This is a genomic window from Micrococcus sp. ACRRV, from assembly GCF_022346985.1.
Taxonomy (GTDB): domain Bacteria; phylum Actinomycetota; class Actinomycetes; order Actinomycetales; family Micrococcaceae; genus Micrococcus; species Micrococcus porci.
In genome coordinates this window covers 1-55,820 of the sequence record NZ_JAKRNH010000002.1, presented here as the reverse complement: position 1 = coordinate 55,820, position 55,820 = coordinate 1, and the positions used below count along the sequence as shown (strand labels likewise).

Below are 55,820 nucleotides of genomic sequence, written 5' to 3'. Positions count from 1 at the left end.
TCAGCCGACCCGGCCCCGTCCCCGGCGTCGCCGCCCGCAGCCGGTCTCGGACCCGGGGCTCCGCTGCGCCTGCTGCTGGCCGACGACCAGGCGCTCGTGCGCGGTGCCCTGGCCGCCCTCCTGGACACCGAGCCGGACCTGACCGTCGTCGCCCAGGCGGCCTCCGGGGACGAGGTGGCGGACGCGGTCGAGACCCATGACGTGGACGTCGCGCTGCTGGACATCGAGATGCCCGGGGTGGACGGGCTCGAGGCCCTGCGCCGGATCCGGGACCGTGGCCTGGGCTGCGCCGTGCTGATGGTGACGACCTTCGGCCGTCCCGGCTACCTGGAACGTGCCCTGGCCGCCGGGGCCCGGGGATTCGTGGTCAAGGACACCCCGGCCGAGCAGCTCGCCGACGCCGTGCGCGCGGTGGCCCGCGGCGAGCGCGTGGTGGATCCCTCGCTCGCGGTGGACACCCTCGCGGCGGGTCCGAGCCCGCTGACCCCGCGGGAGGTCGACGTGCTGCGCGAAGCGCTCACGGGGGCCTCCGTCCGGGCGATCGCCGGGCGCCTGCACCTCTCGGCGGGCACGGTGCGCAACCATCTGAGCGCGGCAATCGGCAAGACGGCCACCAGCACGCGCGGCGAGGCCGCGACGGTCGCCCGCGACCGCGGGTGGCTGTAGGGGCGGCTCAGCGGAGGAGCTCAGGTGAGATGCTCGAGCGCCGCACGGAACGCGGCCTCGGCCCGGTCCCCGAAGGGCACGAACAGCACCTCCTCGACCACGTCGCCCACCTCGTCCGCCATGGCGTGTGAGGTCTCGACGGCGATGCGCGCGGCGTCGTCCATGGGCCATCCGTAGACGCCCGCCGAGATCGCCGGGAAGGCCACCGTGCGGGCGCCCAGCTCGCGGGCCACCCGCAGGGACTCCCGGTAGCAGGAGGCGAGCGTGTCCGACTTGTCGATGGTCTTGGCCCACACCGGGCCCACCGTGTGGATGACCCAGCGGGCGGGCAGGTCCCCCGCCGTCGTCGCCACGGCCCGCCCGGCGGGCAGCCCGTCCGGCAGCTCGGTCTCGCGGAGGCGGCGGCACTCCGCCAGGATCCGCTTCCCTCCGCGGCGGTGGATGGCGCCGTCCACGCCCCCGCCGCCGAGCAGGGTGGAGTTGGCGGCGTTCACGATCGCGTCGGCGTGCGTGGCCGTGATGTCCCCGGGGACGATGCTCAGCTTCATGCCGGTCACCGTAGGCACGAGCGCCCCGGCCGGGACAGGTGCGGCCGGCCGGCGCGCGGTAGCGTCGGGGGCGTGAGCCAGACTCCCGAGACCCCCGTGACCCCGCCCACCCACGAGATCCTCCCGCTGGTCTCCCTGGCCGTGGACCACGTGTTCGACACCCTCACCCGGCAGGCCGTGTTCGACCCGACGATCCTCGCGGTCACCGCCGACGGCGCCCGCGGCATGTGGACCCTGCCCGACCTGGCCCCGGAGCAGGCCGCCGCCGAGGTCGGCCGGATCCAGCCGCTCCCCCAGCGCGCCGTCGCCGTGTTCGACGGCGAGGTGCAGACCCCGCAGGGCCCGCGCCCGGCCGTGGCCGTCGAGGCGTTCGACGCCGCCGCCGCGCAGTCCGTCCGCCTCGTGTTCGAGTACGTGCCCGGCATCCCCGGCACGGAGATCACCGGCCGGATCGAGGGCGAGCCGCACATCGTGGCCAACGGCCACAACCCCCTGTTCGGGCAGATCAGCTGAGTCCGGGGTCAGATTGCCCGGGCGCCCGACGACGGCGCGCCGCCCCTTAGCGTGTCCGGCCCCGGTGGGACAGTGGTCGGCATGGACTTCCTGACCCTCGTGATCACGCTGGCCCTGGGGCTGCTGGTGGGCGCCGCCGTGGGCGCATGGCTGATGTGGCGCCGCATGGACGGGGCCGCCGACGGCTCCGCCGGGGCCGAGCTGGACGCCCTGCGCCGCGAGCACGCGGCCGTGCGGGAGGAACTGGCCGGGGCCCGCGCCGAGTCCCGGGCGCTCACCCAGCAGCGTGCGGAGGACGCCGAGCGAGCCCGCACGGACGCCCGGGTGCTGGAGACCCTCGCCCCGCTGGGCCGGCAGCTCGGGGCGCTGCAGGAGCAGGTGGGCGTGCTGGAGCGGGACCGCGCCGCGCAGTTCGGCCGCCTCGGCGAGCAGCTGCGCACGGCCGCCGCGAACGACCGCGACCTGCTGAACCAGACCGCCTCCCTCATGGCCACGCTGAAATCCACGTCCGCGCGCGGGCACTGGGGCGAGGCTCAGCTGCGCCGCGTGGTCGAGGCCGCGGGCATGCTGCGCCACGTGGACTTCTCCGAGCAGACCACCATGACCGGCCGGGACGGCGAGCGCCTGCGCCCGGACCTGCTCGTCTCCCTGCCCGGCGGCAAGACCCTCGCCGTGGACGCGAAGGCCCCCATCGGGGACGCCCTGGCCGCCGAGGCCCTCGCGGACGAGCCCGGAGAGGAGGCGGCCGAGCGCCGGGCCGCGCTGAACGCCCGGCACGCCGCGGCCGTGCGTCGCCATGTGGACGCCCTCTCCGCCAAGGCGTACTGGACCGGGCTCGAGCGCTCCCCCGAGCTGGTGCTGTGCTTCCTGCCCGCGGAGTCCCTTCTGGCCGCCGCCCTGGACGCGGACGGCGCCCTGCTGGACCACGCGTTCTCACGGAACGTCGCGCTGGTGGCGCCGGTCTCCCTGCTCACCGCGCTCAAGTCCGTGGCCTACGCCTGGCGGCAGGAGCGCCTCGCGGAGAACGCGCAGCTGATCGTCTCCGGCGCGCGCGAGCTCTACGACCGCCTCGGCACCATGGGCTCCCACCTGGACAGGATGGGCGGCTCCCTGCGGGCCGCCGTGGACGGCTACAACCGGCTGGTCGGCAACGTCGAGTCCCGCGTGCTCCCCGCCGCCCGCACCCTCCGCGAGGCGGACCCGGGGCTGCCCGCCCTCGCGGACGTGCGCAGCGTGGACAACGCCCCGCGCCCGCTCACCGCGCCGGAGCTGGTGGACGGGGACGGACCCGTGGACGAGGGCTGGACCCCGGCCGGCTCCGCGGCCGCAGAGGATCGCCCCGAGCCCGCCCCGGCCTTCGAGGAGTCCCCCCTCTGGGAGGACGACGAGTGGACCGAGGACGCCGCCTGGGACACGGACCGCCGCACCGCCTGAGCCCTGGCCGCCCCCGGAGCGCCCCCCCGGGCTCGGCCGTGACACCCAGGCCTGGTCAGAGGTCGGCGAGGGCTCGCAGCGCGCGCTCCGTGAGCTCCTCCATGGTGGAGTCGTTCGCCAGGACGACCCCCTCCTCGTCGGCCTCCAGCGGCTCGAGGGTCGCCAGCTGGCCGGGCAGCAGCGCGGGCGGCATGAAGTGTCGGCGGCGCTCCATGCGGTGCAGGACCTGCTCCGCCGGGGTCTCCACGTGGAGGAACACCACCCGCACGGGGGCCTCGCGCAGCACGTCCCGGTAGGAGCGCTTCAGCGCGGAGCAGGTGACCACGGCCCCGCGCGCGGCCACCCCGGAGCCCATCCAGTCCCGGATCCGGCGCAGCCACGGCCCCCGGTCCTCGTCGGTGAGCGGGGTGCCGCCGGCCATCCTGGCCACGGCCTCGGCCGAGTGGAACTCGTCCCCCTCGGCGAACGGCACGCCCAGCGCCTGGGCCAGGCGCTGCGCCAGCACGGTCTTGCCGGAGCCGGACACGCCCATCACCACCACCGCCGTGCCCGCCAGGTCCGGGAGGGCCCGAGCGGGCCCGGCCTGCCCGGTCACTCGGCGGGGCGACGCCGCCCGCCCAGGGAGCGCTCCTCGTCCCCGGCCTGCTTGAGCTGGGCGCGCAGCTCCTTGGGCAGGGAGAAGATGATGTCCTCCTCCGCGGTGACGACCTCCTCGACCTGCCCATAGCCGTAGTCGGCCAGGAGGGCCAGCACGTCCTGCACCAGCACCTCCGGCACGGAGGCGCCCGAGGACAGGCCGACGGTGGCCACGCCCTCGAACCAGGACTCGTCCACCTGGGAGGCGAAGTCCACGCGCTCGGCCCGGGCCGCGCCGTACTCCAGGGCGACCTCCTTGAGGCGCACGGAGTTCGAGGAGTTCGCCGAGCCGACGATGATCACGAGGTCGCACTGCGGCGAGATCCTCTTGATCGCCGCCTGGCGGTTGGAGGTGGCGTAGCAGATGTCGTCCGAGGGCGGGTCCTGCAGGTTCGGGAACCGCTCGCGCAGCACCGCCACGATCTCCAGGGTCTCGTCCACGGAGAGGGTCGTCTGGGAGAGCCAGATGAGGTTGTCCGGGTCGTCGACCTGGACGGTGCGGGCCTCCTCGACGTCGTTGATCACCGTGGTGTGCTCCGGCGCCTCCCCGTAGGTGCCCTCGACCTCCTCGTGGCCGGTGTGCCCGATCAGCAGGATCCGCTTGTCCTGCCGGGCGAAGCGCACGGCCTCGCGGTGCACCTTGGTCACCAGGGGGCAGGTGGCGTCGATGGTCTGCAGGTCCCGCTCCGCCGCCTCGGCGACCACGGCCGGGGACACGCCGTGGGCGGAGAACACGGTGAGCGCGCCGGCGGGCACCTCGTCCAGCTCCTGGACGAACACCGCGCCGCGCTCGGTCAGGGTGTCCACGACGTGCCGGTTGTGCACGATCTCCTTGCGCACGTACACGGGAGCGCCGTGGTGCTCCAGGGCCTTCTCCACGGCGACGACGGCGCGGTCCACGCCGGCACAGTAGCCGCGGGGCGCGGCCAGCAGGACGCGCTTGTCCCCGGCCACGGGCGCGGCGGCCTCGACCTCCTCGCGGGAGCGGCGGGTGCGGGGCACCTGCGGCATGCCGAGGCCGACGGTGGACGGGGCGGAGGCGGTGGGAACGGACATGCCGTCCATGCTATCGGCCCGTGTGCGAGCCGGTCCCGCTGGGACGGGTGCGGGCCAGTCTGCGGCGCACGGGCCCGGCAAGGACCTCGATCGCCATGAGCACCAGACCCGCCAGCAGGGCCACCGTGCCCCACGTGGTCAGCCCGCCCAGCCAGGGCGCCAGGACGTCCGCGACCGCGGGGCGGAACGCGGCCTCCGCGGCCCGTGCCAGCGCGGCCACCCCGCCGGTGGCGCCGTCGGGCGCGGCCAGCGACCACCGGGAGGAGTCCATGGCGGAGGAGGCCAGGAGGACGGCCAGCAGCACCGTGACCCCGGCGACCGCGAGGGCCAGCCCGCGACGGCCCCGGCGGGCGAGCAGCAGGGAGGCGACGAGCGCCAGGACCGAGCCGCCGGCTGCCCACCGCCAGTGCGCGGACGCGTCCACCCAGCGCGCCACCGTGGCCCGGTCCGTGCCCGCGAGCGCGTCCACCCGGACGGTCATGGTCAGGTCGGTGCTGTCCCGCAGCTCGGCGGCGCGGTCGTAGAGGGGCTTCACGAGGGTGTCCGCGGCCCAGGTGCCCACGTCCACGCCGACGATCGCCTCGACGATCGACTGCCCCGGCAGGTTCAGCTGATCGGAGCGCAGCCGCGTCTCCAGGTCCCCGACGGCCGAGGCGACGCCGGACTGGGCGACCGGCCCGAAGGGGATGCGGAACTCTCCGCCGGGAGCGTGCTCCCCGCCGTCACGGGCGCGCTCCAGGTCCATCAGCCAGGCCCGGCGGGCCTCGTCCGCGGTGTCCGCGAAGCCGGTGGCCACGTCCGGGTCCTTGGCCACGTCCTCAGCGATCGGGCGCACGATGTCCTGGGCCAGCTGGGTGAGCGGGGCAGGGACGGACTCGGGGACGGCGCCCTCGATCGAGTCGGTGACCGCCCGGGGCACGGCCGCGCGGACGGCGTCGTCGGCGGCGATGCGCTCGGCCACCTGCCGCACGGTGTCCGGCTGGTGGGCCGTGCGGTCCACGAGGGCGCCGGCGGTGGCGAGCACGGCCAGCAGCGCCGCGAGGACCGCGGAGAGCAGAGAGAGCAGGGAGCGCATGGGCCGCCTTCCACGGGTCAGGGGCCGCACGCGGAGGGCTCCGGCGCGGCGGGTTACGGTGTCCGAGGGTAGTGACAGACTCTGGACGCAGGCCCGGGGCGAGCGCCCCGTGTCAGGAGCGGACCCCCGCCGCGGGGGCAGGACGAGGAGCAGGAGGCCGCGTGGAGGAGAGCGCAGCGCGTGAGGAGGGGACCGTCGTCGTGCCCGCCACGGCCTCGGAGACGTCCCCGGAGCGGCCCTGGCCCCTGCACCGGCTCTCCGAGAACCTGAAGCTGCACATCGAGCGCGCGCCGGCCACGTGGATCGAGGGCCAGCTGATCGAGCACAAGAACAACCGTGGCAATCTGTACATGACGATGCGGGACCTCGAGGAGGAGGTCTCCCTGCCGCTGACGGCCTGGCGCGCGGTCGCCGCGGGCATCGACCCGTCCGTCCAGCAGGGCTCGCGCGTGGTCGCGCGGGTGAAGCCCAACTTCTGGGTCAAGGGCGGGCGGCTGTCCATGGTGGTGCAGGAGATGCGCCCCGTGGGCCTGGGTGACCTGCTCGCCCGCGTCGAGCTGCTGCGTCGCCGCCTGGCCGAGGAGGGGCTCACCTCCCCCGCCCGGAAGCGGCAGCTGCCCGTGCTGCCCGGGGTCATCGGCCTGATCACCGGGCGGGACTCGGACGCGCTCAAGGACGTCGTCCGCAACACGCACCTGCGCTGGCCGGCGGCGGTGTTCGAGGTCCGCGAGGTCGCCGTCCAGGGCCCGGACGCTCCGCGCCAGGTGGCGGCGGCCCTCGCCGAGCTCGACGCGCGGCCGGAGGTCGAGGTGATCGTGATCGCCCGCGGCGGCGGGGCCCTGGAGGAGGTCGTACTGCCGTTCTCGGATGAGGCCCTCGTGCGCGCCGTGGCCGCGGCCCGCACCCCCGTGGTCTCGGCCATCGGGCACGAGGCGGACCGGCCGGTGCTCGACGACGTCGCGGACCTGCGCGCCTCCACCCCCACGGACGCCGCCAAGCGGATCGTCCCGGACGCTGCCCAGGAGTCCGCCGGCATCCGCGAGGCCCGGCTCCGGCTGGCGGGGGCGGTGGAGCGCCGCGTGCGCGGGGAGGCCGACGCTCTGGCCGCGCTGCGCTCGCGACCCGTGCTCGCCCACCCGCACGTGATGGTGGACGCCCGCACCGAGGACCTCGGCCGCTGGCAGGAGCGGGGCCGGGTGGCCCTCGGGCACCGGCTCGCCCGGGAGGCGGACGCCGTGTCCGCGCTGCGGGCACAGGTGCGCGCGCTCTCCCCCCAGCAGACCCTGGACCGCGGCTACGCCGTGGTCCAGCATGCGGGCCACGTCGTCCGCCGCGCGGAGGACGTCGCCCCCGGCGCCGACCTGGACGTGCTCGTGGCCGCCGGCCGGATCGAGGCCTACGTCACGGACGTCACCCCCGTCGAGACCCCCACCCCCACCCAGGAGGACGCATGACCGAGCAGGAGCAGCAGGGAACGGCCGTCGGGGGATTCACGTCCGCCGACACCTCGGACGTGGCCCGCATGAGCTACGAGCAGGCGCGGGCCGAGCTCGTGGAGGTCGTGGGCCAGCTGGAGGCCGGCGGCGCCGGGCTCGAGGAGTCCCTGGCCCTGTGGGAGCGCGGGGAGGCGCTGGCCGACCGCTGCCAGGCCTGGCTGGACGGCGCCCGCGCCCGCCTCGACCAGGTGCGCGGCGAGGCCGCCCCCGACGCCGACTGACCCCGCCCCCACTTTCGTTCGAGAAACGGCGGCCTCCGCCACGCTTTCGTTCGAGAAACGGCGGGGGCGGGGGCCATCGGCCCCCGCCCCCGCGCGACTCGCGCCCGACGTCGGTCAGGCGGTCTGGTCCTCGTGCTTGCCCTCGCCCAGCTCCTCCACGAGCTTGGCGTTGAAGGCGTCGAGGTCCTCCGGGGAGCGCGAGGTGGTCAGCCCGTTGTCCACGACGACCTCCTCGTCCACCCACTGGGCGCCCGCGTTCTTCAGGTCGGACTCCAGGGACGCGTAGCTGGTCAGACGGCGACCGTCCACGACGCCGGCCTCGATCAGGGTCCACGGGGCGTGGCAGATGGCCGCCACCGGCTTGTGCTGGTCGAAGAAGGCACGCACAAACGCCTGCGCGTCCTTGTTGACGCGCATGGCGTCCGCGTTCAGGGTGCCGCCCGGCATCACGAGGCCGTGGAAGTCCTCGGCCTTGGCGTCCTTCACCGTCGTGTTCACCTCGAAGGACTCGCCGTGATCCCAGTCGGACTGCATCGCGGTGATGGTGCCGGACTCCGGCGAGACGAGCACGGGGGTCGCGCCGGCGGCGATCACGGCCTCCCACGGGGAGGTCAGCTCGACCTGCTCGACGCCGTTGGTCGCGAGGAACGCGACGGTCTTGCCGGTCAGCGGGGCGTTCTGGACAGCGTTCTCAGTCATGGGTCCACCTTTCGGATCGGATCCGGCGCGCCTCTGCGGCGCCCGGCGTTCATGAATTAACTCACCGCGGCCCCGGGCTTGGCAAGGTCCGAGCACCACTGCCCGCCCATCGCGACGACGGCGGCGCTCAGCCCGCCAGCAGGCGACGGCGGGCGGCCGCGACGTCGAAGTCGGCCTCGGGCCAGGTCAGGCCCATCGCCTCGAGGGTCTCGATCATCAGGTCCTGCACGGCCACGCGGGCGTACCACTTGCGGTCGGCGGGCACGATGAACCACGGGGCGTCGGTGGCATCCGTGCGGTGCAGGGCCACCCGGTACGCCTCCTGGTACTCGTCCCAGAGCTCGCGCTCGTCGAGGTCGCCCGGGTTGAACTTCCAGTGCTTGTCCGCCCGCTCCAGCCGCTCGGAGAGCCGCGCCTTCTGCTCCTCCGGGGAGATGTGCAGCATCACCTTCACCACGCGGATGCCCGCGGCCACGGCCTCGGTCTCGAACTCGCGGATCGCCGTGTAGCGGCGCTCGATCTCCTCGGCCGGGGCCAGGGAGCGCACGCGCTGGATCAGCACGTCCTCGTAGTGGGACCGGTCGAACACGGAGAGCGTGCCGGGCATGGGCAGGTGCGGGCGCACGCGCCACAGGAAGTCATGCCGCGCCTCCTCCGGGGTGGGCCGCTTGAACGCGTGCACGTCCACGCCCTGCGGGTCCATCTGCCCGACCACGTGGCGCATGATCCCGCCCTTGCCGGCGGTGTCCATGCCCTGCACCACCAGGAGCACGGACGGGGCGGGGACGCCCCCGTCGGCCTCGCGGGTGGACTGGGCGTAGAGGAGCTCCTGCAGCTGCCCCAGCCGCTCGGAGCGGGCGGCGAGGACGGCCCTGCCCTCCGACTTGCCCCCGTCGAACCCCGGCTTGCCGTGCGGGTCGACGTCGGCGGGCCCGACGGGCGCCCCGTCCGCGCGACGGGCGCGCAGCAGGGTGCGGACGGGCTCGGTGAAGCGGTTCTCAGGCGTGTCAGCCACGGCGTTCCCTCCAGTCCTCGAGGAAGTCCTCGAGTCGATCCAGTGCGATGTCCAGGTCCTTCACGCTCGGCAGGGTCACCAGGCGGAAGTGGTCCGGCTGCGGGTAGTTGAACGCCCCGCCGTGCGAGACGAGGATCTTCTTGGCCTGGAGCAGCTCGATCACGAACTTCTCGTCGTCGTCGATCCCGTAGACCTCGGGATCCAGGCGCGGGAACAGGTAGAGCGCGCCGTGGGCGGGCTGCACGGAGACGCCGGGGATGTCGTTCAGGCGCTTCTGCGCGAGGTTGCGCTGCTCCAGCAGGCGCCCGCCCGGCAGGATCAGGTCCTCGATGGACTGGTACCCGCCCAGGGCCACCTGGATGGCGTGCTGCGCGGGCACGTTGGCGCACATCCGCATGTTGGAGAGCAGGGTCAGGCCCTCGAGGAAGTCCTTCGCGCGGTGCTTCGGGCCGGACACGGCCACCCAGCCGGAGCGGAAGCCGGCCACTCGGTAGGCCTTGGACAGGCCGGAGAAGGTGAGGGTGAGGACGTCGTCGGACAGGCCGGCCGCGTTGATGTGGCGAGCGCCGTCGTAGGTGATCTTCTCGTAGATCTCGTCCGCGAGCAGCACCAGGTTGTGCCGGCGCGCGATGTCCACGACGCCGTTGAGCACCTCGCGGGAGTAGACCGCGCCGGTGGGGTTGTTCGGGTTGATGATCACGAGGCCCTTGGTGCGCTCGGTGATCAGCGACTCCAGGTGCTCGAGGTCCGGGGCCCAGCCCTCCTCCTCAACGCACCGGTAGTGCACCGCCCTGCCGCCGGAGAGGGTGGTCGCGCCCGTCCACAGCGGGTAGTCCGGGGACGGGACGAGGATCTCGTCGCCGTCGTCCACGAGCGCCTGCAGGACCATGGTGATCATCTCGGACACGCCGTTGCCGATGAACACGTCGTCCACGGAGATGTCCCGGATGCCGCGGGACTCGTAGTACTGGGACACCGCGGTGCGGGCCGAGTAGATGCCCTTGGAGTCGGAGTAGCCCTGCGCGTGGGGCAGGTGCTGGTACATGGCCTGGAGGATCGCGTCCGGCGCCTCGAAGCCGAACGGCGCGGGGTTGCCGATGTTCAGCTTCATGATGCGGTGGCCGGCGGCCTCCATGCGCTGGGCCTCCTCCAGGATGGGGCCGCGCACGTCGTAGCGCACGTTCAGCAGCTTGGAGGACTGGCGGAATTCGCGGGGAGTGCTGGGTGCCATTGGCCCATTCTGGCACCGTCGCCCGTCTGCGGCCGGAAGCGACGCCCGTGCGTCCTCCCCCCAGGGAGCCTCCGCACGCGGGACCGGGGCGGCGTCAGAACCAGGGGTCGGCCGGAACGACCCAGTCCTCCGGGGCGTCTTCCAGCCTCTGGGAGACCAGCCAGTACTGGGCCGCCTCGTCCGCGGGCAGCGCGTCGCCGCCCTCGGTGAGGCGCGCGAGCTCGGCGATGCCGTCGTCGTCCAGGCGGTCCATGACCTCGCTCAGCGCAGACTGCGCGTCGTCGTCCAGGGTCTCGCGCTCGCCGACGACGGCGATCCGTCCCTCCGGCAGGACCCGGTCCGGGTCCTCGAGCAGGACGAGGCCGTTGGGCGGGACGTCCGGGTCGGTGCGGTAGGTCAGCCCGACCTGGGCGGCGTCGGCGACGACGGCGGGGCCGACGTCGGCGGCATCGGTGCGCCAGTCCGCCGGCCGGCAGCCCGCGAAGTCGTCGAGGCGGTGGGCCAGGAGCCCGTCGGAGACGGCCGCGGCCAGCGCCGCGGGGACGGCGAGCGTGAGGTCGCCGCAGCGGCCGTCGAGGTCGTCGATCGAGTCGAGGCCCTCGCGAGAGGCGGTGGTCGCGGTGACCACCGCGGCCAGGCGAAGGGTGCCGGCGGAGTCGGCGAGCACGCGGGGGGACGGACCCGTCGGCGTCGCCGCGGAGCGGGAGGCGGCAGGGGTGGGCGCCGCGGCGTCTGCCCCGGCCGCGACGCGGGACAGGGCGGCGTCCACGACCGCTTGTGCCGCGTCGGCGTCGGCCGCGGGCAGGCCCGAGGCCAGGGGCGTGGGGCTGGGGGTCGCCGACCCGGTGGCGGGCACGCGGGCCGGCGCCGAGGGGTCGATCGGCTCCAGGCTGGACTCGCTCGGGGTGGGGGCGGCGGCGGCACGGGAGGCCGCGGCGTCCTCGGGCTCGGGCGGGAGCACGGCCGCGGGGTCGGCCTGCAGGGCCAGGCGCAGGGTGTCCACCACGGCCACGGTGTCCCCGGCGGCCGCGGACCAGGGGGTCGCGTCACCGGCGTCCTCGAGGGTCACCGGGTGGCCGCGGTGGCGCAGGTGGCGGGCGACGACGGCGGCCACCGCCGAGTCCAGCGGGTCGGACGTGTGCACGACCGTCACGGGCGCGCCGGTCGGGTCTGCCGGGGCCCCGGCGCGCGGGGCGCCGCAGCCGGACAGCGCCAGCGCGAGGGAAAGGGCCGACGCGCCGGCGGCGGCGCGAACCCGCGACGGCCGGGGGCGCTCGGCGGGGCGGGTCATCGGGCGGTCCCGGCGGCGTCATCCGCGGCGAGCCCGGCGAGCGCGAGCGCGCGGTCCACCCAGCCGGAGGTGCGCACGTCCGCGAGCCCGTCGAGCGCGAACCAGGCGGCGTCCACGGAGGAGCCGTCGGCCTCGGGGCGCAGGACGCCCCCGGTCAGGCGCGCGGTGTAGAGGACCTGGACGGTGAGCAGCGGCAGGGGCTCCCCGCGGAGGCGGCGCTCGACGGGGATGGTGCCCGTGGTGACGCCGAGCAGGCCGGTGAGCTCGGCGGTGTGGCCGGTCTCCTCCTCGACCTCGCGGACGCACGCCTCCTCGGGGCTCTCCCCCAGCTCGATGCCGCCGCCGGGCAGGGTCCACACGATGCCGGTGGGGCCGGCCCAGGCGGACATCAGCACACGGCCGTCCTCAACGATCAGGGCGTAGGCCCCGGCACGGGTCTCGAACGGTCCGGGCGCGGTGCTCGCGGCGGTGGGGCTGGCTGCGCTCACGGGGGCTCCTGGGTCCTGGGGAGGGTCCGGCCGGGACGCCGGCCGACGGTCCCGCCAGTCTAGGCGCGGCCTCGCCGGCGGGAGCGGTCCGGCCCGACGGGCGCGGCCCGGCTGCCGCACGGTCTCCCGCCCGCGGCGAACAGCGGACCGGCCCGGCATCCGCGTGGCTACGCTGGGAAGTCCCGCCCTCCTGGCCGGCCGCGACCCGCTGGCCGCGGTCGAGGCGCTGCTGGCGGCCGCCCGCGACGACGCCGCCCTCCCGCTCCCCGCGGGCTCGGACGCCCCGTCGCTGCGGGAGCGCGCCCTGGAGGCGCTGCTGCGCGAGGACCCGGCGTCCGCCGCCCGGGCCGCGGAGGACGGGCTCGACGCTCCCGGAGGCCAGGACCCCGCCCTGCGCTTGGCCCTGCTGCGCCTGCGGGCCACCGCCGCCGCCCATGCCGGTGACGCGCCCGCGCTCGAGGAGTGGACGGCCCGCCGCGCCGACCTGCTGCGCCGCCTCGGCCGGCCCCGGCAGGCGGACCTGGAGGTCCAGCTCGGGGCGAGCCTGTTCCGCGAGCCGGACGCGTTCGAGGCCACGGTGCTGGCCGGCGTCGCCGAGGACGAGCGCGGGCGGATCGCCGCGGACCCGGCCGCGCTCGAGGACACCGTCCTCCCGGACGCCCTGCTGGCGCTGTGCGCGCAACGGGTCCAGGTGCACGACCTGGACGCCGCCCTCGAGGCCGCCGAGGAGGCCCTGGCCGTGATCCGCGCACAGGAGACGGCCGGCGTCGTCCTAGGGGAGGCCGCCGAGCCGCACGCCCTGCTGATGCTGGCCCGCCTGCACCTGTGGCGGGAGGAGCACCAGGCCTCCGACGACGCCGCCCGCGCCGTCCTCGCCCGCCCGTGCGCGGCCGTGGTGCGCGCCTCGGCGACGCTGGTGCGTGCCCTGGCGGCGCACGGCCAGGACCGGCCCGAGGCTGCCCTGGACTTCGCCCTGCGCGCCGCCGAGGCCATGAGCCATGCCGGGCTGCGGCGCGGGGCGGCCTCGGCGGCGGCGCTCGTGGGGCGGGTGGCCGGGGCCCGCGCGGACCGGCAGGACCTCGCGGTGGCCGCCTGGGAGCTGTCATGCGTGCACGCGGAGAAGGCGGAGGCGCCCGAGGCGCCGTCACTCGCCTACTGGTGGGCGCACCAGCTGCTGATCGCGGGGCGCGCGGAGGAGGCGGAACCGGTGCTCGCCGCGCTGGTCCGCCGGGAGGCCGCCGCGGGCGACGAGGCGGCGCAGGCCCGCGCCCTCGTGGACCTCGGCCACGCGTGCCACGAGCTGGACCGCCCCTCCGAGGCGCTGCCGCTGTGGCGGGAGGCCGCGGAGCTGTTCACGCGGCGCGGCCACCACGCCGACGCCGCCCACACCCTCCTGGCCGCCGGCGCCCTGTGCCACCGGGACCCGCACGACGCCGCCCACGCCGGCGCCCTCGACCTGTTCGAGCAGGCCGTGGACGCCGCCCGCCGGGCCGAGGGCGACCCCGCGGTGCTCGCCTCCGCCCTCCACGCCCTCGGCTACCTGCGCTGCGAGACCGGCCGGGGCGACGGCCTGGAGCTCATCGACGAGGCCATCGCCCTGGCGGAGGGCTCCGGCGCCGCCTGGCAGAAGGCCGACTACCTGGACACGCGCGCCCGTTCCCTCTGGGCGCTCCACCGGGGCGACGACGCCGTGTCCGCCGCGCTGACGTCCGCAGACCTCTTCACCGACGCCGGCGACCCCTCCGGCGCCGCGCAGGCCGAGCTCTTCGCCGCCCACGTGGTCGCCGAGGACGGGCGCCCCGAGCAGGCGGCCACCCTGTTCCGGCTCGTCAGCGAGTCCACCCACTCCGACCTCGTGCGGCTCGGGGCGCTCACCGGGCTGCAGCAGTGCCTGGCCGCGCTGGGCGAGCACGCCGAAGCCGACCGGGTGCGGGCCGACGCCGACGCCGTGCGTCGGGCCCTGGGCGGGCGGGACTAGCGGGCCGACCGCCGGGCCGCGCGGACCGCGGGCGGCAGGTCCGGGGCGGCGGCCAGGGCCAGCGCCGTCACGTCGGCGCGGGCGCGGAGGGCCTCCTCGTCGACGACGCCGCACGCGTGCCCGGTGAACTCCGCCGCGAGCGCGGCCGTCCGGCGGGCCCGCTCCGGGTCGTGCGACGGGCCGGGGACGGCGGCATCGGCGGCGGCCACGGCCAGGTGTCCCACCAGCACGGCCCAGTCGTCCACCCGGTGCCCCGGACCCAGGCTGTCCGGGTCCAGGACGCCCACGATCCGGTCCGTCCCCGGGGCGAGCAGCAGGTTGTCCGGGTGCAGGTCCCCGTGGACGGGCACGCGCGGCCCGGGATCGGCGACGGCCAGGGACTCCTCGAGCCGGCGGGCGCGCTCGCGGAGCTCCTCGGCGGCCTCCGGGTCCAGCAGCGTGCCGGCGCGGACGGCATGCGCGAGCAGGGCGGACCAGGCGGGGGTGCGGGAGGGGCCGTCATCGTGGGCGGCGAGGGCATCCGGGAGGGCGTCGAGCAGGGCCGCGACGGCGGCGGGCGCCGGCTGCGGGGCGTCCGCGCCGAGGCGGGCGCGCCAGGGCTCCCCCGGCAGCGTCCCCAGGGCCAGCACGCCCAGATCCGGCGGCGCCAGCGGCGGCGGGACGGGCAGCCCCGCGGCGCGGGCGGCGAGGAGCCGGCCGTGCATGCCGTGCAGCCGGGCCGGCGGCAGGACCTTGAGGTGGAGCGAGGAGCCGGGCTCGTCGGGCCGGGCGGGGACGGCGTCCAGGGGGACGCGGAGCACGGCCCGCTCCCCCGGCCGGTAGGCGACCCAGGCGGGCTCGCCGGCGCGGCCGAGGCCGGGCAGCCAGGCGTCGAGCCGCTCGTGGTCGAGGGCCAGGTCCAGGCCCGGCAGGGCGGGGTCGTGCGGGAGCAGCCACCAGCGGGTGCCGTCGGGCAGGCGGCCGCGGCCGAGGCGGCGCGGAGCCGGTCCCGACGCCGGGACGGGCGGGCCGGGCGGGCCGGGCACGGCGACCGCGGGCTCGACAGGACCGCGCAGGACGAGGACCCGCTCCCGGGCCACGCCGGCGCCCGGCGGGCCCTCCAGCAGGACCACGGCCAGGACGTGGGAGACCGTGCCGTCGAGGTGCAGGGTGGTGCGGGCGGCCCCGGTGTGGACCGCGCGCCGGCCGGTGGCGGCCAGCGCGGCCGCCAGGCGCCCGGGGTCCGGCGTCAGGACGGGCCGCCCCGGCTCAGGAGGCGCGGCGCCGGGCCAGCACGCCGTCCAGGTCCAGGACGACGGCGCGCGCGGCCGGCTCGGGGATCTCCACGACCTCTGCGGACGCGGCCTGCTCCTCGGCCTCCGGGCGGGTGGCCACGGCGTCGTCCTCCGCCGGGTCCTCGGCCTCGGCCTCGGCGGCGGGGGCCTCCGGGGCGTCGAGGTAGGTGGGACGCGGGACCTCGGGGATCACGATGCCGCCGAGCGGGATCCGTGGCGCACGGCGGCGCTGCAGGGCGTCCACGACCACGGGCACCGGCTCCGCGGCTGGCTCCTCGTCCTCGACCTCGTCCGTCAGGGACAGCGCGGCGGCCAGGACGCGGCGGTCCCGCTCAGAATCCGGGACCACGGGCAGCTCGTGCGTGTCCAGGTCCTCCTCCGCGAGATCCGGCTCGTCCGCGTCGTCGGCGAGGTCGTCGTGGTGCTCGCGCTGGCCGCGGGCCGCGAGCACGCGCAGGCCGACGACGGCGCCCACGGTCACCAGCAGGGACCAGCCGGCGAGCCCGGCGGTGGGCAGCCCGGCGAGGGCGCAGAGCGCGGTGACCAGCGCGACGGCCAGCGCACCGACGCCCACGAGGAACAGCGACGCACGGTCCCAGTGCACGTGGAACCCCGAGTCGGCGTGCCCCGGCTCCGCGTCGAGGCGGGCGTCCTCACGGGGCGACGGCGTCTCGGTCATGGCGGTCCTTCCGGGGCGGTGGGGTCGGGCGCCGGTCCCGTGGGGGCGGCGACGCGTGCAGGGCACCAGCCTAGCGGCCCGACGGCCCCGGGACGTCCCCTGCGACGCCCGGCGTGTGCGCCGTGTCACGCGGCTCCGCGGCGCCCGCGGCGGCCTCTCGGCGGGCCAGCCAGCGCGGCAGCAGGCCCTCGGGGACCTCCTCCGCGGTGACGGCGAAGCTCAGGTGGTCGCGCCAGGCGCCGTCCACGTGGAGGTAGGCCCGGCGCAGGCCCTCCTCCCGCAGCCCGAGCTTCTCCGCGACCCGCAGGCTCGCGGTGTTCTCCGGCCGGATGTTGACCTCCACACGGTGCAGGCCCAGCCCGTGGAACGCCCAGTCCGTCGCCATCGCCACGGCGGTCGGGGTGAGCCCGCGCCCGGCCTGCCGGCGGTCGATCCAGTAGCCCACGGCACCCGACATCACGGACCCGTGCTGCACCCCGCCCAGGCTCAGCAGCCCGATGAGCCGGTCGCGGCCGGGGGCGTCGTCGTCGAGGGCCATGCCCCAGGTGTAGGAGGTGCCCGCGCGGGCCTGGCGGTGCTGCCAGCGGACCATCTGCGCGAAGCTCGCCGGCGCCGCCCCCGGCACCGGGCTGGTGGCGTCCCACGGCGTGAGCCAGTCGCGATTGGCGGCGCGCTGCTCCTCCCACGCCCGGCGGTCGCCCCGGCGCAGGGGGCGCAGCGTGAGCGTGCCGTGGCGCAGGGCCACGGGCCAGAGGGAACCGGAGACGTCCATGCGCTCGATCCTAGGCTCCCTGCGCCGCCGGTCCGGGCGGCATGATGGGCCCATGCCCGCCGCCGCCCCCGCCCCGCACCCCGACGACGCCGCCGCGGCCCTCGCGAGCACCGAGGCCAAGGCCGCGCTGCGGACCCGGCTGCGCGCCGCCCGTCGCGGCCTGGACCCGGCCGTGCGCGCCCGTCAGGCCGAGGCCGCGGCCGAGCACCTCTGGACCTGGCTGGGCCCGCACCTGGAGGAGCGGACGGCGGACGGCCCGCCCGTGGTGGCCACGGTGCTGCCGATGCCCACGGAGCCGGACACCGGGCCGGTGCGGGAGCGCGCCCTGGCCGCCGGGGCGCGCGTGCTGGTCCCCGTGATCGAGCCCGGACGGCACCTGAGCTGGACCGCCTGGAGGCCCGGCGTGGCGGTGGCGCGCGCCGCGAACGCCCCCCTCGACGAGCCCGTGGGCCCGCGCGAGCCCGGCTCCGTCCTGGACGGCGCGGCCCTGGTCCTGATGCCGGGGCTGGCCGTGGACCTCACGGGCGCACGCCTGGGCCAGGGCGGCGGGTACTACGACCGGTTCCTGGCCACCCTCCCCTCCTCCGTGACGACGGTCGCCTTCGTGCACCCGTCCGAGGTGCTGGAGCCGGGCGTCATCCCCCTCGAGCCGACGGACCGCCCCGTGGACGGTGTGCTCACCGCGGACGGCCTGCTCTGGTGCGAGCCCGCCTCGGCCGGCCCGCAGTAGCATCGCCGGGTCCACGACCACGCACCGAGAGGCCCCTGAGATGCCCACGTACGCCTACCGCTGCAAGGACTGCGGCCACGCCTTCGACGCCGTGCAGTCCTTCTCCGACGACGCCCTCACCGAGTGCCCCGTCTGCGGCGGCGTCCTGCGCAAGCAGTACGGCTCGGTGGGCGTCTCCTTCAAGGGCTCCGGCTTCTACCGCACCGACTCGCGCGGCGGCGCCCCGTCCTCGACGCCGGCCGCCCCGTCGAGCGGCGCCGCCTCGTCCACCGGGACGTCCTCCGGCTCCTCCGACTGAGCGCGGGGCGGGGACGACGCCGGCCCGCTCGGCCCCGTCGCCGCCGTCAGCCCCAGTGCGGCGGGCGCTGCTCCAGGAGCCAGCGCCCCAGCTCGTCCGCGGGCTGGGGCCGGTCCGCGCCCGCCGCCGAGGTGACGGCGCGGCCCCGCGACACCGCGGGGCGGGACGGCGTCGCGTCACCGGCCGTCTGGGCCCCCGGCAGGGCCGGACCTGGCAGCGTCGGCTCCGGCAGAGTCGGCTCGGGACCGTCGGCGGAGGCGGGGCCGGTGCCGGCCGCGTCGGCGCGGCGGTGGCCCCGCCGACGGCCGGGCTCAGGACTCGCCGTCGGCGTCGTCCTCACCGTCCTCGTCGACCTCCTCGAGGGGCAGGCCCAGGCGGCCCACGAGACGCGCGGCCACCGACTCGGGGTCGGCGAACACGTCGATGGCCCAGAGGGTGTCCGTGTCCCAGCCGCGGGCCTCGAGCCGCTCCGGCAGGCGCCGGGAGCGCTCGCGCACGGACTGCTCGCGGTAGGCGTCCCCGCCGTCGGAGACGAGCGCCAGCGGGCGCACCCGGCCCCGCTCCCCCACGGCGTCCGCGGCGGCGAGGTCCATGGCGCCGCCGTAGTGCGCGGCCACGAGCGCGTCCTCGGCCGCCAGGCGGTCCCGCAGGTCCAGGAGCAGCGGGTCGCTCAGCCGGCCGGCGGGCGCGGCCTCGGCGTCGTCCAGGGCGACCTCCAGCATCCTGCGGAAGGCCAGGGCCCCGCCGTCGAGCCGGTCTGCGTCCAGATCCGCCGCCCGCAGCGCGGTGACCACGTGCATGCGGGCGCGGGCGCGGGTGAGGGCCACGGTGAGCATGCGCTCGCCGTCCGGGTCGGAGAGCGCGCCGAAGTGATGGACCACCCGCCCGTGCGGGGTGCGCCCGTAGCCGGGGGTGAGGATGACGGCGTCGCGCGTCACCGTCGACGCGCGGAGCACCGGCACGATCACGAACGGCTCGCGCTCGTCGCCGTCGGTGCGGCCCCGGGCCAGGAAGTCCGCCGCCCACGGGGCGCGGGCCGCGGTGGCCTGCACGGCCCCGGCCACGCGGCGGGCGTGCTGCTCCGAGACCGTGACCACGGCGAGGGACTCCTCGGGGCGGTCGCGGATGTGCTCGAACACGCGCTCCACCGTGCGCGCGACCTCGGCGTCCGTGGACTCGACGACGTCCCCGCCGGTCATGGGGATGCCCACGCCCTCGGCGACGTACTCGGCGGTGAGGGTCCGCCCGCGGCCCGTGAACTCGGCCGCGGTGGGCAGCGCGTCCACCGCGCCCTCGTAGGCCACGTGGGAGACGAGGCGCACCAGGGAGCGCGGCAGGGGGCGGTGCACGTGGCGCAGGTCCAGCACCGGCAGGACCTCCGCGAGCGCGGAGAGGGCGGAGCGCAGCGGCCGCAGGGGCCCGGCGGTGGCGGTGGGGTCCACCGACACCTGGAAGGACTGCGGGCGGCCGATGGCCGGGTCGCCGAACGCCACCACCTGCGGGGCGCGCGTGAGGGCCCCGGCCACGGTGGCCAGGGCGGTCGCGTCGGCCTCGAGGAGGATCACGACGTCGGCGTCCCAGTCCGGAGGGAACTCCGTCAGGGCCATCGGGGAGGTGGTCACGATCGGCACGAGCGCCTGCAGCAGCCCCGGCGTGATCGTCGCCAGTGACTCCACGGACGGGCGGCCCTGCTTCAGCAGGGAGCGCAGCACGGCGGCGTCGGCCCGGTAGGTGCCCAGCGCCGCCTTCCACGCCGCGCCGAGGGACGCGGCGAGCCGGGCGCCGCCGGAGTCCAACAGCGCGCGGTCGGCGGCGCGGAAGCCCTGCTCCACGGCCGTCAGGTCGGCCCCGGACATCATGGCCAGGAAGTCGTCCCCCGAGATCATGGCCTCCAGCGCGGACTGCCACCAGGCCAGCTCGAGCTCGGCCGGCAGCGCCGCCACGGGCATCTCCCGGGCGTGCAGGTCCTCCAGCAGCTCGTTCAGGCCGTGCTCGCGCAGCTCGTCCAGGACGAGGGTGCGCTCGGGGAGGGTGGCCAGGGTCGGCCGGTCGGCGACGAGGCCGTCGACGGCGGCCATGAGGTCATCGACGTCCTGCTCGGCCAGCGGTGTGCCGGCCGTGGCCTCCGGGGCCAGGACCTGGGAGAGCCGGTCCAGCGCGTCGAGGGCGTCTCTGACGGCCGGGCGGGCGTGGTCGGCCATGTCCGGGACCATCGGGGTGGACCCGGGGATCGCGGTCCAGCGCCGCCAGTCCTCGAGGATGCCCTCGACCTCCATCAGCTCCTGGTGCAGGTCCGGCACCTGCACGCCGGGCTTCACGGCGTCCTTGGCGGCGCGGCGCAGGCGGGAACGCTGCACCGAGGACATCTCGACGGCGTTGCTGCGGCGCCACTGGCTGGACGCCGTGGCCGTGACCAGCTGCGGCACGTCCAGGGAGAACACCGACGGGTCCATCGCGGTGAGCGCGCGCTCCACGCGGGCGAACAGGTCGGACTGCTCGGCCCAGCCGTCCACGGTCCGCGGGCGGCGCAGGCCGGCCTGGTCGGCGGCGGCCTCCACGGCGCGGCGGGTGGTGTAGAGGGTGCCGGCCAGGTGCTCGACGAGCTCGCCGGCAGCCTCGGTCTCCTGCACGTTGCGCACGCGGGCGCCGAACCAGCGGGAGGCGGTGGCGTCCCGGTCGAAGGCCCCGAGCTCGCCGGCGCGCGTCAGGCGCCCGGCCACGGCGTGGCGGTCCACGGTGGAGTCGAGCACGGAGCGCTTCAGCCGCACGGTGGTGGCGGGCGGGGTGTCGAGGGCCGTGAGCGAGGCGAGCGCCTGCATCGCCTGGAACGGCGAGCAGCCCCAGCGGGGGCGGACGTGGTGGAGGGAGTCCACATGCTCGCGCAGGCGACGGCGCAGCTCCTCGAGCTCGGCGTCCGCGGCGGCGCGGTCCGGGGCGGACGCCCGCTCGGCGCGGAGCACGGCGGCCACGAGCTGTCGGCGCAGGTCCTCCGGGTCCGCGTGGGCGGGGACGTCCAGGGCGGCGTCCCGCAGGCCGGCCTGCGCGAGTCGGGCGTGCACGTCGGCGAGCGCGGAGGAGCGCTCGGCCACCACGAGCACGCGACGGCCCTCCCAGGCCAGGCGGGCGGCGAGGTTCACGGCCGTCTGGGTCTGGCCGGTGCCGGGGGCGGTGCGCACCACGAGGGACTCACCGGCGGCGGCGTGGTCCAGGGCGCGGAGCTGGGACGGGTCGGCGTCGAGCACCAGGCGCTCGTCGGCCGGGGGCAGCTCGTCCTCGTCCGGGCGGCCGGTGGGGCGCAGCTCGGCCGGGCGGGGCACCATGCCCGTGCCGACGTCGTAGAGCGCCTGCACCACGGGCAGGTGCTCGAGGGACTCGGGCAGCGTGGCGGTGTCCCCGAGGTCCGCGAACGTGGAGACCAGCAGGGTCTCCTGGACCTCCAGGCCCTCGACGCCGGCCGCCTCCTCACGCAGCAGGGCCAGGGCGGGGCCGGGCTCCAGGCGGGAGGTCGCGTAGGCGGCGTGCTGGTAGGCCTCGGGGTCCAGGCGCAGCCCGTGGTGGCGGCGCAGGTTGCGCACGAGCGCCGGGTTCAGGTGCGCGTGCTCCACGATCTGCAGCTCGACCTCGTCGCGGCCGCGGGCGCCGGAGCGCACGCTGAACGCCAGTCGGGCCAGGAGCACGGGGGCGGTGCGGCGCTCCCGCCGACCGTCCTCGACGGCCGACCAGGTGGCCACGCCGAGGGCGAGGGCGCCGACGTCGATGCCGCGCTCCTCCCCCAGCTCCCGGACCTTGGCGCGCAGCGCGGCGGCGACCTCCTGGGCCGCGTCCAGCTCCGGCCCGGCCGGCAGCAGCGTGGACAGGCGGGTGCGCCGGCCGAGCAGCAGCTGGGACAGGCCGGAGGTGCCGGCGCCGGTGAGGTCGATGCTGTTCGCCGCCGAGGGGGCGAACCGCAGCATCGTGTCCGACTCCGCGCCGGAGCCCAGGGACGCCACCCACGCGGCCGGGTCGGGCCGCTCCTGGTCCTGCTCCGCGGGGCGCACGGCTGCGCGGGCGCGGGCCAGCCGCGGGAACTCCTGCTCGGTCACGTCGTGGTGTCCTTCCTCAGCTTGCTGTCCTTCCGGCCCTGGGCGGCCGGCACCTCACGGTCGCGCGGGGCGCGCCCGGCTCACTCCCACTCGATGGTTCCCGGGGGCTTGGAGGTGACGTCCAGGACCACGCGGTTGATGCCGTCCACCTCGTTGGTGATGCGGTTGGAGATGCGGGAGAGCACCTCGGAGGGGATGCGGGCCCAGTCGGCGGTCATGGCGTCCTCGGAGGTGACCGGACGCAGGACCACCGGGTGGCCGTAGGTGCGGCCGTCGCCCTGCACGCCCACGGAGCGGACGTCGGCGAGCAGCACCACCGGGCACTGCCAGATCTGCCGGTCCAGGCCGGCCGCGGTCAGCTCGGCGCGCACGATCGCGTCCGCCTGGCGCAGGAGGTCCAGGCGCTCCTGGGTGACCTCGCCGATGATCCGGATGCCCAGGCCCGGGCCCGGGAACGGCTGGCGGTGCACGATGCCCTCGGGCAGGCCGAGCTCGGCGCCCACGGCGCGGACCTCGTCCTTGAACAGCTCACGCAGCGGCTCGCACAGCTCGAACTCGATGTCGTCCGGCAGGCCGCCCACGTTGTGGTGCGACTTGATGTTCGCGGTGCCGTCGCCGCCTCCGGACTCGACCACGTCCGGGTAGAGCGTGCCCTGCACGAGGAACCTCACCTCGGGGGCGTTCGGGTCGTGGGCGGACTCCAGGACGATGTCCGCCTGGGCCTTCTCGAAGGTGCGGATGAAGCGCTCGCCGATGATCTTGCGCTTCGCCTCCGGGTCGGTGACCCCGGCCAGCGCGGCGAGGAAGTCCTCGCGGGCGTCCACCATGACGAGCTTCGCGCCGCCGTGGGCCTCGCCGAAGGCGCGCTCGATCTCGTCCGACTCGCCCTGGCGCATCAGCCCGTGGTCCACGTACACGCAGGTGAGGCGGTCGCCGATGGCGCGCTGCACCAGGGCCGCGGCCACGGCGGAGTCCACGCCGCCGGAGAGGCCGCAGATGGCCCGGGCGTCGCCGATCTGCTCGCGGATGCGGGCGACCTGCTCCTCGATGACGTTCTCCGCCGTCCAGTCCTGGGACAGGCCCGCGCCCTCGGTGAGGAAGTTCGCCAGGATCTCCTGGCCGCGCTCGGAGTGGCCCACCTCGGGGTGCCACTGCACGCCGAAGATCCGCCGCTCGCGGTCCTCGAAGGCGGCCACGGGGGCGCCCGCGGTCACCGCGGTGACGGCGAAGCCCTCGGGGGCCTCGGTGACGGCGTCCCCGTGGGACATCCACACGACCTGCTCGGCGTCCTGGCCGGCGAGCAGCACGGAGCCGCCGTCCGCGGACTCCAGACGGGTGGAGCCGTACTCCCGGGTGCCGGTGCGGGCCACGGTCCCGCCCAGGGCGTGGGCGATCGACTGGAACCCGTAGCAGAGGCCCAGCACGGGCACCCCGGCCTCCAGCAGGGCCGGGTCCAGCTGCGGGGCGCCGGCCTCGTACACGGAGGACGGGCCGCCGGAGAGGATCAGCGCCGCGGGGCGACGGTCGAGGATCTCCTGGGCGGGCGTCGAGGACGGCACCACCTCGGAGTACACGTTCGCCTCGCGCACGCGGCGCGCGATGAGCTGCGCGTACTGCGCGCCGAAGTCCATCACCAGGACGGTGGGCAGGACGTCGTGCAGCGGCGCGGGCTGGTCACGGGTGGGCTCGTTCTGGGTCACCCGTCAAGGATAGACGAGGGCGTCGCCACCGCCGGGCGGCGTCAGCACCGTCGGGCCGCGTCAGTACCGCCGGGCGGCGTCGGGGAACTGCGCGAGCTCCTCGCGCACCTGCCCGGAGACCTTCCGCTCCACCACGAAGGACAGGAACGGCACCACGCCGCCGCCCGCCATGGCCAGCAGGCGGCCCGGGGTCCAGCGCATCAGCGACCACAGGCGGAAGCACGCGAGCAGGTAGACGACGTACATCCAGCCGTGCGCGATCAGGATCGCCAGGGACAGGTTCACGCCTCCGGTCACGGACTTCTCCGGGGCCAGGCCGAACCCGTGGGGCTCGCCGTCCACGGTGGTGCCGCCGGCGAACAGCTCCTGGTGCAGGCCGTACTTGAAGACCATCTCCGCCACGAGCAGCAGGAGCATCACGCCGGTGATGTACGCGCAGACCTTGTAGATGCGGTCCGCCGAGACGATCTGCTGGCGGGTGCCGGCGAACCGGCGCACAGCACGCCCCGGCCGCGGCGGCGGCGCGGGGAGGTCGGCCTCGGTGATGTCCTCGGGGTCCGGCAGGGTCGCCGGGTCCACGGGCGCCTCGCCCGCGCGGGCGGCCTCGCGGCCGGCGTCGTGATGGGGCTGGCTCATGCCTGGCCCTCCTTCCTCGGGCCCGCGGGCCCGTCCTGAGGTTCCTGGTGTGCGGCGTCCGGCGCGGTCTCCCCCGCCTGCCAGGCGGCGTAGGCGCGGGCGGCCGCCTCCTTCTCGCGGCGGGCGCGCTCGCGCCGGCGCTCCAGCTCCTCCGCGCGCCACCGTGCGGCCCACTGCGCGTCGAGCTCGGCCTCCTGCTCGTCGCGGAGGTGGTCGTCCCGGACGAACCGCCACCACAGGAACAGGGCGAACCCGGCGAAGAGCAGCCACTCCACCCCGTAGAACACGTTCAGCCAGACGACCTGGGACTCCTCAGGCTGCGGCGGCACCCACACGGGCTGCAGCCCGCCGTCCCGCGCGCCCGCGGAGACGTCCATGCCGGCCGCGTCAGTGACCCCGAAGGCGGCCACGTAGGCGGCGTAGGAGGGCACGTCCCATGCATTGACGAGCTGGCCCGGGGAGAGCGTGGAGAACACGGGGCGGCCGGCGGTGTCCTCGCCGGCGTCGGCCGGGCTCACGGGGCCGTCAGGGGGCAGCAGGCGGCCGGTCACGGTCACCTCGCCCGTCGGGGCCGGGTCGACGACGTCGGCGGCCTCGGACCAGCCCCGCACCACGGGGACGGTCTCGCCGTCCGGGGCACCGGCCACGCGGAAGGCCGTGACGGTCCACCACCCCTCACGCCCCTCCGAGAGGCGCGGGCCGACGAGCGCGTCCGTGCCGGGCACGAACTCGCCTCGGGCGGAGACGACCTGGTCCGCCTGGGAGGCCAGCAGGGGCTCCCCCGGGCGGACGTGCTCCGTCAGCGGCACGGCGTTCTCGGTCTGCGTGCGCGGCGGCGGGGCGGCCGTCTCCGACGACGCGAACTGCCACCGGGAGAGCAGCACGAACGCCGTGGCCGCCACGAGGGCGAGCACGAGGGTCGCGAGCCACTTGGGCTTGAGGGCGGTGCGGAGCAACCGGGGACGTCCTGTTCCGGGAGGGGCGGGCCGGTCCGGCCCGCGCGCGGTCAGTGGGTGCGGGCGCCCGTGACGAGCACCTCGACCTTCTGGAAGTCCTTGAGCTCCGTGTAGCCGGAGGTCGCCATGGCGCGCTTGAGGGCGCCCATGAGGTTGGAGGTGCCGTCCGTGGTGTGGCCGGGGCCCCAGAGGACCTCCTCCAGCGGGGCCACCTGGCCCACGCGGGTGCGGTGCCCGCGGGGCAACTCCGGGTGGGCGGCCTCCAGGCCCCAGTGCCAGCCGCGGCCGGGGGCCTCGGTGGCGCGGGCCAGCGCGGTGCCCAGGGTGACGGCGTCGGCGCCCATGGCGATCGCCTTGACGATCTCGCCGGAGGTGCCCACGCCGCCGTCGGCGATCACGTGCACGTAGCGGCCGCCGGACTCGTCCATGTAGTCGCGGCGCGCCTCGGCGATGTCCGCGATGGCGGTGGCCATCGGCACGCGGATGCCCATGGCACGGCGGGTGGTGGTGGACGCGCCGCCGCCGAAGCCCACGAGCACGCCCGCGGCGCCGGTGCGCATCAGGTGCAGCGCCGGGGTGTAGCCGGCGGCGCCGCCCACGATCACGGGGACGTCCAGCTCGTAGATGAACTGCTTGAGGTCCAGCGGCTCGTGCGTGGAGGAGACGTGCTCCGCGGACACGGTGGTGCCGCGGATGACGAACAGGTCCACCCCGGCGGCGAGCACGGTCTGGGAGAACTGCTGGGTGTTCTGGGGGGTCAGGGAGCCCGCCACCACGACGCCGGACTCACGGATCTGCGCGAGGCGCTCGGTGATCAGGTCGGCGCGGATGGGCGCGGAGTAGATCTCCTGGAGGCGGCGGGTGACCTCGGGGCTGCCGGCCTCGTCCTCCATGGCCGCGATCTCCTCGAGCAGGGGCTCCGGGTCCTCGTGGCGGGTCCAGAGGCCCTCGAGGTTCAGGACGCCCAGGCCGCCCAGGCGGCCCAGGGCGATCGCCGTCTCCGGGCTCATCACCGAGTCCATCGGCGCGCCCATCACGGGCATGTCGAACGTGTAGGCGTCGATCCGCCAGGACAGGTTCACGTCCTTCGGGTCCCGCGTGCGCCGCGAGGGCACCACGGACACGTCGTCGAAGGAGAAGGCCTGCCGGCCGCGCTTGCCTCGTCCGATCTCAATCTGGTTCGTCACCGGGCCAGCCTAGCCCAGGCCCGCGGCGGCGGGCCCGGGACCGCTCACTTGGAGCGGTAGTTGGGGGCCTCCACCGTCATCATGATGTCGTGCGGGTGGGACTCCTTCAGCCCGGCCGTGGTGATGCGCACGAAGCGGCCGTTCTCCTTGAGGTCCACGATGGTCGGTGCGCCCGTGTAGAACATGGTCTGGCGCAGGCCGCCCACCAGCTGGTGCACCACCGAGGCGATCGGTCCGCGGTACGGCACCTGGCCCTCGATGCCCTCGGGGATCAGCTTGTCCTCGTCCGGCACGTCCGCCTGGAAGTAGCGGTCCTTGGAGAAGGAGCGCGTGCCGTTGCGGGTCTGCATGGCGCCCAGGGAGCCCATGCCGCGGTAGGCCTTGAACTGCTTGCCCTGGTAGAACACCAGGTCGCCCGGAGACTCGGCGGTGCCGGCCAGCAGGGAGCCCAGCATGACGGAGTCGGCGCCGGCCACCAGGGCCTTGCCGATGTCGCCGGAGTGCTGCAGGCCGCCGTCGGCGATCAGCGGCACGCCGGCCGGGCGGGTCGCCTTCGCGGCCTCGTAGATCGCCGTGATCTGGGGGACGCCGACGCCGGCCACCACGCGGGTGGTGCAGATCGAGCCCGGGCCCACGCCCACCTTCACGGCGTCCGCACCCGCGTCGACGATGGCCTTGGCGCCCGCGTAGGTGGCCGCCTGGCCGCCGATGACGTCCACATGCGCGGCCGCCTTCTCCTTCTTCAGGCGCGCGATCATGTCCAGCACGCCGTGGGTGTGGCCGTTGGCGGTGTCCACCACCAGGGCGTCCACGCCGGCCTCCACGAGGGTCATGGCGCGCTCCCAGCCGTCGCCGAAGAACCCGACGGCACCGCCGACGCGCAGCCGGCCCTCGTCGTCCTTCGCAGCGTCCGGGTACTTCTCCGCCTTGTCGAAGTCCTTGATGGTGATCAGGCCGGTGAGGCGGCCGGCGTCGTCCACCAGGGGCAGCTTCTCCACGCGGTTCTGGGAGAACAGGTGCAGGACCTCCTCACGGGAGATGCCGTCCTGCGCGGTGATCAGCGGCATGCGCGTCATGGCCGTGTCCACCGTGCGCGTGTCCCACTCCTCGTGGGGGATGAAGCGGGTGTCGCGGTTGGTGATGATGCCCAGCAGGGTCATGTCCTCCGCCACCACCGGCAGGCCGGAGACGCGGTACTGGGCGCAGAGCTCGTCCAGCTCGGCGAGGGTGGCCTTCGGGCCGATGGTCACGGGGTCCGAGATCATGCCGGACTCGGAGCGCTTGACTGTGTCCACGTGCTTGGCCTGGTCCTCGATGGACAGGTTGCGGTGGATGATGCCCATGCCGCCCTGGCGCGCGATCGCGATGGCCAGGGGCGCCTCGGTGACGGTGTCCATGGCCGCGGACACCACGGGGATGTTCAGCCGGATGTTCCGCGTGAGCTGCGTGGAGGTGTCCGCGTCCGCCGGGATCACGTCGGTGGCGTTCGGCAGGAGGAGGACGTCGTCGTACGTCAGGCCGAAGAAGCCGAAGGGATCCTCGGAGGCGTACACGGGATCGGAGGAGGGACCGGTGCTGGTGCTCACGGCTGGCCTTTCAGGACGGGGACGACGGCGCCCGTCCAGTGTAGGGCCGCGGCTCCGTCCGGGCGGGTGTGGGAGGAACAGCGTCGGGGCCCCGGACATTCCGCCCCGGACCACCTGTGACACGGGTCTCGGCCGGGCCGGCCGTCGGCGGGGACGCCTGCGGCGCGCGCCACACCGACGTCATGGGGGGAAACCCGATTCCGATCTCTGGTAAGGACGGCCCTACCCTTCCCGGATGACCTCGCACCCCTCCTCCCCCGCCTCCGGGGCGTCCACACCCGCGCGCCGCCGCCGGCTCCCCGCCTGGACCGGCAACTTCGGCTGGCAGATCGCCGCCGCCCTCGTCCTCGGCCTGCTCCTCGGCCTCGCCGCCCGGGCCATGGGCCACACCCCCGACTCCCCGACCTGGCTCGGCGAGACCCTCGCCCTCATCGGGTCGATCTACGTGCAGCTGCTCAAGGCGACGGTCGTCCCGCTCGTGTTCTTCGCCGTCGTCGCCTCCGTGGCCAACCTCGCCCAGGTGACCAATGCCGCCCGCCTGGCCGCCAAGACCCTGCTGTGGTTCGCGATCACCAGCCTCATCGCCGTGCTGATCGGCCTGGCCGTCGGCGTCGTGATGCAGCCCGGCGTGGGCACCGGCCAGTCCGCACCCGAGGGCTACCAGGCGCGGACCGTCACCTGGCTCGACTTCCTGACGTCCATGGTCCCGGTGAACATGCTCGGCCTGACCGTGAAGACCACCGCGGGCGACGACGGCGCCCTCACCTCCACGCCGTCCTTCCAGGTGCTGCAGATCCTGGTCATCGCGATCGCCGTGGGCGTGGCCGCCCTCAAGGTCGGCGAGAAGGCCGGGCCGTTCCTCGCGTTCTCCCGGTCCGTGCTGGCCGTCATCCAGAAGGTCCTCTGGTGGATCATCCGCCTCGCCCCCCTCGGCACCGTCGGCCTGCTCGGCAACGCGGTGGCCTCCTACGGCTGGTCCACGATGGGCACGCTCGTGAAGTTCGTCGTGGCGGTCTACGTGGGCCTGGCGCTCGTCATGCTCGTCGTCTACCCGCTGCTGGCCCGCGTGCACGGCCTGTCCGTGAAGCAGTTCTTCACCGGCGTGTGGCCCGCCTTCCAGATGGGTTTCGTGTCCCGCTCCTCGCTCGGCACCCTGCCCGTCACCCAGCGCGTGGCTGAGCGCAGCTTCGGCGTGCCCACCGGCTACGCCTCCTTCGCCGTGCCGCTGGGCGCCACCACCAAGATGGACGGCTGCGCGGCGATCTACCCGGCCGTGGCCGCCGTGTTCGTGGCGCAGTTCTACGGGATCGACATGACCCTCGGCCAGTACGCCCTCGTCGTGCTGGTCTCGGTCCTCGGCTCCGCCGCCACCGCGGGCACCACCGGCGCCACCGTGATGCTCACGCTCACCCTGTCGACGACCGGCCTGCCCCTGGAGGGCATGGCCCTGCTCCTGGCCGTGGATCCGATCGTGGACATGGGCCGCACCGCCGTCAACGTGTCCGGACAGGCCCTCATCCCCGCGCTCGTCGCCCGGCAGGAGGGCATCCTCGACCGGACCCGCTACGACGCCGAGCGCGGCGACGTCATGGCCGACGAGGACGAGACCATCGTCGAGGCCCGTCACGACGACGCCCGCGGCGCGTCCCGGGCGGACCTCACCGAGGCCGGCTCCGCCCGCTGAGCACCCCCGGACGCGACGACGCCCCCGCCCCTCCCAGTGGAGGTGCGGGGGCGTCGTCGCGAGCGGCCCGGCGTCAGTGCTGGTGCTCGTCCTCGTCCTCGACCTTGTCGGCCACGAGGGTCTCCGTGGTCAGCACGAGCGCCGCGATCGAGGCGGCGTTGGCCAGCGCGGAGCGGGTCACCTTCACGGGGTCGATGACGCCGTCGGCGATCAGGTCGCCGTACACGCCGGTCTTGGCGTTGAAGCCCTCGTTCGGCTTCATCTCCGCGACCTTGGAGACCACGACGTAGCCGTCCTCGCCCGCGTTCTGGGCGATCCAGCGCAGCGGCTCCTTGAGCGCCTTGCGGACGATCTCCACGCCGGTGGCGGCGTCGCCGGTGAGGGCGGTCACCTCGGCGTCCTCGTCCAGGACGGAGAGCGCGTTGATCAGGGCGGTGCCGCCGCCGGCGACGATGCCCTCCTCGAGCGCGGCGCGCGTGGAGGACACGGCGTCCTCGATGCGGTGCTTCCGCTCCTTGAGCTCCACCTCGGTGGCGGCGCCCACACGGATCACGCCGATGCCGCCGGCGAGCTTGGCCAGGCGCTCCTGCAGCTTCTCGCGGTCCCAGTCGGAGTCGGTCGCGGCGACCTCGGCCTTGATCTGGGAGACGCGGGCCTCGACGTCGGCCGCCTCGCCGCCGCCGTCGACGATGGTGGTGGCGTCCTTGGTGACGGTGACGCGGCGGGCCGAGCCCAGCACGTCGAGGTCGGCCTGCTCCAGCTTCATGCCGAGGTCCGGGGAGACCACGGTGGCGCCCGTGAGGATCGCGATGTCCTGCATCATGGCCTTGCGGCGGTCGCCGAAGCCCGGGGCCTTGACGGCCACGACGTTCAGGGTGCCGCGGATCTTGTTCACCACGAGGGTGGACAGGGCCTCGCCCTCGACGTCCTCGGCGATCACGAACAGCGGCTTGTTGGCCTGCAGCACCTTCTCCAGCAGGGGCAGCAGCTCCTGCACGTTGGAGATCTTGCCGGAGTTGATCAGCACGTAGGCGTCCTCGAGGACGGCCTCCTGGCGCTCGGCGTCGGTGACCATGTACGGGGAGAGGTAGCCCTTGTCGAACTGCATGCCCTCGGTGACGTCCAGCTCGGTGGAGGTCGTGGAGGACTCCTCGATGGTGATCACGCCGTCGGTGCCCACGGTGTCGAAGGCGCGGGCCAGCAGCTCGCCGACCTCGTCGTTCTGGGCGGAGATGGCGGCCACGTGGGCCACCTCCTTGCCCTCCACGGGGCGGGCGTTCTCCTGCAGGCGCTTCTCGACGGCGGCGACCGCGGTCTCGATGCCCTTCTTGACCTCGTTCGGGGCGGCGCCGGCGGCGACCTGGCGCATGCCCTCGTTCACGAGGGCCTGGGCCAGCACGGTGGCGGTGGTGGTGCCGTCGCCCGCGATGTCGTTGGTCTTGGTCGCCACCTCCTTGGCCAGCTGCGCGCCCATGTTCTCGTACGGGTCCTCGAGCTCGACGTCCCGGGCGATCGTGACGCCGTCGTTGGTGATGGTGGGGGCGCCCCACGCCTTGTCCAGGACCACGTTGCGGCCCTTCGGGCCGAGGGTCACCTTGACGGTGTCGGCGAGCTTGTCGATGCCGGCCTGGAGGGCGCGGCGGGCGTCGTCGTTGAATGCCAGCTGCTTGGCCATGACGGCGGCTCCTTTCGGATCGGGTGTTCGGGGAGAAGAAGAGGGGACGCGAAGGGCCCGGGGCGGCGAGTGCCGCTCGCCGGGCCCGACGCGTCAGGGGGTCACTTGGTGACGACGGCCAGCACGTCGCGGGCGGAGAGCACCAGGTACTCCTCGCCGCCGACCTTGACCTCGGTGCCGCCGTACTTGGAGTAGAGGACGACGTCGCCCTCGGCCACGTCCACGGGCACGCGGGTGCCGTTCTCGGCCACGCGGCCCGGGCCCACGGCCACGACCTGGCCCTCCTGGGGCTTCTCCTTGGCGGTGTCCGGGATGACGAGGCCGGACGCGGTGGTCTGCTCGGCCTCCAGCGGGCGGACGACGATGCGGTCCTCGAGGGGCTTGATGGAGACAGACATGCTGCACACTCCTTCTGTTCGACGTGCGGTGCCCCGGCGGCGGGGCCGGGCCGCGATGTTCAGATCTGCGGGGGTGCCACGGGCGTCAGGCCCGGCGTCGTCGCGGTGCCGCTGGGCCCATCCTTGGCTTGGCACCCGGTACCCCCCGAGTGCCAGGTCTGACTCTAGCGCGGGGCTGGCACTCCCACCAACCGACTGCCAACGCCGTGCGCCGACGGCGGAACACGCCCCTCCCCCCTTCTGCTCGACCCGCGTCGTGAACACGACGCAGGAGGGGCTGAGGGTCCAGACCGTCCGTGCGGTCTCCGGGTTCCCCGTCCACTCCTGCACAGCCCGGCCCCGCTCCTCCGCCGCCCCTCCCGCAGGTCTTCACCACGGCCGAAGCCCTCGCGGCGGGAGCCGGCCCGGCCCGCCTGCGTCGCGGCGACCTGGACGCCCCGCAGCGCGGCGCCCGCGTCCGGGTGGGCGGACCTGTGCACGCTGCGTCCTCCCTGGCCCGAGCCGGACCTGGTGGCGGCGGCCGACCATCTGGTCACGCACCCCTGGTCGCCGCGCGGCCGTCTGCCGCCGCTGACGACCGTGGCACGGCTCCGCGCGATGCTGGAGCGGGTGCGCGTCGGCGCCGACTCAGCCGTGGTGTCCCTCGCGCGACTCGCGCTCGTCGACGCGGGGCTCGGCGAGCCGCTGCTGCAGCACCGGCTGGACCCCTGGGACCCGGACTGCCCCGAGACCCACATGTTCTCCCCGGAGCTGGCGGTCGCCCTGGAGTACGACGGCGGCGGTCACCTCACGCCCGCACAGCAGGCCCGCGACGCCCGTCGTGACCGCCGGCTGCCGGCCCGCGGCGTCACGCCCCTGCGGAACACCGCCGAGGGGTACCGCCGGCTGATCGCCCAGCTGCAGGACCGCCGTCGCGGCCGATGAGCGGGTCCGGGCAGGGCCCACGACCGTTCCCCGCCACGGCCCCGCTCACCAGTACACGGCCAGCGGCCCGTGCGGTCCGTCCACCACGCTGCAGGGGGTCTTGAAGATCCGCTCGAGCACCTCAGGGCGCAGGATCTCGGCCGGGGTGCCGGTCTCCACCACCTGGCCGTCGCCCATGGCCACGATCCGGTCGGCGTAGTGGGCGGCGAAGTTGATGTCGTGCAGCACGATCACCACGGTGCGGCCCAGCACGTCCGCGGCCCGGCGCAGCTGCTGCATCATCTGCACCGAGTGCTGCATGTCCAGGTTGTTCAGCGGCTCGTCCAGCAGCACGTACTCGGTGTTCTGCGCCAGCACCATCGCCACGTACGCGCGCTGCCGCTGGCCGCCCGAGAGCTGGTCGAGGTACCGGTTCTCGAACGGGCCGAGGTTGAGGAAGTCGATCGCGTCGGACACGTGCCGCTCATCCTCCAGGGTCAGACGGCCGCGCGTGTACGGGTAGCGCCCGAACCCCACGAGCTGCCGCACGGTCAGCCGCGTCACGAAGTGGTTCTCCTGCCGCAGGATGGACAGGGTCTGCGCGATCTTCCGGGACGGCGTCGTGGTGATGTCGTGCCCGCCCACGGCGATCGTCCCGGCGTCGGCGTCCTGCAGCCGGCCGATCATCGTCAGCAGCGTGGACTTGCCCGCCCCGTTGGGCCCCACGAGCGCGGTCACTCCCCCGGCCTGGATGTCCAGGTCCACGGGTCCGATGCACACCTCGTCGCTGTGGCGCTTCACCACGCCGCGCAGCTCGATCACAGACGTCCCTTTCTCATCACGACGATCAGGAAGGTGATGCCGCCGATCAGCTCGATGACCACCGTGACCGCACCTCCCGCGTAGAACACGTGCCGCAGCACGAAGTAGGCGCTCGTCAGCACCGCGTACCCGGCCAGCGCGGCCACCGGGAGGATGAACCGGTGGTCGTGGGTGTCGACCAGGCTGTACGCCAGCGTCGCCACGAGGAAGCCGAGGAACGTCATCGGGCCCACGAGCGCGGTGGTCATGGCCATCAGCACGGAGACCAGCAGCAGCGTCACCATGAGCTCGCACCGGTGGCGCAGGCCCAGGTTGGTCGCGGCGTCGGCACCGAGCGCCACCGTGTTCAGGCGGCGGGAGCGCAGCCACAGCAGCGCACACACGACGACGGCGATGGGCGCGGCGATCGCCACGTACTCGGTCCGGGCGTTCGAGATGTTGCCGAAGAGCCGCGCGCTCAGCAGGTCGAACGAGTTCGGGTCCAGCAGTCGCTGCATGAACGTGCTCAGCGCGGCCAGCCCGCCGCCCAGCACCACGCCCACGAGCAGCATCAGATGGACGCTGCCGTAGGGCCGGGAGAGCAGCCACGAGTAGAGGGCCGTCGCCAGCGCCACCATGAGCGCGGCCTGGGCGAGGAACGGCCCCACCCCGGTCAGCACCGCGACGCCCGCGGCCCCCAGCACGTACACGGCGGCGGTCGATACGGCGGTGTAGAGCGCCTCGAACCCCATGATCGAGGGCGTGATGATGCGGTTGCCCGTCACCGTGTGGAAGCTGACGGTCGCGAAGGAGTGGCACAGCGCCGCGATCCCGATCACACCCAGGGACTCCACGCGCATCCGCGCGATCATCCAGAACGCGCGCGAGCCGGGTTCGGCCTCGTTGCCCCACAGCAGGACCCCGGCGGTGGAGACCACGGCGACGACGGCCAGCACCGCGACGACGAGCGCATACCTCCGGCGGTCGGCGGCGGTGACGAACGCACCGGACCGGCGCGGGGCGTCGGCGTCGACGGGCCCGGCCGCGGTGGCGCCGCCGGGCGGGGCGGGGATGCGACCCGGGGCGGTCATGATCGGCTCAGCCATGCTTGGCCTGCCTCAGCAGCAGGGCGAGGAACACGATCGCGCCCACGAGCCCCAGGATCAGCGAGATGGGCACCTCGAACGGGGCGATGACGGTGCGCCCGATCAGGTCGCAGACGATCACGATCCACACGCCGACCATGACCACCCAGGGCAGGTTCGTGCGCAGGTTGTCGCCGCGCACCATGGACACGAGGTTGGGGACCACGAGCCCCAGGAACGGGAGGGCCCCGATCACCACGGTGACCACGCCGGTGGCCATGGCCACCATGGCCACGCCGGTGAGGATCACGGCGTCGTAGTTGAGGCCGACGTTCGTGGCGACGTCCTTGCCGAGGCCGGCCACGGTGAAGCGGTCCGCGATGACGAAGACCGCCACGCACACGATCAGCACGAGGAAGAGCAGCTCGTACCGGCCGCGGACCACGGAGGTGAACGAGCCGGCGAACCACGCGCCCACCTGCTGCAGCATGTCCGTCTGGAGGGCGAGGAACGTCGAGGCGGCGCCCACGACGGCGCCGAGCATGATGCCCACGATCGGCACGATGAGGGAGGACTGCAGGCGCACACGCCGCAGGAAGAGGAAGAACACGAGGGTGCCGACGAAGGCGAAGAGGATGGCCCCGACCATCCGGGTCACCAGGCCCGCCCCCGGCACGAGCACCATGGTCACCAGCAGGCCGAGACCGGCCCACTCGGTGGTGCCCGTGGTGCTGGGCTCCACGAAGCGGTTCTGCGTCATGAGCTGCATGATCAGCCCGCACATCGCCATCGAGGCGCCGGCCAGCACGAGGGCGACCGTGCGCGGCACCCGCGTGATGGCGAACATCTCGCGTCCGCCCTCCGCGCCGACGTCGTACACGCCCACGAACAGCGAGACCACGATGAGGGCCGCGGTCACCACGACGCCGACCAGCAGCGGCCAGGTGCGCTGCCAGCGGGTGCGCTCGGGCCGCAGGACGGCAGGCGGGACCCAGCACACGCGGTCGCCCCGCCCCGGCTCCTCGAGCCGGGGCGGGGCGTCGGCGACGTGGTGACGCACGTCGAGAGTCACTGCGCGCCTTCGAAGGCCTTCGCGAGGTCCTCCATGACGGTGGTGTGGTTCTGGATGTCCTCGGCGACGTAGAAGTCGGCGGGCAGGTAGACGATGTTGCCCTCCTTCACCGCGGTCACGTCCTGGAGGGCCTCGGAGCGCTCGATCAGCTCGGCGGCGGTGGCGTTCTCCTCGCCGGTGCCGGCGTCGCGGTCCATGACGATCAGCCAGTCCGGGTTCGACTTCGCGATGGCCTCGACGGAGATGTCGTCGCCCTGGTGGTTGTCGGTGCCCGACTGCTCGAGGGCCGGGGTCAGGTCCAGCATGTCGAAGAACGGGCCGATGGAGCGGCCGGTGCTGGGCGCGGCGTACGACAGCTCGCCGCCCGAGGCGATGAGGCCCATGACGGTCTGCTCGGGGTCGTAGGCGTCCTTGGCGCGCTGCGTGGCGGCGTCGAAGTCGGCGATGAGCTTCTCGGCATCGGCCTCGTGGCCGGTGGCCTCGCCCAGCAGGGTGGTCAGCTTCTTCAGGCCCTCGTCCATGGGGGTCTGCGTGACGTCGAAGTTCGTGTCCACGACGGCGGCGTCGCCGGTCAGCTCGTCGATCTCCGCCTTGCGCTCGTTGAACCGCTGGCCGTTGAAGACGACGTCCGGCTCGGCGGTGACGAACAGCTCCATGTCGGGCTCCCGGTGGTTGCCGATGTCGGCGACCGAGTCGTCCTGGAGGTAGGAGGGCCCGCCCTCGCCCTTGTACATGATCTGCTTCGGCGCGGCCGACAGCTCGACGCCCCAGTCGTCCAGGGTGCGGAAGATGCGGTTGTCCGTGGCGATGACGGAGTCGACCTCCTCCGGCAGGGTGACCTCGGTGCCGGACATGTCCGTGACGGTGACCCCGGCCGCGACGCCGCCGGCCGTCGCGGAGGAGGACGCGGCCGAGGAGGCCGGGGAGGAGGACGCGGCCGAGGAGGCCGGGGAGGAGCCCTCGGCGGCGGGGCCTCCCGCTCCGCAGCCGGCCAGCGTCAGGGCGGCGAGCGAAGCGAGGGCGGCGGCGGTGGACAGGCGTGCGGTGCGCATGGGGGATCTCCTCGGCGGGCGTCGCGGGTGCGGCCCGTGCGTCGTTGGGGCGGGCGGGGGGACGCCCTCAGGTCAGGTGAGGCTTACCTCAGTTGATTAGGGTACACGCCCGTCACGTAATGCGCGGCACAGCCCTCGCCGGAGTCACCCGGCGTCACACGGCCGCCTCAGCCGGCCGGCAGGGGCTCCACCTCGAACGCCACGCGCCGCTCCCCCACGCGCGCCAGCACGAGCGTCGCGTGACGTCCCCCGGGCGTGCCGCGACCGAGCACGGCGGCCCGCACCTGCTCCGGGGTCTCCCGCACGCCGCGCTTCTTCACGTCCAGGCGACCGACACCGGTCTCCCGCGCCCAGCGGGCCAGCGCCTTCGTGCGGAACTCGTGCACCGCGAGCACCCGGTATCCGCGCGCCAGGGGGTGCGGCGCCGCGTCCGGCGCCACGAGGTACGCCAGGTGCGGGTCCAGCAGGCGGACAGCCGGGCCGAGCTCCACCGCCAGGTCCGTCACCAGCCCCGCGCGGATCACCGCCCCGTCCGGCTCGAGCAGGACCTGGCCGACGAGCCCGTCCACGCCCTCCTCCCCCACCGCCTCCACGGCGGGCGAGGACGCGGCGGCCGGAACGAGGCGGTGCACGGCCGACCCGCGGGTGTCCAGCAGCGTCGCCGTGCGCCGCCCGGGGGCCTGCGCGAGCGGCCCGAACCACAGCGTCACCTCCACGACGTCCCCATCCACAGACACCCATTCGGCCTCGGCCGCGGCGGGCACGTGCTCGTGGGGCAGGCCCGGGCCCAGCTTCACACCCACCGGACGGCCGCCGTCGGCCAGGCCGAGCACGAAGGACAACGGCGGGGAGAACGCCTCGGGGTCGAACACGCGTGCCGTCCCGGACGAGCCCAGCCGCCGACGCGCGGGGTCCAGCCAGAGCGCATCCACCTCGTCCGCGTGCGCGGCCGCCCACGCCTCGGCGTCGCCCGTCACGACGCTGGCGGCGCCCGCGGGGGCGAGGGTCGCGAGGTTGGCCGCCGCGGCGGCGGCCACGGTGGGGTCCCGCTCGACGGCGGTGACGTCCAGCCCGGCGCGCGCGTACACGAGGGCGTCCGCCCCGATGCCGCAGCCGAGGTCGGCGAGGGAGCGCACCCCGGCCTCCTGAAGGCGCCGCGCCCGGTGCTCCGCCACCACGGCGCGGGTGGCCTGCTCGAGCCCGTCCCGGGTGAGGAGCATGCCGTCCGCGAGCGCACCGAGCTTGGCGCGCCCCGCGTGGCGCAGCCCCGCCTGGGTCAGGGCGGCGGCGACCGTGTCGGCGTCGTGTCCGGCGGCGCGCAGGCGGGAGGACAGGGCCAGGGGGTCCTGGCCAGAGACGTCGCCGAGCCCGTCGAGCAGGACGCGCCCGGCGGGGTCCAGCACCGGCTCCAGGCGGGTGGCGTCGGCCGCGGACTCGGCCGCGCGGGGGCGGCCCGGCCGGTCGGCGGGACGCGGACGGGGCCGCGACGGGCGGGCGGGGCGCTGGGATCGTGCCATGCGACCACCCTAGGATGACGCCATGAGCCTTCCCTTCGCCGACTCCGCGCAGTCCACCCTCGGCATCGAGTGGGAGCTAGCGCTCGTGGATCCCCTGACGGGCGACCTGCGCTCCGAGGCGCCGGGCATCCTCGAGGAGCTGCGCGCCGAGGCGGGCCTGGACGCGGACGCCGACCACCCGCACGTGACGGGCGAGCTGCTGCAGAACACGGTCGAGCTGGTCACGGGCGTGCACGGCTCGGTGCCGGACGCCGTCGCGGACCTCGGCGGGATCGCGGCCCGCGTGCAGCGCGTCGCGGCGGACCGCGGGCTGGCGCTGTTCTGCCAGGGCACGCACCCGTTCGGCGAGGCGATGACGCAGCCCATCACTCCCAAGGCGCGCTACGGGCGGATGGTGGACCTCACCCAGTACTGGGGCCGCCAGATGCTGATCTTCGGCGTGCACGTGCACATCGGCCTGGACGACCGCGCCAAGGCCATGCCCGCCGTCAACCGGCTGATCAGCCGGCTCCCGCACCTGCTGGCGCTGTCGGCGTCGTCCCCGTTCTGGGTGGGCGCGGACACCGGCTACCAGTCCCAGCGCACGCAGCTCTTCCAGCAGCTGCCGACCGCCGGGCTGCCCTTCCAGTTCGAGACGTGGGAGGGCTTCGAGCACTGCGTCGAGCAGATGACGGGCGTCGGCATGGTGGAGGACGTCACCGAGTGCCGCTGGGACGTGCGCGCGGTGCCGCGCCTGGGCACCGTGGAGATGCGGGTGTGCGACGGCATGGCCACCCTCGAGGAGATCGGCGCCGTCGCGGCCTACGCCCAGTGCCTGGTCCATGAGCTCTCCGCGCAGGTCGAGGACGACGAGCCCGTCGCGATCCTGCCGCCCTGGTACACCCAGGAGAACAAGTGGCGCGCCGCCCGCTACGGCCTGGAGGCCACCGTCATCACGGACGACGCCGGCACGCAGGTCCCGCTGGCCGAGCACCTGGCCGCGGACCTGGAGCGCCTGGCCCCGGTGGCGGAGGAACTGGGCTGCGCGGCGGAGCTGGCGCACGCGCGCGTCCTGATGGAGCACTCCCCCGCGGACCGGCAGCGACGCGTGGCCGCGGAGGCCGCCGCGGGTCCGCCCCGGACGGGCGAGGACCCCGCCGACCCGGTCGCGCCCCTGCGCGCCGTCGTCCGGGACGCCGCGGACCGCACCCGCGAGTCCCTCCGGGCCTTCCAGGGCTGACCTGGGGATTCCGGCCCGCGCACCCTTCCTTCGGGGCCGGCCGGGCCGTAGCGTACCCGGCATGCGAGCACTCACATGGCAGGGAAAGCGAAGCGTCTCCGTCGAGGACGTCCCGGATCCGCGGATCCAGGAGCCCACGGACGCGATCATCAAGGTCACCTCCACCGGCATCTGCGGATCCGACCTCCACCTCTACGAGGTCCTGGGCCCGTTCATGGACAAGGGAGACGTCATCGGCCACGAGCCCATGGGCATCGTGGAGGAGGTCGGCTCCGCGGTCACGAACCTCTCCCCCGGTGACCGCGTCGTCATCCCCTTCAACATCTCCTGCGGCCACTGCTGGATGTGCCAGCACGGCCTGCAGTCCCAGTGCGAGACCACCCAGGTGAAGGAGCAGGGCTCCGGCGCCGCGCTGCTGGGCTACTCCCGCCTCTACGGCTCCGTGCCCGGCGGCCAGGCCGAGTACCTGCGGGTGCCGCACGCCGACTACGGGCCCATCAAGGTGCCGCACACCGGCCCCGACACCCAGTGGCTGTTCCTCTCCGACGTGGTGCCCACCGCGTGGCAGGCCGTGCAGTACGCGAACGTGTCGAAGGGCGACACGCTGGCCGTCCTCGGCCTGGGCCCCATCGGCCAGATGTCCGCGCGCATCGGCGTGCACCTGGGGTGCCGCGTGATCGCCGTCGACCCCGTGCCGGAGCGCCGCCACATGGCCGCGCGCCACGGCGTCGAGGTCCTGGACATGGAGGGCTCCGGCACGGGCGTCCCGGACCTCCTGCGCCAGGCGACCGGCGGGCGGGGCCCGGACGGCGTCGTGGACGCCGTGGGCATGGAGGCGCACGGCGCGCCCGTGGCCGCGGCCGCCCAGACCGCGGCGGGCATGCTGCCCGGCCCGCTGGCCCGCGCGGCCGTCAAGACCTCCGGCATCGACCGTCTCACGGCCCTGCACACGGCGATCGAGTCCGTGCGCCGCGGCGGCACCGTCTCCCTGAGCGGCGTGTACGGCGGCATGCAGGACCCCATGCCGCTGCTCACCATGTTCGACAAGCAGATCCAGTTCACCATGGGCCAGTGCAACGTCCGCCGCTGGGTGGACGACCTCCTGCCCCTGATGGACGACCCGTCCGATCCCCTGGGCGTGCTCGACCTCGTGACGCACACCGCGCCCCTCGAGGATGCGCCCGCCATGTACGAGAAGTTCCAGAAGAAGCAGGACGGCTGCATCAAGGTGGTGCTCACGCCGTGAGGATCGTCGTCCTCGGTGCCACCGGCAACGTCGGGACGGCCCTGCTCGAGCGCCTCCACCGGGCCCCGGAGGCCACCGAGCTCGTCGGCGTGAGCCGGCGCGGCCCGGACCGCGCGGGCGCTCCGTACGACGGCGTCGAGTGGCACCGCATGGACATCGCCGACGCCGCGTCCGCCCCCCGCCTCACCGAGGTGCTGCGCGGGGCGGACGCCGTGGTCGACCTCGTGTGGGTGATCCGCCCCAACCGCGACCGCGCGCATCTGCGGGCGGTCAACGTGGACGGCAACGAGCGCGTGTTCCGTGCCGCTGCCGCCGCGGGGGTGCCCCACCTGGTCTACGCCTCCTCCGTGGGCGCGTATGGGCCGGGGCCGAAGGACGTGCGGGTGGACGAGTCGCACCCCACCACGGGCGTGCCGACGTCCCACTACGCGGCCCAGAAGGCCGAGGTGGAGACGATCCTGGACCGCGTGGCGGCCGAGCACCCGCGGATGCTCGTCAGCCGGCTCCGGCCCGGACTGGTCTTCCAGTCCGGCGCCGGGCCCGAGATCAAGGACTACTTCCTGGGCGACCTCGTGCCCGCCCGCCTCGCCGCGCGCCTGCGCACCCCCGTGCTGCCCTTCCCCACGGGCCTGCGCTTCCAGGCGCTCACCGCCCAGGACGTCGCGGAGGCGTACTGGCAGGTGGTCGCCCGCCGCGCCGGCGGCGCGTTCAACGTCGCCGCCGAGCCCGTGCTCGACGCCCACACGATGGGCACGGTGCTCGGCGCCCGCCGGATCCTCGAGCTGCCCGTCGCGGTGTTCCGCGCCGCCGCCGCCGTGAGCTACCGGGCCCGCCTGCAGCCCACGGACCCGGGCTGGGTGGACATGGCCGCCGCGGTGCCCGTGATGGACACCTCCGCGCTGCGGCGCGCGACCGACTGGCGCCCGCGCACGGACGCGCGGGACGCGGTGCGCCTCGTGCTCGACCACCTGGATGGCCGGGAGGGCCTCGGGAACGCGGGGCACCGCTCCCACTCCCCTCTAGAGTGAGCCCCATGCAGACCCCCCGCCGCACCCTCCTGACCGGCGCGCTCGCCGCCGCCGGCGTCGTCCTGACCGGATGCACATCCTCCGGCTACCCCGCCGACCCGGACGGCACCCTGGACCGGATCACGGGCGGGACGCTGCGGGTAGGGGCCTCGCACCACCCGCCCCACGTGGACGCCGCCGGTGCCGAGCCCCAGGGCCCCGAGCCGGACCTGGTGCGTGCCTTCGCCGCCGAGCGGGACGCGCGCGTGGAGTGGACCGTCTCCGGCGAGGAGGCCCTCATGACGGCGCTGAAGCAGGGCGACCTCGACCTGGTGGTCGGCGGGCTCACGAAGAAGTCGCCCTGGACGACCGACGCCGGTCTGACCCGCCCCTACGCGGAGACCACGGGCCCGGACGGGGAGAAGGCCGAGCTCGTCATGGCCGTCCCCCTGGGGGAGAACCAGTTCCAGTCCGCGCTCGAGCGCTTCCTGGACGCGCACGGCGAGGAGGCCGGGGCATGAGCGGGAAGCGCACCATCGGACGCGCCGAGCTGCCCGACGACGTCGCGCGGGCCGCCCACCGGGCCGTGGTCCTCGAGTGGGTCTCCCTCGGCTGGCTCGTGCTCACGGTCTCGCTCGTGGCGGTCGTGATGGGCTCCTCGCAGGCCATGCGCGCCGCGTGGATCGAGGACCTGCTCTCCCTGATCCCGCCGATCGCGTTCCTCGTCGCCCTGCGCGTGGCCCGCATGGCCCCGACGCGGGCCCGGCCCTACGGCTCTCACCGGTCCGTCGGGGTGGGGCACCTCGTGGCCGCCGTCGCCCTGTCCGTGATGGGCGTGGTCCTCGTCGGCGACTCCATCCTGGGCCTGGTGACGGCGGAGCATCCGCCCATCGGCACGTTCGACCTGTTCGGGCACACCGTGTGGCAGGGCTGGTTCATGATGGCCGTGATGGCCCTGTCCGTGCCCGGGCCCATGATCCTCGGCCACAAGAAGCTCAAGCTCGCCGAGCAGCTCCACGACCGCGTGCTGTACGCGGACGCGGACATGAACAAGGCGGACTGGCAGACGGGCGTGGCCACCATCGTCGGCGTGGCCGGTATCGGCCTGGGCTGGTGGTGGGCGGACGCCGCGGCGGCGATCTTCGTGGGCGTGAGCATCGTGCTGGACGGCTGGAAGAACCTCAAGGAGGCCGTCACGAACCTGGCGGACCGCCGCGCCACCACGATCGACGGCGCGCGCCCGCACCCGATCATCGACCGCGCCGAGCGGGTGGCGTGGGCCCAGCCGTGGGTCCGGCACGCCGGCGCCCGGGTGCGCGACGAGGGCCACGTGTTCCACCTGGAGATGTTCGTGGTGCCCCGGCACGGCGCCGACGTCACCGTGGGCCGCTGCGCCGACCTGCGCGAGCGGATCGAGGAGCTCGACTGGAAGCTCGAGGACGTCGTCGTGGTCCCCGTGGCGGAGCTCCCCGAGGAGGTCCACGGCGGGCGGTCCGGCGACGAGCAGTCGAAGGGCAGCGAGTAGGCCCGGGCACGACGGGCGCGCGCCGGCCGTCGTCGGGCCGGCGCGTCAGGCGGCGCTGACCGCGGAGACGGGCTGGCCCGGATCCGCCCCGAACGCGAGGTCCGAGGGGGCGACGCCGTCGGCCACGAGCCGGGCGCCGAGCGCGGCGACCATGGCCCCGTTGTCCGTGCACAGGTTCACCGGCGGGACGACGAGCTCGATCCCGGCGGAGCGGCACCGGTCGGCGAGCAGCCCGCGCAGGCGGGAGTTGGCGGCCACACCGCCGCCGAGCAGCAGGTGCGTGAGGCCGTGCTCGCGGCACGCCCGCACGGCCTTGGCCGTGATGACGTCGGCCACCGCCTCCTGGAAGGACGCGGCGATGTCCGTGCGCGGCACCTCGAGCCCCTGCGCCTCGAACTGCTCCACGGCCCGGGAGACGGCGGTCTTGAGCCCCGAGAAGGACCAGTCGTGCCGGTGCGGGCCGGGCTCCTCCGCGGTGCCCACGAACTTGCCGGCCGTCAGCCCGCGGGGGAACCGGAACGCCTTCGGGTCCCCCTCCTGCGCCATCCGGTCGATCACGGGGCCGCCGGGATACCCGGCCCCGATGAGGCGGGCGACCTTGTCGTACGCCTCGCCGGCGGCGTCGTCGATGGTGGAGCCCAGCAGGGTGACGTCCGAACTGATCCGGTCCACCTGGAGGATCTCGGTGTGCCCGCCGGAGACGAGCAGCGCGCCGAGGTCCCGGGGCAGGTCGTCCCAGTCGGCGGGGCGCACGCCGTCCAGCAGCCCGACGCCGACGTGGGCCACGAGGTGGTTGATCCCGTAGAGCGGTTTGTCCGCCGCCACCGCGAGCGCCTTGGCCCCCGCGACGCCGACCATCAGCGCCCCGGCGAGTCCGGGCCCGGAGGTCACGGCGATCGCGTCGACCTCGTCCAGCGTGACCCCGGCGGCGTCGAGGGCGCGGCGGACGGTGGGCACGAGGGCCTCGAGGTGGGCGCGCGCGGCGATCTCCGGGATGACGCCGCCGAAGCGCACGTGCTCCTCCACGGAGGAGGCGACCTCGTGGGCCAGCAGGGTGGTGCCGCGGGCGATCCCGACGCCGGTCTCGTCGCAGGAGGACTCGATGCCGAGGACGAGGGGGGCGGTGGCGGTGGCGGACATGGGGGCCATTCTAGGCCGGGCCGCCGGGCGGGGCCGCGTTCAGAGGGCCCGGCGCATGACGACGGCGTCCTCGCCGCCCGGGTAGTAGCCGCGGCGCACGGCGATCGGCTCGAACCCGTGCCGCGCGTAGAGCCGGCGGGCGGCGGCGTTGGACTCGCGGACCTCGAGCAGCAGGGACTCGGCCCCGCGCTCGCGCGCGGCGGCGACCATCCAGCGCAGCTGCGCGGCGCCGATCCCGCGGCCCTGGACGGCGGCGGCGGTGCCGATGGTCTGCACGTCTGCGGTGTCCCCCACGGCCATGATGCCGCCGTACCCGACGATCTCCCCGGTGTCCTGGCGGACCACCACGCGGTAGTCCCGGGTCGTGGGGCGGCCGTGGGCGTCGAGCGCGCCGGCGGGGCCCGCCTGGGCGAGCTCCTCGGCGTAGAAGTGCCCCGGCCAGGCGTCCAGCGGGAACAGGGTCTCCTCGTGCTCCAGCACCTCGGGGACATCCCACACGGTCATGGGGCGCAGCAGGAACCCGGCGGGCAGCCCGTGGGCGGGCGCGGCGTCGTCGCCGGGGTCCGTAGCGTCGGGCAGGCTCATGCGCCGGCGGGCCGCGCCGGGGTGCGCGGGGCCGGCACCGTGGCGTCGGACTCGCGGAGGTACAGGGGCGTGGGCGGCAGCACGCCGCGGCCGCGGCGCAGGGCGAGCTCGGCCACGCGGCCCAGGCTGACGGCGTCGGGCACGGCGCCCTCCCAGCCGTCGACCGCGTGCAGGGCCTCGGGGTAGAGACCGGCGCCGGCCCCGTAGGCGGGCAGCGGGGTGACCTCGGCGGCGGGGGTGACGAAGGGCCCGTGCAGGAGGGTCGGCTGCCCGCCGACCTGGGCGTAGTGCGCCCAGTAGACCTCGCGGCGCCGCGCGTCGGTGACGACGACGAACTCCTCGACGGCGTGCGCGAACGCGTCCGTGCCCGCCCGGTGGGCCAGGGCGTCCAGGCTCCGGATCCCGTGCACCGGCACGTCCCACGCGAAGCCCAGGGCCTCCGCGGTGGCCAGCCCGGCCCGCAGGCCGGTGAACGGGCCCGGCCCGACGCCCGCGGCGATCCCGTCCAGGTCGCCCCCCGCGACGCCGGCCTCCGCGAGAACCTGCCGCACCGCCGGGGCGAGGACCTCGGCGTGGCTGGTCGTGTCCGCGGTGGACCAGGCGGCGAGGGGCTCTCCGTCGCGCAGGAGGGCGACGGACGCGGCGGCGGAGGAGTCGAGGGCCAGGAGCAGGGGCATGCCCGCCAGTCTACGGAAGGGCCACCGCGGCCCAGCGGGGGCCGTGGGCGCGCACGACGGCGGTGCGCACCTCTTCGGCCGCCTCGCCCTCCTCGTCGGAGAAGTCGGTGACGATCACCGGCGCGTCGGGGGCGGCGTCGCCGCCGGCGGGGCCGTCGGGGAGGTCCGCCCCGCCGCGGGCCCGGAGGACCTCGACGTCCAGCCAGGACGCCTCCGGGTCCTCGGGGAAGCCTGCGAGGGACTCGGCCATGCCGCGGCCCCACTCGACCACGGTGACGGAGCGGTCGGCGGTGGCCTCGAGGTCCAGGTCCGTCAACTCCCCGGCCGAGCGCAGCCGGTAGGCGTCCACGTGGACCAGGTCGGGCCCGTCCGCCAGCGACGGGTGGATGCGGGAGAGCACGAAGGTCGGAGAGATCACGCCCTCGCGCACGCCCAGGCCCGCGCCGAGGCCCTGCGTGAGGGTCGTCTTGCCCGCGCCGAGCTCCCCGGTGAGGATCAGCACGTCGCCCGCGCGCAGCACGCCCGCGAGCGCGGCGCCGAACTCCCGGGTGCCGGCGGCGCCGTCGAGGCGCACGCGCCGCTCCCAGACCGGGGCGGGGAGGGGCTGCTCAGCACGGCGGCCGGCGATCATGCGGCCCCCTTCCCCGCGGCGGCGCCGTCCACGTGCACGCGCGGCACGCGCGGCGAGATGCGGGTGACGAGCTCGTAGTTGATGGTCCCGGCGGCCTCGGCCCACGCGTCCGCGGGGATGCCCGAGGCGGGGCCGAACAGCTCCACCGGGTCGCCGACGCGCTCGGCGGCGCCCGGCCCCAGGTCCACGACGAGCTGGTCCATGGCCACGCGGCCGACATGCGGCACGCGGCGCCCGGCGACGGCCACCGGAGCGCCCTCGGCGATGCGCGGCACCCCGTCCGCGTAGCCCAGGGGCACCAGGCCCAGGACGGTGGGCTCGGCGGTGCGGTGGCGGAAGCCGTAGGAGACGCCCTGCCCGGCGGGGACGGCCTTCACGGCGGCGAGCGTGGTCTGCAGCGACATCGCGGGGTAGAGGCCGAACTCGGCGGGGGCGCGGTCCGGGAACGGGCTGAGCCCGTAGAGGCCCAGCCCCACGCGCACCATGTCGTGGTGCAGGTCGGGCCGGGTGAGGGCGGCCGGCGTGTTCGCCAGGTGGCGCACGCGCGGGCGCAGGCCGGCGGTGTCCAACACCACCGTGGCCTCGCCGAAGGCGGCGGCCTGGGCGTCGGTCTCCGCGGCGCGGTCGAGCTCGTCGGCGACGGCCAGGTGGGAGAACAGGCCCTCGACGTCGACGACGCCCTCGTCCTGCAGCGCGGCGGCGCGGGCGGCCAGCGCCGGCAGGTCCGCGAGCAGGCAGCCGTTGCGCCCCAGGCCCGTGTCCGCCTTCACGTGGACGGTGGCGCGGCGACCGGCCGCCCGGGCGGCCTGCGCCACGGCCTCGAGGTCCCACATGCCGGAGACGCCCAGGGCGACGTCCGCCTCCACCGCGGCGCGGAACGGGGTGTCCCGGGTGTGGAGCCACGCGAGGATCGGAGCGGTGACCCCGGCGGCGCGCAGGGCCAGGGCCTCGGTCACGTGGGCCACGCCGAGCCGGTCGGCCCCGGCCTCGAGGGCAGCGCGCGCCACGGGCACGGCGCCGTGGCCGTAGGCGTCGGCCTTGACCACGGCCATCAGCGCGGCCGAGGCGCCGTCCGGGCGGCCCAGGCGCGCGCGCAGGGCCGCCACGTTGGAGCGCACCGCGGCCAGGTCCACGAGCGCGCGCCGCTCGGCCGGCGCCGCCTCGGCGGCGGAGGGTGTCAGGTCAGGGGCGTCGTCCATGCGCGTCATTCTCCCACCAGCGCCGGGCCACCACGTCGCCCAGCGCGGCGGGGAGGGTGTCCGCCGTGGCGCGGCCGTCGGCCGCCTGCCGGACGCCGGCCCGGGCGTGCAGCCAGGCCGCGGCCGCCGCGAGCGCGGCGGGCGACGGCCGGCCACCCCGCGCGGCCCCGTGCCGCTCGTCGCCGCCCCGGCGTGCCCGGGCGGTCTCGGCCGCGAGGACGGCCCCCAGGGCCCCGGCCAGGACGTCGCCCGTGCCGGCGACGCCGAGCTGCGGGCCGCCGTCGCGCATGAGCCAGGCCTGCCCGTCCGGGGCGACCGCCAGCGAGGCCGGCCCCTTGAGCAGGACCGTGACCCCGCGCGCGGCGGTCCACGCCCGCAGCCGCGCCAGCTCCCCGGCGCCGTCCTCGTCCGCGTCCACGGCGTCGGCGGCGGGCACGGGGAGGCGGTCGCGCAGACGCGCCCACTCCCCCGCGTGCGGGGTGATGACCGTGCGAGCGCCCACGGCGGCGAGCGCCGCCAGATCCTCCCCGGTCACGAGGTCGAGGGCGGACGCGTCCACCACGAGCGCCGCCGGGCCGCGGTCGCCGTCCGCCCCGGAGGCGAGCACCGCGGCGACGGTCGCGCGGACCCGCTCCCGCGCGCCGTCGCCGTCGCCCAGGCCGGGGCCGAGCACCCAGGCGTCGGCGCGCTCCGGCGCCGGGCCGTCCGCGGAGGTCAGGGCGGCCGGATGCGCGGCGAGGACGAGGTCCCCCGCCCGGGCCGGCCCGCCGTGGTGCGCCATCCCGGCGCCGCCCGCCAGGACCCCGCCCACCGCGAGGACCGCGGCCCCCGGATACCGCTCCGAGCCGGCGACGACGCCGACCACCCCGCGCGTGTACTTGTGGGCGTCCCGGGCCGGGACCGGGTGCAGGCGGGCGACGGCGTCGTCGTCCACGACATGCAGCCCGGCGGCGGGATCGGCCGGCAGGTGTGGTCCCAGGCCGACGTCGACGCACACCACCCGCCCGGCCCGGCCCGGTCCAGCGCCGAGCAGCAGCCCCGTCTTGGACGCGCCGAAGGTCACGGTGAGGTCGGCGGCCAGGGCCTCGCCGGGGACGGCCCCGGTGTCGGCGTCCACGCCCGAGGGCAGGTCGCAGGCCACCACGGCGGCCCCGGACGGCAGGTGCCGCGCCGGCTCCGGCAGGGTGAAGCCCCCGCGGGCACCCGTGCCGAGCATCGCGTCCACCACGACGGCCGCCCGGGCCGGGACCGCCGTGGACCGCCGTCCGCCGGCGGCCTGCAGGGCGGCCCAGCCGGCGGCATGCCACACCGGCTCGCCCGCCTCGTTCCGACGCACGGGCACCGCGACCGCCTCGACGCCGCGGCGACGCAGGAAGGCCAGGGCCCACAGCGCGTCCCCGCCGTTGTTGCCCGGCCCCACCAGGGCCGCCACGGTCGCCCCGGCCACCGGTCCCCGCGCCCGCAGCTCGGCGGCCACGTGCTCGGCCAGGCCCCACGCGGCGGTCCGCATGAGCGCCTCGCCCCGCCCTTCGTCCAGCAGGGGCCGCTCGGCCGCCCGCACGTCGGTTCCCGTGTGTGCTCGCATCAGGTGCTCCTCCCGCTCCGGCCCGGCCGGGCCTCAGTCGTGGCGCTCGGCGACGACGTACGCCACCGCCACGTCGCCGTCGTGGCTCAGGGACAGGTGCCAGTGGGTGACGCCCAGTTCGTCGGCCCGGTCCCGGACCGAGTCCGTCAGCCGGACCTCGGGCCGTCCGTCCCCGTGCGCGGGGCGCGGGATGCTGCAGTGGTGCCACATCATGCCCGGCGGTGCCCCCAGGGCCTTGGCGATCGCCTCCTTCGCGGCGAACCGGGCGGCGAGGGAGCGCAGGGACAGGTCCCGCTCCTCCTCCGTGAACAGCCGCTCCCGCAGGGCGGGCGTGCGCGCCAGCTGCCGCTCGAAGCGGGGGACGTCCACCACGTCCACGCCGATCCCGACGATCACGGCCGCACCCCCGCGCCCGCGCGGCCGACGCCGGCGGCCGACTCCGCGACGGCCCCGACCGGCATGCCGGCCGTCCGCTTGACCAGGTCCAGCGGCCACTGCAGGACGTCCGGGAGCTCGCCGGAGCAGTCCGTGGTCAGGGCGACCTTGGCGAAGGCCGCCGTGCCGTAGACGTCCTGGCGCACCTTCTCGGCGCCGGTGTAGCCGCCGTCGAACCGGTACATGGAGACGCTGCCGTCCGCGGCGGGGAGGCACCGCTCGGCCAGCAGGCGGGCGCGCTCGAGGTGCTGGTCGAAGGTCAGCACCCCCAGCCGGCGCAGCCCGAGGGCACGCATGCGGTCCGCGGCGAACATGACCTCGCCCTGGGTGGTGACGGGGTCCGGGGAGAAGCACTCGACCTCGACGCCCCGGGTGCGGGGGTCGCGCTGGGCCGGGGTGCCGCAGAACTTCTCGAACCCGTCCGGGCCGAGGTGCGCGGAGACGAACACCCGGTCGGCGACGCCGCGGTCCAGCAGCTCCAGGGCGGCGTCGTAGACCGCGGGCTGACTGTAGAGCACCAGCAGCGCGTCCACCCGGGGCGGGTCGTCCGGGCGGGGGTGCAGCGTCATGTCCGCGGCGCGCATCAGCCCGGGGCCGAACGCCGCGGCGAGCACGAGGGCGGCGGCCGCCAGGACAGCGCCCAGGATCCGGCGCCGTCGGCGGCCCCGCCCCCGGCCCGCCTGGACGCGACGCCCGGCCTGGGGGCCGCGCGGCGCGGCCTGGGCGTCGCCGTCGACGGCCGGCGCGGACCCGGCGGGGCGGCTCACCCCTGCTCCTGCCGCACGACCTCCCGCAGGATCATCGTCGAGCGGCCCGGGACCTCGATGACCTCCCCCGCCACCACGTGGGGGCGGGTGCCGGCCGGGGCTACGTGCGAGGACGTGTCCACGACGATCTCCCACTCCCCCGGGAACAGCGGGCCGGGCAGGGTGTACGGCACGGGCTCCCACCAGGCGTTCATCAGGACGTAGAAGTCGCGGAACGCCTCGTCCGGCTCGCCCTCGCGGCGCTGGAGGTCGTGGCCGTTGAGGTAGAAGGCGATCGAGCGCGCCTCCGCGCCCCAGTCCGCCTCCGTCTTGGCGGTCGCGTCTGGCTCGAGCCACACGATGTCGGGCAGCGGCGCCTCGACGTCGCGCTCGGCGGGCCGGCCGTCGAAGTGCTGGCGACGGCGGAACACCGCGTGGTCCCGGCGCAGGGCGATCACGTCCCGGGTGAAGGCGATCAGCGCGTCGTCCCGCGTGCTCCAGTCGATCCAGGAGAGCTCGTTGTCCTGGCAGTAGACGTTGTTGTTGCCCTTCTGGGTGCGCCCCAGCTCGTCGCCGTGGCTCAGCATGGGCACGCCCTCGCTGACCATGAGGGTGGTGAGGAAGTTGCGCTGCTGGCGGGCGCGGAGCGTCAGCACCTCCGGGTCGTCCGTCTCGCCCTCGACGCCGCAGTTCCAGGAGCGGTTGTGGGAGTCGCCGTCGTTGTTGTCCTCGCCGTTGGCGTGGTTGTGCTTCTCGTTGTAGGAGACGAGGTCGCGCAGGGTGAACCCGTCGTGCGCCGTCACGAAGTTCACGGAGGCGCCCGGGTTGCGCCCGTCGCCCTCGTAGAGGTCGGCCGAGCCGGTCAGCCGGGTGGCGAACTCGCCCAGGGTGCCGGGCTCGCCCCGCCAGAAGTCGCGCACGGTGTCCCGGTACATGCCGTTCCACTCGCTCCAGATGCCCGGGAAGTTGCCGACCTGGTAGCCGCCCCAGCCCACGTCCCACGGCTCCGCGATGAGCTTGACGGTGCGCAGCACCGGGTCCTGGCGGACGACGTCGAAGAACCCGGAGAACATGTCGGGGCCCTGCTCGCCCTCCACGCGGGTGAGCGTGGTGGCCAGGTCGAACCGGAAGCCGTCCACGTGCATCTCGGTCACCCAGTAGCGCAGGGAGTCCATGACGAGCTGGAGGGCCTTCGGGCTGGACAGGTCCACCGAGTTCCCGGTGCCCGTGTAGTCCATGTAGTGGCGCTCGTCGCCCTCGACCAGGTGGTAGTACCCGGCGTTGTCGAAGCCCCGGAAGCTCAGCAGGGGGCCCTTGTCGTTGCCCTCGGCGGTGTGGTTGTAGACCACGTCGAGGATGACCTCCAGCCCGGCGGCGTGGAGGTCCTTGACCATCTGCTTGAACTCGTGGACCTGGCCGCCGACGGTGTCGGCTGAGGAGTACGCCGCGTGGGGCGCGAGGTAGCCGAGGCTGTTGTAGCCCCAGTAGTTGGACAGCCCCTTCTCCTGGAGGATCGAGTCGTTGACGAACTGGTGCACGGGCATCAGCTCCACGGCCGTCACGCCCAGGGACGTCAGGTGCTCGAGCACGGACGGGTGGGCCACGCCGGCGTAGGTGCCGCGCAGCTCCTCCGGCACGTCCGGGTGCAGGGCGGTGAGGCCTTTCACGTGCGTCTCGTAGACGACGGTGTCCGTGAGCAGCCGCTGCGGCGGCGCGTCGTCGCCCCAGTCGAAGTCGTCGTCGACGACGACGCCGACCATGGACGTGCCGAGGCTGTCGGCGGTGTCCATGCGGTCGGGCTCGTCGAAGGCGTAGGAGAAGTGCTGCTGCCCCCAGGCGTAGTCCCCGGTGAACGCGCGGGCGTAGGGGTCCGCGAGGAGCTTGTGGGGGTTGTGCCACAGGCCCCGCGCCGGGTCCCAGGGGCCGTGGACGCGCCAGCCGTAGCGCTGGCCGCCGCCGATCCCGGCCACGTGCACGTGCCAGGTGGTGTCGTGCCGCTCGGTGACCGGGATGCGCTCCTCGGATCCGTCCTCGGCGATCAGGCACAGCTCGACGGCCTCGACCTCCCTGCCCACGGCGACGGCGAAGTTCGTGCCGGTCTCGTCCACCGTGGCCCCCAGGGGGTACGGCTGTCCGATGTCCACTGTGTGCATGAAGGCGTCTCCGGATGTCTCGGGGGGCGCGCCGGATCCGGCACGCACTCACCCCGAGTCTAGTGCGCGGAGCCCGGCCGCCCCTCGGCTCAGCCGACGCCGCCGCGCCCGTGGAGGAGAGCCCTCGGCCGCACCGGGCCCGGCACCGCCCCGGACGCGGCGACGCCCCCGTCGTTCCCGGCGGGGGCGTCGTCGTCGCTCGTCAGGGCGAGGTCACTCCACGGTGACGGACTTGGCGAGGTTGCGCGGCTGGTCCACGTCGTAGCCCTTGGCCGAGGCCAGCTCGAGGGCGAAGATCTGCAGCGGCACGGTGGTCAGCAGCGGCATCAGCACGGGCTGGGTCTCCGGGACCTCGAACACGACCTCGGCATGGTCGCGCACGGCCTCGTCGCCGCGCTCCGCCACCACGAAGGTGCGGGCGCCGCGGGCGCGGACCTCCTGGATGTTGGAGACGACCTTCGCGTGGAGCGAGTGGCGGTCCAGCGGGGAGGGCATGACCACGAACACGGCCTGGCCCTCGTCGATCAGGGCGATGGGCCCGTGCTTGAGCTCGCCCGCCGCGAAGCCCTCGGCGTGGATGTAGGCCAGCTCCTTGAGCTTCAGGGCGCCCTCCATGGCCACCGGGAAGCCGACGTTGCGGCCCAGGAACAGCACGGAGGAGGTGTCGGCCATGGAGCGGGCGAGCTCGCGGACCGGCGTGGAGGAGTCCAAGATCTCCTGGATCTTGCCGGGGATCTCCGCCAGGTCGGCCAGGATGTCCTTGATCTGGCCGGTGAACAGCTTCTTGTTCAGCTGCGCCAGGTACAGGCCCAGCAGGTAAGCGGCGGTGATCTGCGCCAGGAACGCCTTGGTGGAGGCCACGGCGATCTCCGGGCCGGCGTGCGTGTAGAGCACGGCGTCGGACTCGCGCGGGATGGTGGACCCGTTGGTGTTGCAGATGGACAGGGTGCGGGCGCCCTGCTCCTTGGCGTAGCGCACGGCCATCAGGGTGTCCATGGTCTCGCCGGACTGGGAGATGGACACCACGAGGGTGTGGTCGTCGATGATCGGGTCGCGGTAGCGGAACTCGTGGGAGAGCTCGACCTCCACGGGGATGCGGCACCAGTGCTCGATGGCGTACTTGGCCACGGTGCCCGCGTAGGCGGAGGTGCCGCACGCCAGCACGATGATCTTGCGGACCGCCTTGAGCTCCTCCGGGTCGATGCGCAGCTCGTCCAGGACCAGCGCGCCGGTGGCGTCGGTGCGGCCCAGCAGGGTGTCCTGCACGGCCTGCGGCTGGTCGTGGATCTCCTTCTCCATGAAGGTGTCGAAGCCGCCCTTCTCCGCGGCGGAGGCGTCCCAGTCCACGGTGAAGGCCTTGCCCTGCGCGGGGGCGCCCTGGAAGTCGGTGATCTCGACGGCGTCGGCGGTGATCGTCACCACCTGGTCCTGCTCGAGCTCGATCGCCTCCTTGGTGAAATCGATGAAGCCGGAGACGTCGGAGCCGAGGAAGTTCTCGCCCTCCCCCACGCCGACGACGAGCGGGGAGTTGCGGCGGGAGGCCACCACGCGGTCCGGGTGGTCCACGTGGACGGCGAGCAGCGTGAAGGCGCCCTCGAGGCGCTGGGAGGCCAACTGCATGGTCCGGGTGAGGTCGCCCTCGCCGGCGCCGCGGTAGACGTCGGCCAGCAGGTGGGCGGCCACCTCGGTGTCGGTCTCGGAGAGGAAGGTGACGCCCTTCTCCAGCAGCTCGGCGCGCAGCTCGGCGTAGTTCTCGATGATGCCGTTGTGGATCAGGGCCAGGCGGCCCTCGTCCGCGACGTGCGGGTGGGCGTTGACGTCGGTCGGGCCGCCATGGGTGGCCCAGCGGGTGTGGCCGATGCCCACCTGCGCGGACGGCACCGGCTCGGCCTCAAGCTCGGCCGCCAGGTTGGCGAGCTTGCCCGCCTTCTTGCGGTGGTACAGCTCGCCGTCGGCGACGACGGCGACGCCCGCGGAGTCGTATCCACGGTATTCGAGGCGGCGCAGCCCCTCCATGAGGACCTCGAGAGCATCGTGCTCACGGGTCGAGGACGGCTGCCCGATGTATCCGACGATTCCACACATGCGCATGAGGATACCGGGTGCCCGTGCGCATCCGCCGCGGGCGGACAGGGGACCCCGCCGCCGCAGGGGGACGGCCCGCGGGCGCGGGCTCAGGGGCCGCCGTCGCCCTCCTGCTCGGCCTGCTGCCAGGCCCAGAGGTCGCGCACCATCTCCCGCACGTCGCGACGGGCCCGCCAGCCCACGTCGCGGGCGACGGCGCCGACGTCGGCGCAGGACTCGGCGATGTCCCCCGCGCGGCGGCCCCCCACGGTGAACGGCACCGGGCGGCCGGTGACCTCCTCGAAGGCGCGCACCATCTCGAACACGGTGACCCCCTCCCCGCGGCCGATGTTCCACACCCGCACCCCGGCCTCCTCGGAGGGGCGGGCCGCCATCCACTCGAGGGCGGCCACGTGCGCCTCGGCCAGGTCCATGACGTGGATGAAGTCGCGGACGGCGCTGCCGTCCCGGGTGGCGAAGTCCGCGCCGAAGACCGTGAGCTCGGGGTAGGCGCCGGAGGCCACCCGGGAGACGAAGGGCATCAGGTTCGCCGGGGTGCCCTGCGGGTCCTCGCCCATGCGGCCGGAGGGGTGGGCGCCCACCGGGTTGAAGTAGCGCAGGGACGCGACGGACAGTCCCGGCGAGGCGGCGTGGACGTCGGTCAGGACCTGCTCGGCCATGGCCTTGGAGCGGCCGTAGGGGCTGACGGGGTCGATCGGCGCGGACTCGGCGACCGGCACGGGCGCCCGGTCGCCGTACACGGTCGCGGACGAGGAGAACAGCAGGGTCCGGGCGCCGGCGCGCACGGCGGCCTCGGCCACGTGGGCGGTGCCGCCGACGTTCACGCTGTAGTACTCGGCGGGCGAGGCCATCGACTCGGTCGGCGACTTCAGGCCCGCGAAGTGGACCACGGCGTCGGGGGCCCAGGCGACGACCTCGTCGGCCCAGTCCTCCGGGCGGCGGATGTCCGCCACGACCAGGCGCAGGCGCGCGCCCCCGAGCCCCACGCCGCAGACCTCCGCCGCGCGCTCGAGCCCCGCACGCCCGGCGCCGGCCAGGCTGTCCAGCACCAGCACGTCGTGACCCGCGTCGAGGAGGGTCGTCACGGTGTGGGAGCCGAGATACCCGGCGCCGCCGGTCACGAGAGCACGCATGCCCCGATCCTATGCGGGCG

Annotated in this window: 51 protein-coding genes (1 of these 51 running past the window's edge); 15 read left to right on the top strand and 36 right to left on the bottom strand. The window is 75.1% G+C overall.

Annotated elements, in window-relative coordinates:
* A protein-coding gene (locus MHY29_RS00620) for a response regulator transcription factor (protein ID WP_180535928.1) crosses the window boundary here: on the top strand, positions 1 to 666 show its 3' portion. 9 nt of this gene lie to the left of the window's left edge; the window shows 666 of its 675 coding nt (coding positions 10-675); its start codon lies off the left edge, out of view; its stop codon occupies positions 664 to 666.
* A 20-nt stretch (positions 667 to 686) separates the two neighbouring features.
* On the opposite strand, the gene MHY29_RS00615 is transcribed toward MHY29_RS00620, so the two are convergent.
* Positions 687 to 1,214 (bottom strand): O-acetyl-ADP-ribose deacetylase, encoded by a 528-nt coding sequence (locus MHY29_RS00615; RefSeq protein WP_239237909.1) that lies wholly within the window; start codon positions 1,212 to 1,214, stop codon positions 687 to 689.
* A 72-nt stretch (positions 1,215 to 1,286) separates the two neighbouring features.
* Here MHY29_RS00615 and MHY29_RS00610 point away from each other — a divergent pair, with 72 nt between their 5' ends.
* Together MHY29_RS00610 and rmuC are read left to right on the top strand one after the other, a co-directional pair.
* A complete protein-coding gene (locus tag MHY29_RS00610; RefSeq protein ID WP_239237908.1) occupies positions 1,287 to 1,727 on the top strand; it encodes a hypothetical protein in 441 nt (146 codons plus the stop codon).
* 81 nt (positions 1,728 to 1,808) lie between these two features.
* Positions 1,809 to 3,161, top strand: coding sequence for a DNA recombination protein RmuC (gene rmuC, locus MHY29_RS00605; RefSeq protein ID WP_239237907.1), 1,353 nt, complete (start codon positions 1,809 to 1,811; stop codon positions 3,159 to 3,161).
* Between the two features lie 55 nt (positions 3,162 to 3,216).
* Here the strand turns inward: rmuC and MHY29_RS00600 are convergent, their stop codons facing one another.
* From MHY29_RS00600 to MHY29_RS00590, 3 genes are read right to left on the bottom strand one after another with little or no spacing between them, the layout of a single operon-like run.
* Positions 3,217 to 3,693, bottom strand: a complete 477-nt coding sequence (locus tag MHY29_RS00600) for a gluconokinase (RefSeq protein WP_224356796.1) — start codon at positions 3,691 to 3,693, stop codon at positions 3,217 to 3,219.
* Positions 3,694 to 3,752: 59 nt separating this feature from the next.
* On the bottom strand, positions 3,753 to 4,853 hold the full coding sequence (locus MHY29_RS00595; protein ID WP_224356648.1) for a 4-hydroxy-3-methylbut-2-enyl diphosphate reductase: 1,101 nt from the start codon (positions 4,851 to 4,853) through the stop codon (positions 3,753 to 3,755).
* Between the two features lie 10 nt (positions 4,854 to 4,863).
* On the bottom strand, positions 4,864 to 5,928 hold the full coding sequence (locus tag MHY29_RS00590; RefSeq protein ID WP_239237906.1) for a hypothetical protein: 1,065 nt from the start codon (positions 5,926 to 5,928) through the stop codon (positions 4,864 to 4,866).
* Positions 5,929 to 6,089: 161 nt separating this feature from the next.
* Between MHY29_RS00590 and xseA the strand changes: the two genes are divergently transcribed.
* A complete protein-coding gene (gene xseA / locus MHY29_RS00585; RefSeq protein ID WP_239237905.1) occupies positions 6,090 to 7,382 on the top strand; it encodes an exodeoxyribonuclease VII large subunit in 1,293 nt (430 codons plus the stop codon).
* Positions 7,379 to 7,645, top strand: a complete 267-nt coding sequence (locus MHY29_RS00580; RefSeq protein WP_239237904.1) for an exodeoxyribonuclease VII small subunit — start codon at positions 7,379 to 7,381, stop codon at positions 7,643 to 7,645. Before xseA ends, MHY29_RS00580 begins: the two co-directional genes overlap by 4 nt.
* A gap of 114 nt (positions 7,646 to 7,759) precedes the next feature.
* Here MHY29_RS00580 and MHY29_RS00575 read toward each other — a convergent pair whose 3' ends face one another.
* The 5 genes from MHY29_RS00575 to MHY29_RS00555 form a co-directional block, all read right to left on the bottom strand.
* Positions 7,760 to 8,344, bottom strand: a complete 585-nt coding sequence (locus MHY29_RS00575; RefSeq protein WP_224356644.1) for a type 1 glutamine amidotransferase domain-containing protein — start codon at positions 8,342 to 8,344, stop codon at positions 7,760 to 7,762.
* 127 nt (positions 8,345 to 8,471) lie between these two features.
* Positions 8,472 to 9,359 carry a PPK2 family polyphosphate kinase gene (locus MHY29_RS00570; RefSeq protein WP_370643408.1) on the bottom strand — a complete coding sequence of 296 codons (888 nt, stop codon included), beginning with the start codon at positions 9,357 to 9,359 and terminating at the stop codon, positions 8,472 to 8,474.
* The gene (locus tag MHY29_RS00565) at positions 9,352 to 10,590 is read right to left on the bottom strand and encodes a pyridoxal phosphate-dependent aminotransferase (protein WP_239237903.1); all 1,239 of its coding nucleotides are present in this window, start codon (positions 10,588 to 10,590) and stop codon (positions 9,352 to 9,354) included. The genes MHY29_RS00570 and MHY29_RS00565 overlap by 8 nt, the downstream gene beginning before the upstream one ends.
* Positions 10,591 to 10,684: 94 nt before the next feature.
* Positions 10,685 to 11,881 carry a glycine betaine ABC transporter substrate-binding protein gene (locus MHY29_RS00560; protein WP_239237902.1) on the bottom strand — a complete coding sequence of 399 codons (1,197 nt, stop codon included), beginning with the start codon at positions 11,879 to 11,881 and terminating at the stop codon, positions 10,685 to 10,687.
* A complete protein-coding gene (locus MHY29_RS00555) occupies positions 11,878 to 12,369 on the bottom strand; it encodes an NUDIX domain-containing protein (protein ID WP_239237901.1) in 492 nt (163 codons plus the stop codon). Before MHY29_RS00555 ends, MHY29_RS00560 begins: the two co-directional genes overlap by 4 nt.
* 163 nt (positions 12,370 to 12,532) lie before the next feature.
* Between MHY29_RS00555 and MHY29_RS00550 the strand changes: the two genes are divergently transcribed.
* Positions 12,533 to 14,347, top strand: a complete 1,815-nt coding sequence (locus MHY29_RS00550; protein WP_239237900.1) for a hypothetical protein — start codon at positions 12,533 to 12,535, stop codon at positions 14,345 to 14,347.
* Here the strand turns inward: MHY29_RS00550 and MHY29_RS00545 are convergent.
* The 3 genes from MHY29_RS00545 to MHY29_RS00535 all read right to left on the bottom strand — a co-directional run bounded on the left by MHY29_RS00545 (position 14,344) and on the right by MHY29_RS00535 (position 17,072).
* Positions 14,344 to 15,459 (bottom strand): phosphotransferase, encoded by a 1,116-nt coding sequence (locus MHY29_RS00545; RefSeq protein WP_239237899.1) that lies wholly within the window; start codon positions 15,457 to 15,459, stop codon positions 14,344 to 14,346. The genes MHY29_RS00550 and MHY29_RS00545 overlap by 4 nt on opposite strands.
* A 136-nt stretch (positions 15,460 to 15,595) precedes the next feature.
* Positions 15,596 to 16,300: a hypothetical protein gene (locus tag MHY29_RS00540; RefSeq protein WP_239237898.1), complete on the bottom strand. Its 705-nt coding sequence runs from the start codon at positions 16,298 to 16,300 to the stop codon at positions 15,596 to 15,598.
* Positions 16,301 to 16,370: 70 nt separating this feature from the next.
* Positions 16,371 to 17,072, bottom strand: a complete 702-nt coding sequence (locus tag MHY29_RS00535; protein WP_239237897.1) for a GNAT family N-acetyltransferase — start codon at positions 17,070 to 17,072, stop codon at positions 16,371 to 16,373.
* Positions 17,073 to 17,124: 52 nt separating this feature from the next.
* Here MHY29_RS00535 and MHY29_RS00530 point away from each other — a divergent pair, with 52 nt between their 5' ends.
* On the top strand, positions 17,125 to 17,802 hold the full coding sequence (locus MHY29_RS00530; protein ID WP_224356636.1) for a 5-formyltetrahydrofolate cyclo-ligase: 678 nt from the start codon (positions 17,125 to 17,127) through the stop codon (positions 17,800 to 17,802).
* A gap of 40 nt (positions 17,803 to 17,842) precedes the next feature.
* The gene (locus MHY29_RS00525; RefSeq protein WP_224356635.1) at positions 17,843 to 18,100 is read left to right on the top strand and encodes an FmdB family zinc ribbon protein; all 258 of its coding nucleotides are present in this window, start codon (positions 17,843 to 17,845) and stop codon (positions 18,098 to 18,100) included.
* Positions 18,101 to 18,411: 311 nt separating this feature from the next.
* Here MHY29_RS00525 and MHY29_RS00520 read toward each other — a convergent pair whose 3' ends face one another.
* From MHY29_RS00520 to guaB, 6 genes are all read right to left on the bottom strand, one after another.
* Positions 18,412 to 22,182 (bottom strand): hypothetical protein, encoded by a 3,771-nt coding sequence (locus MHY29_RS00520; RefSeq protein ID WP_239237918.1) that lies wholly within the window; start codon positions 22,180 to 22,182, stop codon positions 18,412 to 18,414.
* Between the two features lie 80 nt (positions 22,183 to 22,262).
* Positions 22,263 to 23,882 carry a glutamine-hydrolyzing GMP synthase gene (guaA, locus tag MHY29_RS00515; protein WP_370643407.1) on the bottom strand — a complete coding sequence of 540 codons (1,620 nt, stop codon included), beginning with the start codon at positions 23,880 to 23,882 and terminating at the stop codon, positions 22,263 to 22,265.
* A 60-nt stretch (positions 23,883 to 23,942) separates the two neighbouring features.
* Positions 23,943 to 24,518, bottom strand: coding sequence for a DUF3817 domain-containing protein (locus MHY29_RS00510; RefSeq protein ID WP_239237896.1), 576 nt, complete (start codon positions 24,516 to 24,518; stop codon positions 23,943 to 23,945).
* A complete protein-coding gene (locus tag MHY29_RS00505; RefSeq protein WP_239237895.1) occupies positions 24,515 to 25,474 on the bottom strand; it encodes an SURF1 family protein in 960 nt (319 codons plus the stop codon). Before MHY29_RS00505 ends, MHY29_RS00510 begins: the two co-directional genes overlap by 4 nt.
* A gap of 50 nt (positions 25,475 to 25,524) precedes the next feature.
* A complete protein-coding gene (locus MHY29_RS00500) occupies positions 25,525 to 26,661 on the bottom strand; it encodes a GuaB3 family IMP dehydrogenase-related protein (protein ID WP_239237894.1) in 1,137 nt (378 codons plus the stop codon).
* 44 nt (positions 26,662 to 26,705) lie between these two features.
* A complete protein-coding gene (guaB, locus tag MHY29_RS00495; RefSeq protein WP_286670237.1) occupies positions 26,706 to 28,247 on the bottom strand; it encodes an IMP dehydrogenase in 1,542 nt (513 codons plus the stop codon).
* Positions 28,248 to 28,482: 235 nt separating this feature from the next.
* Between guaB and MHY29_RS00490 the strand changes: the two genes are divergently transcribed.
* Positions 28,483 to 29,931 carry a dicarboxylate/amino acid:cation symporter gene (locus tag MHY29_RS00490; RefSeq protein ID WP_239237893.1) on the top strand — a complete coding sequence of 483 codons (1,449 nt, stop codon included), beginning with the start codon at positions 28,483 to 28,485 and terminating at the stop codon, positions 29,929 to 29,931.
* Positions 29,932 to 30,004: 73 nt separating this feature from the next.
* Here MHY29_RS00490 and groL read toward each other — a convergent pair whose 3' ends face one another.
* Both groL and groES read right to left on the bottom strand, forming a co-directional pair.
* Positions 30,005 to 31,606, bottom strand: coding sequence for a chaperonin GroEL (gene groL, locus MHY29_RS00485; protein WP_224356629.1), 1,602 nt, complete (start codon positions 31,604 to 31,606; stop codon positions 30,005 to 30,007).
* Positions 31,607 to 31,707: 101 nt separating this feature from the next.
* Complete coding sequence (groES, locus tag MHY29_RS00480) at positions 31,708 to 32,004, bottom strand: co-chaperone GroES (protein WP_135028631.1); 297 nt, start codon at positions 32,002 to 32,004, stop codon at positions 31,708 to 31,710.
* Between the two features lie 579 nt (positions 32,005 to 32,583).
* Here groES and MHY29_RS00475 point away from each other — a divergent pair.
* Positions 32,584 to 32,928, top strand: coding sequence for a hypothetical protein (locus tag MHY29_RS00475; RefSeq protein ID WP_239237892.1), 345 nt, complete (start codon positions 32,584 to 32,586; stop codon positions 32,926 to 32,928).
* Between the two features lie 45 nt (positions 32,929 to 32,973).
* On the opposite strand, the gene MHY29_RS00470 is transcribed toward MHY29_RS00475, so the two are convergent.
* The 5 genes from MHY29_RS00470 to MHY29_RS00450 form a co-directional block, all read right to left on the bottom strand.
* Positions 32,974 to 33,729, bottom strand: a complete 756-nt coding sequence (locus tag MHY29_RS00470; RefSeq protein ID WP_239237891.1) for an ATP-binding cassette domain-containing protein — start codon at positions 33,727 to 33,729, stop codon at positions 32,974 to 32,976.
* A complete protein-coding gene (locus MHY29_RS00465) occupies positions 33,726 to 34,814 on the bottom strand; it encodes an iron chelate uptake ABC transporter family permease subunit (protein ID WP_239237890.1) in 1,089 nt (362 codons plus the stop codon). The genes MHY29_RS00470 and MHY29_RS00465 overlap by 4 nt, the downstream gene beginning before the upstream one ends.
* Positions 34,807 to 35,865 (bottom strand): ABC transporter permease, encoded by a 1,059-nt coding sequence (locus MHY29_RS00460; RefSeq protein ID WP_239237889.1) that lies wholly within the window; start codon positions 35,863 to 35,865, stop codon positions 34,807 to 34,809. Before MHY29_RS00460 ends, MHY29_RS00465 begins: the two co-directional genes overlap by 8 nt.
* Positions 35,862 to 36,917 carry a siderophore ABC transporter substrate-binding protein gene (locus MHY29_RS00455; protein WP_239237888.1) on the bottom strand — a complete coding sequence of 352 codons (1,056 nt, stop codon included), beginning with the start codon at positions 36,915 to 36,917 and terminating at the stop codon, positions 35,862 to 35,864. The genes MHY29_RS00460 and MHY29_RS00455 overlap by 4 nt, the downstream gene beginning before the upstream one ends.
* A gap of 167 nt (positions 36,918 to 37,084) precedes the next feature.
* Positions 37,085 to 38,434: an SAM-dependent methyltransferase gene (locus MHY29_RS00450; protein ID WP_224356623.1), complete on the bottom strand. Its 1,350-nt coding sequence runs from the start codon at positions 38,432 to 38,434 to the stop codon at positions 37,085 to 37,087.
* A gap of 22 nt (positions 38,435 to 38,456) precedes the next feature.
* Here MHY29_RS00450 and MHY29_RS00445 point away from each other — a divergent pair, with 22 nt between their 5' ends.
* The 5 genes from MHY29_RS00445 to MHY29_RS00425 all read left to right on the top strand — a co-directional run bounded on the left by MHY29_RS00445 (position 38,457) and on the right by MHY29_RS00425 (position 43,431).
* Positions 38,457 to 39,653, top strand: a complete 1,197-nt coding sequence (locus tag MHY29_RS00445) for a glutamate--cysteine ligase (RefSeq protein WP_239237887.1) — start codon at positions 38,457 to 38,459, stop codon at positions 39,651 to 39,653.
* A 61-nt stretch (positions 39,654 to 39,714) separates the two neighbouring features.
* Complete coding sequence (locus MHY29_RS00440) at positions 39,715 to 40,899, top strand: zinc-dependent alcohol dehydrogenase (RefSeq protein ID WP_224356621.1); 1,185 nt, start codon at positions 39,715 to 39,717, stop codon at positions 40,897 to 40,899.
* Positions 40,896 to 41,927 carry an NAD-dependent epimerase/dehydratase family protein gene (locus MHY29_RS00435; protein WP_239237886.1) on the top strand — a complete coding sequence of 344 codons (1,032 nt, stop codon included), beginning with the start codon at positions 40,896 to 40,898 and terminating at the stop codon, positions 41,925 to 41,927. Before MHY29_RS00440 ends, MHY29_RS00435 begins: the two co-directional genes overlap by 4 nt.
* A 5-nt stretch (positions 41,928 to 41,932) precedes the next feature.
* Complete coding sequence (locus MHY29_RS00430) at positions 41,933 to 42,427, top strand: transporter substrate-binding domain-containing protein (RefSeq protein WP_224356619.1); 495 nt, start codon at positions 41,933 to 41,935, stop codon at positions 42,425 to 42,427.
* Entirely contained in the window at positions 42,424 to 43,431 is a 1,008-nt protein-coding gene (locus tag MHY29_RS00425) for a cation transporter (protein WP_239237885.1), read from the top strand. Before MHY29_RS00430 ends, MHY29_RS00425 begins: the two co-directional genes overlap by 4 nt.
* A 45-nt stretch (positions 43,432 to 43,476) precedes the next feature.
* Here MHY29_RS00425 and tsaD read toward each other — a convergent pair whose 3' ends face one another.
* The 11 genes from tsaD to galE all read right to left on the bottom strand — a co-directional run bounded on the left by tsaD (position 43,477) and on the right by galE (position 55,800).
* Complete coding sequence (gene tsaD / locus MHY29_RS00420; protein ID WP_370643405.1) at positions 43,477 to 44,580, bottom strand: tRNA (adenosine(37)-N6)-threonylcarbamoyltransferase complex transferase subunit TsaD; 1,104 nt, start codon at positions 44,578 to 44,580, stop codon at positions 43,477 to 43,479.
* A 30-nt stretch (positions 44,581 to 44,610) separates the two neighbouring features.
* Positions 44,611 to 45,156, bottom strand: coding sequence for a ribosomal protein S18-alanine N-acetyltransferase (gene rimI / locus MHY29_RS00415; RefSeq protein ID WP_224356616.1), 546 nt, complete (start codon positions 45,154 to 45,156; stop codon positions 44,611 to 44,613).
* Positions 45,153 to 45,833, bottom strand: a complete 681-nt coding sequence (gene tsaB / locus MHY29_RS00410) for a tRNA (adenosine(37)-N6)-threonylcarbamoyltransferase complex dimerization subunit type 1 TsaB (protein WP_239237883.1) — start codon at positions 45,831 to 45,833, stop codon at positions 45,153 to 45,155. Before tsaB ends, rimI begins: the two co-directional genes overlap by 4 nt.
* A 10-nt stretch (positions 45,834 to 45,843) precedes the next feature.
* The gene (gene tsaE, locus MHY29_RS00405; RefSeq protein WP_239237882.1) at positions 45,844 to 46,464 is read right to left on the bottom strand and encodes a tRNA (adenosine(37)-N6)-threonylcarbamoyltransferase complex ATPase subunit type 1 TsaE; all 621 of its coding nucleotides are present in this window, start codon (positions 46,462 to 46,464) and stop codon (positions 45,844 to 45,846) included.
* Entirely contained in the window at positions 46,461 to 47,672 is a 1,212-nt protein-coding gene (gene alr, locus MHY29_RS00400) for an alanine racemase (RefSeq protein WP_370643404.1), read from the bottom strand. Before alr ends, tsaE begins: the two co-directional genes overlap by 4 nt.
* Positions 47,647 to 49,248, bottom strand: coding sequence for an NAD(P)H-hydrate dehydratase (locus tag MHY29_RS00395; RefSeq protein WP_239237880.1), 1,602 nt, complete (start codon positions 49,246 to 49,248; stop codon positions 47,647 to 47,649). The genes alr and MHY29_RS00395 overlap by 26 nt, the downstream gene beginning before the upstream one ends.
* Before the next feature lie 33 nt (positions 49,249 to 49,281).
* A complete protein-coding gene (locus MHY29_RS00390; protein ID WP_224356611.1) occupies positions 49,282 to 49,644 on the bottom strand; it encodes a holo-ACP synthase in 363 nt (120 codons plus the stop codon).
* Positions 49,641 to 50,450 carry a hypothetical protein gene (locus MHY29_RS00385; protein WP_239237879.1) on the bottom strand — a complete coding sequence of 270 codons (810 nt, stop codon included), beginning with the start codon at positions 50,448 to 50,450 and terminating at the stop codon, positions 49,641 to 49,643. Before MHY29_RS00385 ends, MHY29_RS00390 begins: the two co-directional genes overlap by 4 nt.
* Complete coding sequence (gene glgX / locus MHY29_RS00380) at positions 50,447 to 52,582, bottom strand: glycogen debranching protein GlgX (protein ID WP_239237878.1); 2,136 nt, start codon at positions 52,580 to 52,582, stop codon at positions 50,447 to 50,449. Before glgX ends, MHY29_RS00385 begins: the two co-directional genes overlap by 4 nt.
* Before the next feature lie 213 nt (positions 52,583 to 52,795).
* Complete coding sequence (gene glmS / locus MHY29_RS00375) at positions 52,796 to 54,667, bottom strand: glutamine--fructose-6-phosphate transaminase (isomerizing) (RefSeq protein WP_224356608.1); 1,872 nt, start codon at positions 54,665 to 54,667, stop codon at positions 52,796 to 52,798.
* An 89-nt stretch (positions 54,668 to 54,756) separates the two neighbouring features.
* Positions 54,757 to 55,800, bottom strand: a complete 1,044-nt coding sequence (gene galE / locus MHY29_RS00370) for a UDP-glucose 4-epimerase GalE (RefSeq protein WP_239237877.1) — start codon at positions 55,798 to 55,800, stop codon at positions 54,757 to 54,759.
* Between the last annotated feature and the right edge of the window lie 20 nt (positions 55,801 to 55,820).

What these genes read in the sequence shown, in the direction of transcription:
- MHY29_RS00615 (WP_239237909.1), bottom strand. Translation starts at nt 1,214, where the DNA reads ATGAAGCTGAGCATCGTCCCCGGGGACATCACGGCCACGCACGCCGAC.
- rmuC (WP_239237907.1), top strand. Translation starts at nt 1,809, where the DNA reads ATGGACTTCCTGACCCTCGTGATCACGCTGGCCCTGGGGCTGCTGGTG.
- MHY29_RS00600 (WP_224356796.1), bottom strand. Translation starts at nt 3,693, where the DNA reads ATGGGCGTGTCCGGCTCCGGCAAGACCGTGCTGGCGCAGCGCCTGGCC.
- MHY29_RS00595 (WP_224356648.1), bottom strand. Translation starts at nt 4,853, where the DNA reads ATGTCCGTTCCCACCGCCTCCGCCCCGTCCACCGTCGGCCTCGGCATG.
- MHY29_RS00590 (WP_239237906.1), bottom strand. Translation starts at nt 5,928, where the DNA reads ATGCGCTCCCTGCTCTCTCTGCTCTCCGCGGTCCTCGCGGCGCTGCTG.
- MHY29_RS00580 (WP_239237904.1), top strand. Translation starts at nt 7,379, where the DNA reads ATGACCGAGCAGGAGCAGCAGGGAACGGCCGTCGGGGGATTCACGTCC.
- MHY29_RS00575 (WP_224356644.1), bottom strand. Translation starts at nt 8,344, where the DNA reads ATGACTGAGAACGCTGTCCAGAACGCCCCGCTGACCGGCAAGACCGTC.
- MHY29_RS00565 (WP_239237903.1), bottom strand. Translation starts at nt 10,590, where the DNA reads ATGGCACCCAGCACTCCCCGCGAATTCCGCCAGTCCTCCAAGCTGCTG.
- MHY29_RS00560 (WP_239237902.1), bottom strand. Translation starts at nt 11,881, where the DNA reads ATGACCCGCCCCGCCGAGCGCCCCCGGCCGTCGCGGGTTCGCGCCGCC.
- MHY29_RS00540 (WP_239237898.1), bottom strand. Translation starts at nt 16,300, where the DNA reads ATGACCGAGACGCCGTCGCCCCGTGAGGACGCCCGCCTCGACGCGGAG.
- MHY29_RS00535 (WP_239237897.1), bottom strand. Translation starts at nt 17,072, where the DNA reads ATGGACGTCTCCGGTTCCCTCTGGCCCGTGGCCCTGCGCCACGGCACG.
- MHY29_RS00530 (WP_224356636.1), top strand. Translation starts at nt 17,125, where the DNA reads ATGCCCGCCGCCGCCCCCGCCCCGCACCCCGACGACGCCGCCGCGGCC.
- MHY29_RS00525 (WP_224356635.1), top strand. Translation starts at nt 17,843, where the DNA reads ATGCCCACGTACGCCTACCGCTGCAAGGACTGCGGCCACGCCTTCGAC.
- MHY29_RS00510 (WP_239237896.1), bottom strand. Translation starts at nt 24,518, where the DNA reads ATGAGCCAGCCCCATCACGACGCCGGCCGCGAGGCCGCCCGCGCGGGC.
- MHY29_RS00490 (WP_239237893.1), top strand. Translation starts at nt 28,483, where the DNA reads ATGACCTCGCACCCCTCCTCCCCCGCCTCCGGGGCGTCCACACCCGCG.
- groL (WP_224356629.1), bottom strand. Translation starts at nt 31,606, where the DNA reads ATGGCCAAGCAGCTGGCATTCAACGACGACGCCCGCCGCGCCCTCCAG.
- groES (WP_135028631.1), bottom strand. Translation starts at nt 32,004, where the DNA reads ATGTCTGTCTCCATCAAGCCCCTCGAGGACCGCATCGTCGTCCGCCCG.
- MHY29_RS00465 (WP_239237890.1), bottom strand. Translation starts at nt 34,814, where the DNA reads ATGGCTGAGCCGATCATGACCGCCCCGGGTCGCATCCCCGCCCCGCCC.
- MHY29_RS00455 (WP_239237888.1), bottom strand. Translation starts at nt 36,917, where the DNA reads ATGCGCACCGCACGCCTGTCCACCGCCGCCGCCCTCGCTTCGCTCGCC.
- MHY29_RS00450 (WP_224356623.1), bottom strand. Translation starts at nt 38,434, where the DNA reads ATGGCACGATCCCAGCGCCCCGCCCGCCCGTCGCGGCCCCGTCCGCGT.
- MHY29_RS00445 (WP_239237887.1), top strand. Translation starts at nt 38,457, where the DNA reads ATGAGCCTTCCCTTCGCCGACTCCGCGCAGTCCACCCTCGGCATCGAG.
- MHY29_RS00440 (WP_224356621.1), top strand. Translation starts at nt 39,715, where the DNA reads ATGCGAGCACTCACATGGCAGGGAAAGCGAAGCGTCTCCGTCGAGGAC.
- MHY29_RS00430 (WP_224356619.1), top strand. Translation starts at nt 41,933, where the DNA reads ATGCAGACCCCCCGCCGCACCCTCCTGACCGGCGCGCTCGCCGCCGCC.
- MHY29_RS00425 (WP_239237885.1), top strand. Translation starts at nt 42,424, where the DNA reads ATGAGCGGGAAGCGCACCATCGGACGCGCCGAGCTGCCCGACGACGTC.
- tsaD (WP_370643405.1), bottom strand. Translation starts at nt 44,580, where the DNA reads ATGGCCCCCATGTCCGCCACCGCCACCGCCCCCCTCGTCCTCGGCATC.
- rimI (WP_224356616.1), bottom strand. Translation starts at nt 45,156, where the DNA reads ATGAGCCTGCCCGACGCTACGGACCCCGGCGACGACGCCGCGCCCGCC.
- tsaB (WP_239237883.1), bottom strand. Translation starts at nt 45,833, where the DNA reads ATGCCCCTGCTCCTGGCCCTCGACTCCTCCGCCGCCGCGTCCGTCGCC.
- tsaE (WP_239237882.1), bottom strand. Translation starts at nt 46,464, where the DNA reads ATGATCGCCGGCCGCCGTGCTGAGCAGCCCCTCCCCGCCCCGGTCTGG.
- alr (WP_370643404.1), bottom strand. Translation starts at nt 47,672, where the DNA reads ATGACGCGCATGGACGACGCCCCTGACCTGACACCCTCCGCCGCCGAG.
- MHY29_RS00395 (WP_239237880.1), bottom strand. Translation starts at nt 49,248, where the DNA reads ATGCGAGCACACACGGGAACCGACGTGCGGGCGGCCGAGCGGCCCCTG.
- glgX (WP_239237878.1), bottom strand. Translation starts at nt 52,582, where the DNA reads ATGCACACAGTGGACATCGGACAGCCGTACCCCCTGGGGGCCACGGTG.
- glmS (WP_224356608.1), bottom strand. Translation starts at nt 54,667, where the DNA reads ATGTGTGGAATCGTCGGATACATCGGGCAGCCGTCCTCGACCCGTGAG.
- galE (WP_239237877.1), bottom strand. Translation starts at nt 55,800, where the DNA reads ATGCGTGCTCTCGTGACCGGCGGCGCCGGGTATCTCGGCTCCCACACC.